Source organism: Bradyrhizobium huanghuaihaiense (assembly GCF_025200885.1).
Classification (GTDB): domain Bacteria; phylum Pseudomonadota; class Alphaproteobacteria; order Rhizobiales; family Xanthobacteraceae; genus Bradyrhizobium; species Bradyrhizobium huanghuaihaiense.
Genome location: NZ_CP104172.1, coordinates 1,468,386 through 1,524,886, shown reverse-complemented (window position 1 = coordinate 1,524,886; position 56,501 = coordinate 1,468,386). Strand labels below are relative to the sequence as shown.

Here is a 56,501-nt window from a genome sequence, read left to right as displayed (position 1 = left end):
TGATCGAGCCGATGAACATCAGGATCTGGGAAGCCGGACTTCACACCAGCTTTGCCGATCGGGCGAAGATGCAGGCCGCGTTCAACACGACATCGCGCGGCTTCGGCAGCTTCTTCGAGCAGTGGGACGTGATCTTGACGCCGATCACCGCGCTGCCGACGCCGAAGGTCGGCACAAGGGAATATCTCACCATCTCCGACAATCCTGACGTGCTCGACTGGTTCGGCAATCTCTGGCGCTTCTTCGCCTTCACGCCGCTCGCCAACCTCTGCGGCATGCCCGCAATCTCGATGCCGATGGCAGCGCAGGACCACGGCCTGCCGCTCGGCATCCAGGCCATCGCCAAGCAGGCCAATGACGGCCTGCTCTTGCAGCTCGCCGCCCAGATCGAGCGCGCGCTCGACGGCAAGTGGAACGGCGGCAAGAAGCCCAAGGTGCATGTCGGCTGAAGCGGGACTATTTGTTTCGTAGTCCCCACGCTTGCGGCCATCCTTCGAGACGCCCGCCGTTGGCGGGCCCTCAGGATGAGGTCTCGTTTCGTGGCGAGAATGTCAGACCCTCATGGTGAGGAGCGCCGCCTCGCGGCGCGTCTACGGACGACGCTTCGCGTCGCCGCGAGAACCATGCAGGCCCGCGCGACGGCCTTCAGTTCTTCACCGCCGGAATGTCCTCCGCGGGCTGCTGCTGGCCCTGCTTGTACATCGCGAGCGCCTTGTCGAGCGCTTCGCGTAGCGCGAGCGCTGCAGGGACACTGCAGCGCAGATGCGCGGTCTGGACCACGTCGACCCTGACGGCGGCGCCGACCGGCATCAACAGGTTCGCGGCGAGCTCGATCTGGATCGCACCATTGTGATGGCCGAAGCACGATGCACCGTCGAAATAGATGATCGGCGCCCGCTCCGAGCTCGAGGTCGAAATGGTGGCGAGCCCCTGGGTGGTGCCGGGTGTCTCGGGATCGGTCATGGGCGCTCCTTGCGGGCATTGGACGAACGAAGCGCCCACCATCGTTGCTTTGGCCTGCCCTGTCGAGGCCAAACCGCCCCCCGGGGCCGGCGTCCCGGGCGAGGCGTATCGGGTTTTGCGCGGCGGCGGGCACTGGTCTAGAACAGCGCCATGTCCACTGCACCTGCCACGCTCCCGTTCGAGGAACTCGCCGAGGCCATCAAGGGCCGCCGCTCCGACTACGGCCATATCAGCGGGCTCCAGCTCGACCGCTTCGCACCTGGCGAGGCCTGGTCCAGCCTGCCCTACCGTCCCGTCTTCGTCGGCGACGCCGAGACCGGCGTTCTGCATGGCGGCGTCGTCACCGCGATGCTGGACGAGAGCTGCGGCATGGCTGTGCAACTCTCGCTCGACGGCACGCGCGCCATCGCAACCCTCGACCTGCGGATCGACTACCAGAAGCCGGCGACGCCCGGCCTCGACATCAAGGCGCATTCGGTCTGCTACCGCACCACGCGCTCGATCGCCTTCGTGCGCTCCACCGCCTATCAGGAGTCCGAGGACGATCCGGTCGCGACCGCGACCGCCTGCTTCATGATCGGCGCCAACCGCACCAACATGCTCGCCGACCGCCGGATGGATGCGCGCAGCATTCCGACGCTCGAGGCGCCTGAGGATCCCGATGGTCCGTTCGCGCGCAGCCCGTTCGCGCGCGCTCTCGGCATCCGCATCAACGACGACGGCACGCTGACCATGCCGTTCTCACCAAAGATCATCGGCAATCCGATCCTGCCCGCGATCCATGGCGGCATGACCGGCGCCTTCCTCGAGACCACGGCCATCATCGGGGTCGCGCGCGAGCTCGGCGCCGCCGCGCCGCCCAAGCCGATCGGACTCACTGTCAACTATCTCCGTTCCGGCCGCGCGCTCGATACCTTTGCCAACGTCTCGATCGTGAAGCAGGGCCGTCGCATCGTCGCCTTCGAGGCGCGTGCCTGGCAGGACGATGCGGACAAGCCGATCGCCACCGCCTTCGGTCATTTCATGCTGCGGCCGACGCCCGGAAGTGACGAGGAATAGACGTATTTTCCCTTGACGGAGGGGAACCGGGCCACAACGATAGCGCAGTTCCTGCGAGAGGTATTGGGTTGCGGCATCCGATCGACATCATCGCCATGTTCGCTGCGATCTGGCTGCTCGCCTCGATGGTGCTCGACGCGCTGACTCCGAAGGAGCTGACGGCGATCATGATCGCCATCGCCATCGGGCCCGCCATCGTCATCACCGCCGTGTTTTACTATCTGCGCTGCCCGCGCACGGATTTCGCAGTGATCTTCGCGGCACTCTGGCTGATCTCGGATATCGCCATCGCCTTCATCTCGCAGAAGGAGCTGCCGCATTTCCTGATCGTGCTCGGCTTCGCCCCGGCCCTGCTGATCGGCATCGTGCTGCACTGGCAGCGCTTCCAGCGCCGCCACGAGCAACTGCCCGCGCCGTCGGTGAAGCGCAGTTAGCGCGGCAGCAGATTCGTCTTCGCGAGATCGAGCACCTCGTCGCCGCGGCCGTTCATCACGGCACGCAGCACCCAGAGGCTGAAGCCTTTGATCTGCTCGGGCGTGATGGTCGGGGGCATCGACAGCTCCTGCTTCGCGGTGACGACGTCGAGCAGTGCCGGTCCGTTGTGGGCCAGCATCTCCTTCATCGCGCCCGGAAGCTCGCCGGGATCCTCGACGCGCTTGGCAAAGATGCCCATCGCGCGGGCCATGGCGGCGAAGTCGGGGTTGTCCAGATCGACATTGGTGTCGACAAAGCCGGCCGCCTTCATCTCCAGCGCGACGAAGCCGAGCACGCCGTTGTTGAAGACGACCACCTTCACCGGCAGCTTCATCTGCGTCAGCGTGATGAGGTCGCCCATCAGCATGGTGAAGCCGCCGTCGCCCGAGAGCGAGATCACCTGACGGCCGAGCTGGGCGGCCTGCGCGCCGATCGCCTGCGGCATCGCATTGGCCATCGAGCCGTGCACGAAGGAGCCGATCAGCCGGCGCCGGCCGTTCATGTCGAGATAGCGCGCGGCCCACACCGTCGGCGTGCCGACATCGGCGGTGAACACGGCGTCGTCGGAGGCGTGGTCGCTGATGACCTTTGCGAGATATTGCGGATGGATCGGCTTGCTGCCCGGCGTGCCCTTGGCGAGCGAGTCCAGGCCTTCGCGCGCCTTCTTGTAGTGGGCGATGGCATCGTCGAGATGCCGGCGCTGAGTCTTGGTGTTGAGCAGCGGCAGCAGCGCCTCGATGGTCAGCTTGACGTCACCGACGAGGCCGAGATCGATCCTGCACCGCCGTCCTAGATTTTCCGGGCGGATGTCGATCTGCGCGACCTTCGCATCGGACGGAAAGAACTGCTTGTAGGGAAAATCGGTGCCGAGCATCACCAGCGCGTCGCAGGCATGCATCGCGGCGTAGCCCGAGGAGAATCCGATGAAGCCGGTCATGCCGACGTCGTACGGGTTGTCGTATTCGACATGCTCCTTACCGCCGAGCGCATGCACGATCGGGCTCTTCAGAGCTTCCGCAAGCTGCATCAGCGGCGCATGCGCGCCGGCGCAACCGCGGCCGCAGAACAGAGTGATGCGCTCGGCGCCGTTGAGGAGGTCCGCCAGCGCTTTCAGCTCATCCGTCTGCGGCACGACCTTCGGTGCCGCCAGCGAAAGCCCGCGCGCCGTCGACAGCGCGCGCTTGGGCGGCGCGCGGAACGCGATATCGCCGGGCATGGCGACGACGGCGACGCCGCGCAGGCCCACCGCCGCGCGGATGGCGTTTTCCAGCACGTAAGGCAGCTGGCTCGGGTCCGACACCAGCTCGCAATAATGGCTGCATTCGCGAAACAGATTCTGCGGGTGGGTCTCCTGGAAATAGCCGCCGCCGATCTCGGCGGTCGGAATTTGCGCCGCGATCGCCAGCACGGGGACGCGGCTGCGATGCGCATCGAACAGGCCGTTGATGAGATGCAGATTGCCCGGACCGCAGGAGCCGGCGCACACCGCAAGGCTTCCCGTCATCTCGGCTTCACCGGCGGCCGCGAAGGCTGCGACCTCCTCGTGGCGGACATGGATCCACTCGATTGTGCCGCGGCGGCGTAGCGCTTCAGTGAGAGCGTTCAGGCTATCGCCGACGATGCCGTAGATGCGCTTGACGCCGGCCTGCTCGAGCGTCGCCACGAACAGATCGGCCACATTGTTGATCGCCATGTCGGTCTCCTGCTGCGCCGGTCGCATGTCTACGATGCTCGAATCTCAGCATCGCGACACAATGCGGCACAATAAGCTACGAGAGGATCACGGCTAGTTTATTGCCGGTTCAGTCTTTCACAATCGCCCGATCATAGGCTGCGATCGTCGCCTTTGCGCGCGCTGCGACATCCGCGGCTGTCATGCCGGGCTTGTAGAGGCTGGAGCCGAGCCCGAACGCCGTCACACCACCCTTGATGTACTCGGCAAAGTTCTGGTCGGAGACGCCGCCGACGGCGGCGATCATCGCGCCTGCCGGCAGCACGGCGCGGATCGCGGCGATGCCGGATGCACCGAGCACACTCGCCGGAAAGAATTTCAGGCCCGATGCGCCGGAGCGCGCCGCGAGCAGCGCCTCGGTCGGCGAGAACACGCCCGGCAACGTCACCATGCCGTGCTGGTGCGCGCGCGCCAGCACCTCGGTGTCGACATTGGGCGAGACCATCAGCCTGCCGCCGACATCGTCGAGACGATCGACGTCTGCGGCGGTCAGCACCGTGCCGGCGCCGATCAGCACGCCGGCGGGCGCGAGCTTCACGGCAAGCCCGATCGAGCGGAACGGATCGGGCGAGTTCAGGGGAATCTCGATCGCGGTCATGCCGGCCTCGATCAGCACGCCAACGATGGACTCGGTCTCATCGGGCTTGACGCCACGGAGGATCGCGACCAACGGGCGCTGCATCGGCGGAAAGGGAACGCTCATCTCAAAAGTCCTTCTATTTCGTCCAGATCGCCGCTGCCGCCATCGACAGGCCACGGCGGACCGCTTCATCCGCATCGATCGGCTGCACGGTGACCGACAGGGCGTCGAAGGCGTGCCGGTACAGCGTTGCCAGGCGACCCGAGGCAACCAGCGTGATGCCGGCTTTCGGTACCGTGCCAGTAAGCCCTGCCGCCAGCTCGGCACCGATCAAGGTGCCCGACAGCGTTTCGCGCGCCGCAGCCGGCGTGCCGCCGAACAGCAGCTGCCGTGCGCGCGCGCCGAACAGCAGGTTCGCCGCAAAGGCCGGTGCTTCATACGCAGCTTTCACCGCCGTCTTGAAGCTCGCAACGTCCTCGGCATCATCGGCGCCGGCAACCGCGAGTGACAGGATGGTCTCGCGCGAGACCACGCTGAAGAGTTCTCCGGTCATGAAGGTGGAAAACCGCATGACCGTGCCATCAGTCACCCGCACCCATTTCGAATGCGTTCCGGGCATGCAGACCAGCGCCTCGCCGGCGGCCTGAAGACCGAGCGCGCCAAGCAACTGCGTCTCCTCGCCGCGCATCACGTCCGGCGCCTTGGCATCGCGCTGCGCGATGCCCGGCAGGATGCGGATGTCGCGGGCTTCGCCCGGCACGCGCGCGGCGTGCTTCAGGATGGCGGCGAGCGACGCCGGCGTGTCGACATAACCGGCCTCGACCCAGCCGGTCTTCGCGCCAGCCATGCCGCAGACGAGAACCGGCAGATGCGCGGGTGCCTCGACTGCAGCAAGATGCGATTGCAGCACACCGGCAAAGCCAGCCTTCGCCGCGGTCAGCATGCCCTCGCCGCTGCGGCGCTCGGCCAGCACCTGGCCGGCGCGATCGACCAGCCACAGGCGAAAACTGCTGGTGCCCCAATCCACAGCGACATAGGCGGGTTCGGTCATCCTATCCTCGTCTCACCGGCAAGACGCCGTCTCGCGACAATGAGACGGTCCCTTGGAAATCTGCCCCGGGATATCGGCTATTGCCCCGGCAAACCAGCCTTTTCTCGCAGGTCTGAGGCGCGAGGCGCGCTGGCACACCGCTTGCTCAAGCCTCTCCACTCACATCCGTGAACCGCGCAGCAAGACGCGTCAATTATGGAGAGGAAACCCATGGAGATCGGCTATTTCACGATGCCTTCGCATCCGCCGGAGTGCGGCCTGAAGGAAGGAAACGACTGGGACCTGCAGGTGATGCGCTGGCTCGACGAGCTCGGCTATCAGGAGGCCTGGGTCGGCGAGCACCACACTGCGCCCTGGGAACCCAATCCCACACCGGACCTGCTGATCGCGCAGGCCTTGATGCAGACCAAGAAGCTTCGCATCGGGCCGGGCGGCTTCCTGCTGCCCTATCACCACCCGGCCGAGCTCGCCAACCGCGTCGCGATGCTCGACCACATGTCCGAGGGCCGGCTCAATTTCGGCGTCGCGGCCTCGGGGCTGCCAAGCGACTGGGCGATGTTCAACGTCGACGGCATGAGCGGACAGAACCGCGACATGACCCGCGAGGCGCTGGAGATCATCCTGAAGCTGTGGTCCGATCCCGCGCCCTTCACCTACAAGGGCAAGTTCTGGACGGTGACCAAGCCGGACACGATGTTCGACTTCCTGAAACCCCACATCAAGCCGCTGCAGGCGCCGCATCCGCCGATCGGCGTCGCCGGTCTGTCGAAGAACTCGGACACGCTGAAGCTCGCGGGCGAGCGCGGCTTCATCCCGATGAGCCTCAACCTCAACCCGGCCTATGTCGGCAGCCACTGGGACTCCGTGGAAATCGGCGCGGCCAAGACGGGGCGCAAGCCGAACCGGCAGGACTGGCGGCTGGTGCGCGAGGTGTTCGTTGCCGATACCGATGAGGAGGCCTGGAAGCTCTCGACCGGCGACATGATGGGCCGGATGATGCACGAGTACTTCCTGCCATTGCTCGGCCATTTCGGCTTCAAGGATTATCTCAAGCACGCGCCTGATGTGCCCGACAGTGATGTGACGGTCGAATATTGCGCCAAGCGGAACTGGATCGTCGGCTCGCCCGCGACTGTCGCCGAGAAGATCGAGAAGATCTACGACGAGGTCGGCGGCTTCGGCGTGCTGCTGGTGTTCGGCTTCGACTACAAGCACAAGGCCGAAGCCTGGCACCACTCGCTCTCGCTGCTGAAGAACGAGGTGATGCCGCGCCTGGCGCATCTCGGCTCCGCGAAGAAGGCGGCTTGACCCGATACGGGTGCGGCGCGATCGTGCCGCACCCGCATTCATTTGGGAGATTTCCGCGTGTCGGTGGACGCCAAGGATTTCAAGCAGGCGATGCGCCAATGCGCCGGTGCCGTGGCGCTGGTCACGGTCGGCGCCGAGCATGGCAGGCGCACGGGACTGACGGTGACGTCGGCCTGCTCGTTGTCGGACTCGCCGCCCTCGCTGATCGTCTGCGTCAACCGCAATGCCAGTGCACACGCGCGCATCCGCGAGGAAGGCGCGTTTGCGATCAACTTTTTGCATGAGGATCACGCGATGCTGGCGCTGACCTTCAGCGGCCAGAAGGGCGTCAACGGCGACGACCGCTTTGCGTTCGGGCAGTGGACGCGCGGCGTGACCGGCGCGCCGCTGCTGACGGATGCGGCGGCGGCATTCGACTGCGTGCTGGCGCAGGAGTTCGAAACGAAGACGCATTCGATCTTTGTCGGCGAGGTCCGTGGCGTCTCGCATGCGGATACGGCCAAGCCCCTGGTCTACCTGCGCGGCCATTTTCACACGCCGCACGAGATGCGCGAGACGGTCGCACTCGGCGATCTCGATGCACGGCATCTGAGCTGGACGGATTTTTCGTGAGGCGCGGCGCAAGCTATCCACGACCACAGATATCGTAGGGTGGGCAAAGCGAAGCGTGCCCACCATTTGCGTGTGATTGGTGAGAATTCGTGGGCACGGCGCAAGTGCGCCTTTGCCCACCCTACGATTTCGGACTCGCGGATAGAGGAACGCTCGCGGCGCGCAATTAAACCCTACTGCGCCGTCTCGATCTTCATCGCTTTGATCTTGCGATACAGCGTCGCGCGACTGAGCTTCAGCGCCCGCGCTGCTTCCGTCACGCGGCCGCCATGCTTGCGCAAGGCCTCGACGATCGTCGCGCGCTCGGCCGCCGCGAGATCCGGCTCCGCCCTCCCGCCGAACGGCGGCAGATCAAGATCGGCATTCGTGATGACGCCGTTCTCCGCCGTGCAGCCGGCAAGCCGCAACACATGACGGAGCTGGCGCATGTTGCCGGGATAGGGATAGGCCGAAAGCAACGCCCAGGCTTCGTCCGAGAGCCGGCAATTCGGCGCCTCCTCGCGCGCGATCTGGCGGATGATGTCGTCGCGGTCGGTGCGCTCGCGCAACGCCGGGAGGCGCACCTCCATGCCGCGGAGGCGGAAATAGAGGTCGGCGCGGAAGGCGCCTTCCTCTGCCATGCGGCCGAGATCGCGGTGGGTGGCGCTGACCAGGCGGATGTCGACAGGTACGGGCTTGAGCGCGCCGAGGGGCCAGACCTCGCGGTTTTCCAGAACACGCAAGAGGCGCGTCTGCAGTGCGATCGGCATGTCGCCGATCTCGTCGAGGAACAGCGTGCCGCCATCGGCCTGCACGATCAGCCCCTTGGAGCCCTCGCGCCGCGCGCCGGTGAAGGCGCCGGCCTCGTAGCCGAACAGCTCGGCATCGATCAGGCTTTCCGGCATCGCCGCGCAGTTCAGCGCGACGTAGTTGTTGCGCGCGCGGTTGCTGGCCGCGTGGATGGCGCGCGCGAACACGTCCTTGCCGACACCGGTCTCGCCATGCAGCAGCACCGGCAGGTTGTGATCGCCGATGCTCATGAGCCGCTTCACGCTTCTGATCAGGCCGGGATCGCGTCCTGCAAGACGGTGCAGGGCCTCGGGGCGGCTGGCGGGCGCATCGCGGCGCGGCACATGCGATTTCGCACGCATCGGCGGCGCGACATGCCCCTGCCCCAGCGGAGTACCGTCGGCGCGGCGCAGCTCGACGATCTCGTCCGTGCCACGCGCGGCATGATGATCGAACCTGATGTAGCGCGACAGATCGATGCCGGAGGCAATGAGGCCATCGGTGAGGCCGAGCAGCGCGCGCGCAGAACGACAGGCGCCGACGATGCGGCGGTCGTCGTCATAGGCGATGAGCCCGCTGCCGCCGTCACCGGGCACGGTCGCAATCCAGGCGTTGCGGAAATGGCCGCGGAAGATCGCGCCCTCCATCCGCCGCGTCGCCTCCATCGTCACCGCCAGCGCAAGCTGATGCGCAGCGCGCTCGAGATCCTTGCGGCAGGAGGTGATGTTCACCGCACCGGCAAGACGCCCGGCCTGATCGAACAGCGGCGCCACCGCGCAGGAGAACATGTGCCATTGCGCGCGAAAATGCTCGTCGCGGTGCACCAGGATCGGCTTCTGCTCGGTGAGCGCGGTGCCGAGCCCATTGGTGCCCTCAAAGGTCTCGGCGAAGTTCGAGCCGGTGTAGATCTTCCAGTCCAGAAACATCTTTGCGTCGGCTTCGCCCGGCAGGCGGCTGAACAACATGGTCGCGTTCGCATCCGCGAGATTGACGCAATAGCCGGCGTCGCGCAGCACACGGGCGAGATCGTCGAGCTCGGGCGTGGCGAGCCTGATCGTCTCCTCCATGGGCTCGGCGACGTGGCGAATCTCGGCTTCCGTCAGCGTCTGCGGCGGGCCCTGGCGGGCGGGATCGAGCTTGTGGCTGATCAGGCAGCGCCGCCAGGAATTGGCAATCCGCGAAGAGGCATCGACGTCGGCCAAGCGGTCAGTAACCTGATTGGCGACGGACAAGACACGGGCGACATGGTTCGAGGCCGAAAGGCTGGCCATCGCGGACGTCTCCACCCTGTATTATTGTGCAAAGTCTGGCACTACGGATGGGGATGTCAATCGGGAAACGGGAACTGGGGCGCCGCGCGCTGTCTCTAGTTGTCATTCCGGGGCGATGCGCAGCATCGAACTATGGTGCGCAATCGCGCACCTGAGAATCTCGAGGTTCCGGGTTCGGCTCATCGAGCCGCCCCGGGAATGACGGCATCATCAAAATTGCTGCACCGCCCTCACCACGTGTCGATACACGGCCGCTTCTTCTCCGTCCTCGCCGGCGGCTTCGGCACTGACCGCAGACCCGCCATGATCCAGCGCCGCGTCTCGGCGGGGTCGATGACGTTGTCGATCTCGAACACCGAGGCGATCGAGACCGCCTTGCCGTTGGCATAGAGCTCGGCGACCTTGTTGCGGTAATAGGTCTCGCGCTCCTCGGGATCGGCGATCGCCTCCATCTCCTTGCGGAAGCCGAGGCGCACATAGCCTTCCAGGCCCATGCCGCCGAACTCGCCGGTCGGCCAGGCCGCGGTGAAGAACGAGGCGTGGAAGCCGCCGCCGATCATCGACTGTGCGCCAAGTCCATAGCCCTTGCGCAGCACGATGCCGAAGAGGGGCACGGTGAGGCTCGCACCCGTCACGAACATGCGCGAGACGTGGCGCACGATCGCGGTCTTCTCGGCCTCCGGGCCGACCATGAAGCCGGGCGTGTCGCACAGTGAGATGACGGGTAAGTCGAACGCATCGCAGAGCTGGAGGAAACGCGCCGCCTTGTCGCCGGCATCGGCATCGATCGCGCCGCCGAGATGGCGCGGATTGTTGGCGATCAGGCCGAACGGTTTTCCTTCGATGCGGATCAGCGCGGTGATCATGCCGACGCCGTAGTCGCGGCGGAGCTCCAGCACGGAATCCTTGTCGGCGACGAGGTCGATCACGCTGCGGATGTCGTAGACGCGCAACCGGTTCTCGGGGATGGCGCGGCGGAGCAGGCGCTGGTCGGCGGCTTCCCAATCCGTCACCGCGCCCTGGAAGTAGGAGAGGTATTTTTGCGCGACGCGCGTCGCTTCCTCCTCGTCCTCGACGAGGATGTCGATGACGCCGTTCGGGGACTGGAACGTAACAGGGCCGACCTCGGCCGGATGATAGACGCCAAGTCCGCCGCCCTCGATCATGGCCGGGCCGCCCATGCCGATCGAGGCATTCTTGGTCGCAATGATCACGTCGCAGCAGCCGAGCATCGCGGCATTGCCGGCAAAGCAATAGCCGGAGACGACGCCGACGACAGGCACGAGGCCCGAGAGCCTTGCGAACTGCACGAAGGACGGGCCGTCGAGGCCGGTCATGCCGAGCCGGTCGGTGTCGCCGGGCCGGCCGCCGCCGCCCTCGGCGTAAAACACCAGCGGCACGCGCCAGTCTTCCGCCAGCGTCAGCATGCGGTCGATCTTCTTGTGGTTCATGTGGCCCTGCGTGCCCGCAAGCACGGTGTAGTCGTAGGCCACGACGATGCAGCGCGCGCCTTCCGGCCCGAACTTCTCGCCATTCACCGTGGCGACGCCCATGACGAGGCCGTCGGCCGGCGTGTTCTTGATGAGATCGTCGAGCTTGCGGCGACGGCGCTGCGCCGCAATCGCGAGGCTCCCGTATTCCATGAACGAGCCGTCGTCGACGAGCTGCGCGACATTCTTGCGCGCGGTGCGCTGGTTGGTGTTGCGGCGGCGCTCGACCGAGGCCGGGCGGTTTTCATCGAGCGTATTGGCCTGTCGCTCAATCAGTTCGGCGAGGTCAGGGCGGATGTGGTCGAGATCGACATCGGCTTCCGCCGCCGTGCTGTCGGCCGCGACGTCGAGCGGCTCCAGATACATGATCGGCTCGCCATGCAGCAGCGTGACGCCGTCGCCGGCGACGAGTTTTGTCACCCGCCCGCCCTGCTCGGCCATCACGAGATGCTCCATCTTCATGGACTCGATCACGGCGAGTTGCTGGCCGGGGCGCACGATCTCGCCTTCCTTGACCCGGATGGTGACGATCGTCCCTTGCAGGGGCGCTGCGATCATGACCGCGCCTTCGGGCACGACTGGCGCGATATGCGCTTCCGCGCCGTGAGCGGCACGCTCCGCCGCCGCAAAGTAGAGCGGCTTGGCCGCTCCTTCCTCTGCCTCGACCAACTTTGCGATGTTGCGATCGATGAAATCGGTCGCGATGCGGTTCGTCCTGAAGTCGGGATGCGCCAGCACGGCCTGGAGGAAAGCGATGTTGGTGACGACGCCGTCGATCCGGAACTCGCGCAGAGCGCGCGACGCCTTGGCGACCACGTCATGCCAGGCCTCGCCCGGCGTATGCACGATGACTTTCGCCAGCAGCGAGTCGAAAGCGGCGCTGGTCTTGTAGCCGGCATAGCCAAAACTATCGACGCGGACGCCCGGCCCCGACGGCGGCTCGAACACCGCGAGTACGCCGCCGGTCGGATGGGTGGCGCCAGTCTCGTCCAGCGTTTCCATGTTGACGCGAAGCTGCATGGCATAGCCGCGCGGCTTCGGGATCGAGCCTTGCGCGAGGTCGAGGGACGCCAGCGAAGCTCCCGCGGCGACCGCGAGCTGGGCGCGGACGAGGTCGAGGCCGAGCACCTCTTCCGTGACGGTGTGCTCGACCTGGAGCCGCGGATTGGCTTCGATGAAGGCAAAGCTGTCCTCGGCGGTGCCGTCGACCAGGAATTCGAAGGTGCCGAGATTGTCGTAAGAGGCCGCCGTCGCCAGCTGCTTTGCAGCCTCGATGATGCGGCCGCGCAGGGCATCGCTCAGCGACGGGCTCGGCGCCACCTCAACCAGCTTCTGGTGCCGGCGCTGGATCGTGCATTCGCGTTCCCAGAGATGGGAGATCGCGCCATGGCGGTCGCCGATGATCTGGACCTCGATGTGGCGCGCCTGCCGGATCAGCCGCTCGGCATAGACGCCGTCGAAGCCGAACGCAGCCTTGGCCTCGGACTGGCAGCGTGCATAGGCCTCGGCCAAATCCGCAGCGTTCTCGACGACACGCATGCCGCGGCCGCCACCGCCGGCCATGGCCTTGATCACGATCGCCGCATTGCTGCCGAGCGAGGTGAAGAATGCCAAAATCTCCTCCAGCGACGAGGGGCCGCTGGTGCCGGCAATGATCGGCACGCCGCAGCGCTTGGCCAGTTGCCGCGCCGCAACCTTGTCGCCGAACAGTTCGAGCGCCGTCACCTTGGGCCCGACGAAAGTGATGCCTGCGTCCGCGCAGGCCTTTGCAAACGCCGCGTTCTCGCTGAGGAAGCCATAGCCGGGATGCACGGCATCGCAGCCGGCCGTCTTCGCCGCCTTCACCACGGCGTCGATGTCGAGATAGGCCCGCGCACCGCGGCCGGGGATGTCGACCGCCTCGTCGGCAACGCGCACATGCAGCGACAGCGCGTCGTCGGCGGGATGGATCGCGACCGTCGCGATTCCGGCGTCAGCCGCTGCGCGCGCGATGCGGATGGCGATCTCGCCGCGGTTGGCGATCAGGAGTTTTTTGAACGACATCGTCTCTCTCGCTCAGACAGCAGCAGGAAGATTTGGATTGAGGTCCTGCTTCTTCACCTTGCCCGTCGCCGTCAGCGGCAGGGCATCGATAATACGCACTTCCGGGACCTTGTAGACGGCCATGCGCTCGGCACACCAGGCGCGCAGGTCTTCCGCGGAGATGGTGCCGACAGCCTCCGGCTTGAGCTGGATATAGGCGACCGGCACCTGACCCTTGTCGGGATCGTCGCGCCCAACCACGCCCGAGCCCAGCACCTTCGGATGCTGGCCGAGCAGCGCCTCGATCTCCGGCGGGAATACGCTCATGCCCTTGACCTTGAGCATCTCCTTGCGGCGGCCGAGGAAGTGCAGAAAACCGTCCTTGTCGATGGTGCCGATGTCGCCGGTGCGCAGCCAGCCGTCGACGAGCGACTCCGCAGTCGCCTCCGGCTTGTTCCAGTAGCTCTTGAGCAGCGACGGCGTGCGCACGCGGATCTCGCCTTCGGCGCCGAGCGGCAGCAACGCGCCGGTCTCGAAATCGGTGATCTTGAACTCGGCGCCGGGGACCGGCAGGCCGACGAAGATCGGCTGGTTGTTGAGATCGAAATCGTTCTCCTGGAAGCCCGCCGTGAAAGTGTTGGAGGTGTGGGTCTCGGTCATGCCCCACGCCGCCTCCATCAGGATCGTGCCGGTGAGGTCCTTCCAGCGCTTGCGGTAGTCGGCGTTGAGCTTCTTGACGAAGGAGACGACGCGCACCTGCTCCAACGACGAGAGGTCGAACTCGCGCCAGCGCGGATGGTCCATCAGTTCGACCGCGCCGTCCACCGGCATTGCGGTGATGGTGACCTTGTATTTGTCGATCGCGGCCATCGCGCCGACGGCATCCCAGCGCGCGAGCAGGACCAAGGTCGCGCCGGAGAACAGCGGGAAGATCAGACCGAAGTTTTCACCTGCAATCCAGAATTCCGGAAAGAACGACAGGAACACGCTACTCTCGTCCGACAACACCGAGATGCCGTAATTGGCGGCCGCCGTGTAGACCATGTCGCGATGAGTATGGACGCATCCCTTGGGCATGCCGGTGGTGCCGCCGGTGTAGTTCAGCGCGGCGACATCATCGAGGCCGGGCGGCGGCAGCGGCGTGGGCGCCGGCATCGCGGCCAGTGCCGGCAGCAGATCGGTCGCGCTTGCGACCGCGACGCGCGGCGAGCGGATCGAATCCGGCGCAGGAAATGCTGGCGCAGCCGGCACGACATCGGCAAAGCTCGTGACGATGATCTCGCGGAGCCGCACCTCGCCCCTCACCTGCTCGACGACGGGGATGAGCTGGTCCAGCGCCACGATCACTTCGGCCTGGGTGTCGTTGAGCTCGTAGGACAATTCGAAGGCGCGCGACAGCGGGCTGACGGGGACGTGGACCGCGCCGAGCTTCAAGATGCCGAAGAAGACGATGTGGAATTGCGGGCAGTTCGGCAGGAAGACGGCGACGCGGTCGCCCTTGCGCACGCCCTTCGACTGCAACAGCGCCGCAAAGCGATCGCTCTGCCGATCGAGATCGGCATAGGTGGTGACATGCCCGTAGAAGATCACGGCGGGGCGCTCCGGGCTCCGCTTCGCCCAGGCGCGCAGATATTCCGTCAGGGGAACTTCGCCGTGCAGATAGTTCGGCGAGCGCGGCATGCCCTTCGGCCAGGCCTTGTCCCACAGGCCGCGCAATGTGGCGAGATAGTCCTTCTCGTTGAGGCCTGCGCTCATGGCGTCTTTTCCCGTTCTGCTTTTCTTATCGCGAGGGACGCAATCTGCCGTCACTCGACCTCGTTACACGTCGAGCACGGCAGAGTTCATGTCAAGGAAAACAGTTTTCCGTGGCACGGCCGATGCCGCGGTGCGGAAAAACCAGACGTTACGCGGTGACGAGACGAATGATCCGCCGCACGGCAGACGGGATCGGCGCGATGACCGGAACGGTGAACATCGGCTGAAGCTCGCGCGCCGCTTCGCCCAGCGGCCCGCCGCCGATGATCACAGCTTCCGCTGCGTCCTGCGCAATGCAGGCCTCGACCGCGCCGGCGAGCGCTGCCCGAAGCCGCGCCGGATCGCTCATCAGCACCTCGGGATCGCCGTCGGCAAAGCGCGTGCCGGTGTAGAGCGATTGCAGCCCCAGCGTATCAGGCAATGCATCGATCTTCGCTTTCAGCAATGGCGTCGTGGTCGCCACGCCGAACCGGCGACCGCTCTCAGCGGCTTCCAGCATCGCGGATTCGCCGATGCCCACGGCAGGCAGCTTCATCGCCGCCTTGATCCCGGCGAGGCCGGGATCGCCGAATGCCGACACGATGATGCCATCGCACTCGCCGCCACGGACACGCGCAATCTCCTCGACCTCTGAAGCAGCCGCCGAGAGCGCATCCGCCGAGACGATCATCGCGGGCGCACGCGTTGCCGTGGCGCCGGCAATGTCGAAGCCATCGGCGGTTGCGGACCTGGCGATCGCCACCATCATCGCGGTGGTCGCCTCATAGCTGTTCGGATTGATCAGGAGGATGCGGCGGCGCCGATCGGAGTTTTGGCCCATCCCCCCGCTATACTAGGCCGCGCGCACGCCCGCAACGAAGGTGCTGACCTCGTCCTGGAGCGATTGCAGCTTCTGCGACAGCCGGCCGCTCGATTGCAGCACGAGGCCGGCGGCTTGGCCGGTCTCGGCGGTCGCGTCGGTGACGCCGGAGATGTTTTGGGAGACCTGGTCGGTGCCGGAGGCCGCCTCCTGCACGCTGTGCGCGATCGCCTGCGTCGCAGCGCCCTGCTCCTCGACCGCGGCCGCGATCGACGAGGAGATCTCGTTGACCTCCATGATGGTCTTGCGGATGCTCTCGATGTTGCCGACGACCTGGTTGGTCTCGGCCTGGATCGCCGTGATCTGCGCGCCGATCTCGTCGGTCGCCTTCGCGGTCTGGCTCGCCAGCGACTTCACCTCGCTCGCGACCACCGCAAAGCCCTTGCCGGCCTCGCCCGCACGCGCCGCCTCGATGGTGGCGTTGAGCGCGAGCAAATTGGTCTGCGAGGCGATCTGGTTGATGAGGTCGATGACCTCGCCGATCTTGTGCGCGGCGGCGGCGAGCCCCTGCACGGTGTCGTTGGTACGCTGGCCGTCGGCGGCGGCCTTGTCGGCCACCGATGCGGCCTGCGCGACACGCTGGCTGATCTCGGTGATCGAGGACGACAGCTGGCCCGCGGCGGACGCTACCGTCTGCACGTTGGCCGAGGCCTGCTGGCAGGCGGTCGCGACGAAGCTCGCGCGGTCGGTCGCCTTGTTCGCCGTCTCCGACATGCCTTGCGCGGCCTGCTGCATCTCGCGCGCTTCGTTGAAGACGTCGCGGACGACGGCCTGGACGCTCGCCTCGAACTTGCCGGCGAGATCGGCCATCGCCCTGCGCTTCTCGCCATCCGCCTTGCGCTTCAGCTCGTCCTGCTCGGCATGCATTTGCTGCACCGCCGACGCATTGTTCTTGAACACCGCGAGCGCCTTGGCGAGCCCGCCGACCTCGTCGCGACGATCCGTATAGGGCACCTCGAACGCGCTGTCGCCGGCGGCGAGGCGCTCGGTCAGCGCGGTGATCTTCGCGAGCGGTTTCGTGACACTGCGGCCGATCACGAACGAGGCGCCGAGGACCACGACCAGCACCGCCAGACAGATGTAGGCGAACGTCATTGCGTTCTGACGGAACACGGCGTCGACGTCGTCGAGATAGATGCCGGTACCGATGATCCAGCCCCAGGGCGTAAAGCCCTTCACATAGGAGATCTTTCCGACCGGCTGGTCGAAGCCGGGCTTCGGCCAGAGATAGCTATAGAAGCCCGCGCCCTGCTTGTTGACGACGTCAACGAAGCCCACGAACAGCGCATTGCCGGACGGATCCTTCATTCCGGAGAGATCCTTGCCGTCGAGCTCGGGCTTGATCGGGTGCATGACCATTTTGGGGGTCATGTCGTTGATCCAGAAATACTCGACCTTGTCGTAGCGCAGGCTCTTGATCTCCGCCATCGCGGCGGCCTGCGCCTGCTCGCGCGGCAGTTTGCCTTCGCTCTCGAGCTTCTGGAAATGGGCCAGGATGCCGTAGCCGACATCGACCATGTGCTGCGTCTTGGCCTGACGATCGGCGATCATCTGCGCGCGCAAGGTCGAAAGCGCGATCGGCGCCAGCACGATCATGCCGAGCAGGCTGATGCCGACAATGAGGACCAGCTTGAAACTGATGCGGGAGAAAATCATCGGGGCTCGCAAGAATTGGAAGGCTGATATGCCAATTTATCCCGCGCCCCTTAGCAAAGCTTTAAGCATTCGGGTTCCCGAAGGCCCGCTGAAACACGGCTTCGCCGGCCGGCCCAAAGCCCGGCTCTTTAGATCTAGAAGACCTCGATATCGGCCCTCGAAGCGTTGACTTGGCGGACCCTCTGGCCGAACGATCGGTGCAGATCATCGGCCCAGCCGAAGTGCTGCGCGCCGCCAAAGGCCAGAGGCTCAATGTATCAATCGACATACGCCAAGCCCCTCGAGCTGCCCGCACTGACCGCAGCGGAGCGGCTCTTCGTCTGGGGATTTCGTGCGAAGGCGCGAAGCGGCGGCGCCGTTCCGACGGCGGCAGACATCCAGCAGGTGTACGACCATTTTCGCGTCGGCGACGCCGTGCCGTCGCTGGAATCCATCATCGAGATCTTCGCCTGCACCGCGCACACGGCGATCGAGGTGCACTGTCCCACCTGTCCGCGCATGTCGGAGAGCGAATGCGGAATCTTGCGGGCAATCGCCGCAGCGCAGAAGGAGCGCGACGATGTCGCGCGCGAGCAGTTCGAGTGCTGGCTGCCGCCGGTGGGCGCGGATTGGGCGCTGGCGCCGGTGCGGGGCCTCGCGACGATCTTCCGCATGGCCGGCCTCATCCTGCCTGACCGGCACGTCTCCTCACGCGGCCATGACCGGACGATGGCAATGAAGAGCTGGTTCGTGGGCAGCCCCACATTGCACTGACGAGATCGTTCATGATGCAGGCCATTTGTGATTCTGCGCTGAATCCGGAAGCCGGTCCGTCGCGGCTCTGTCCGCTGCAGGCCGCGCTTTCGACCCCTCGAAGCGTCGAAGGCTATGATGATTTCTGCCGCGTCGCGCTGTCGCTGCTCCGCTTCATTGGAGCTGCCTATGCGACCGGCGCGTCGGATTGCTGGGAGGCGGCCTATCGCTTTGCCGACGAAGCGCCCGGCATTGCCGACAGCCCGCTGCTGGTCGCGCGCGCGGCCGCGCTGGTCAGGATCCTGCGCAGCGGCCGGCCGTGCGAGCTGTGCTTCATGCCGCCGTCCTGCAAGCGGCTGTCGAAGGACGAGGCGGAGTTGATGCGTTTGCTGACGATCGCACGTCGCAAGCAGCCTGGCGAACTCGAATCGGTCGTCAGCCAGTTCGTCGGCAACGAGAGCGAGCTTGCGACAACCCGGGCAGTCAACGCGCTCGCGGTCTGCTGAGACCTAACCTCCTTTCTTGTCGAGCACGAGATCGATCGTGTGGCTTGCGATCTTGCGCAGCTGGGCTTCGTCGCCATAGGCGCGTTCGAGCACGGCGAGGCCGCGCGTCACCGTGACGATGTGCAGCGCTGCTACTGCGGGATTGCCGTTGAACTCGCCGCGCCTGGCACCCGCCGACAAGGTGTCCTGGACGAGCGTGGTGATGCGGGAGACGAGGCTCGCGAAGGCCTGGCGCGCCTCTTCATCCAGTCCTTCGCCCTCCGCCGCGCCGAGCTCCATCAGGCCGCGCGTGGTCGGACATCCCCGCGGCGGCGCGCCGGAGCGGAAATTGCTGATGGTGAGGTCGAAGAACGCGGTGAGACGTTTGCGCAAGGACCCCATCCCGAGCGCCTTTTGCAGGGCGAGCAGATAGTCGCCCGCGTAGCGTTCGTAGGCCTGCAGGAACAGCGCTTCCTTGCTGCCGAAGGCATTGTAGAGGCTGCCGCGCTGGACACCGGCGTCGCGCGCGATGTCCGACAGCGAGGTGCCGCGAACGCCCTTGCGCCAGAACTGGTCGAACGCGATGCGCAGGACGTCGTCGTGATCGAATTCGCGCGGCCTCAAGCTCTGCTCCTCAAAGTATTTGACACAGCGTCAAGAACATGCTTTCTCGACATCGTGTCAAAAATAAAACGGGATTATCCCGTTTCGTCAATAAGCCGACGGCCGGCGCGGATGATGCGCCTGGCCGATCGGGTCCGCATGCAGAGGGACGTACGATGCCTCTCCTCCACATCTCGATGCGCGCCGGAAAGCCGGAAGCCTACCGCCAGGCCATCCTCGACAGTCTCTACTGCGCCATGCGCGAGGCGCTGAACGTCCCTGATGGCGACGAGTTCATGAGCATCAGCGAGCTTTCGCCCGCAAACTTCCGCTGCGGCAATGCCTACGGCGTCAGCCGCAGCGAGGACGCCGCGCTGATCCAGATCACGGTGTTCGCCTCGCGCACCCCCGAGCAGAAGAAGGCGCTGTACCGGCGGATCGCCGAGCTGCTCGGCGAGAGCCCGGGCATCCGGCCCGAGGACGTGTTCGTGAACGTGCTCGACTCCCCGGCGGAGAACTGGTCGGTGGGGCACGGCATCGCGCAATTCGCGTGAACTTGCCGGGCGCCGCGGAAGCTGCCTGTGCGGCGCCGTGGTCTTCGAGGTCGAAGGTCCGTTCGACCGGTTCCTGAACTGCCACTGCTCGCGCTGCCGCAAGGCGACCGGGACCGCGCATGCCTGCGAGGTGATCGTGAAGGCAGAGGCTGAACTGCAGATGGAGGACTGAGCTTCAGCTTCCCGCATGCGCCCCGTGGTGACGGTGATAAGCACTCGGCGAGGGCCAGGTCCAACCCTTCAATGCCGTTCGATCCGGCTCGAAGATTTCGATCTTGAGCGGATGGCACGCCGCGGCATCGCTGGAATGAGTTGCGCTGCAGTCTCCACCGGGACAGGCCGACAACGCTCCGAGCAGGTCGATCTCCGCGAAAAACTCGATGAAGTCGCCGGGGCGGACCGGACTTGCCTTCATGAAATACTGGTGTGTGTCCTTGGTGAAGCCGGTGCACATGAAGACGTTGAGCACGTCGTGGACATGATGCTCCACCGCGTGCGGCTCCATCTGCAGTTCGGTCGCCAGCGCACGCGACAGGTTGGAGTGACAGCAAAAATCGTAAGCCGTGCCGTTCAACAGGAGGTTGGTATAAGGGTCGCAGCGCGTGCCGATCACATCGTGAATGCCGGCGCCGTCCGCGTCGAAGCCGTACCAGCCGAGCGTATCGTGACTGATGGTCGCCATCGGCCGAAGATAGGGCATATTGCTCCAGAGCCGGTCACCGGTGCCGACATGCGTGCCATGGAGCGCCCGGGTCTTGCCGCTGAAGAAGCGCTCGGCGAGATCGTCCGCGTTCCAGAGATTGAGGTCGCCGACCTGAGGGCCTTCGATGCTGACGATGCGGAAGAACTGGCCGCGCGCCACGCGAAAGGCACGGGCATCGCGTGGCGGCACGATGAGCTCGTGCGTCTTGACCGCCGCACGGCGGGCTGCTTCGAGCGCGGCCATATCCGGCCCGGGCATCGTCCCGGCCGGATAGACGATAGCCGGCTTGGCAGCGCGGCGCGAGGCGGCATCAGCGGGAGCTGGTGGGATATTTGGAGGCATTGTTCGGTCTCGGATCGACTCGGCAAGAGGAGAGGCGCTGGCTGACGGCGGAAGCGGTTGACCCTACCGCCTCACCTCAACCGCCGGCAACGCACGCTTCCATGATCCCGTCGAGCTCGGCCTGCGAGAGCACCCCGAGCTCGGCGATGAAGACGATCCGCGTTCGCGGCACACCTGTCGGCGGTGCCTCGCCTGGCGCGAGTGTGGCGCGGCCGCCGGCGAACTGGAACACCATCTGGCGTCCCGGTTGCTCGACGGTCTCGAACAAGCCCTTGGCACGCGCGAGCTTTGGTGCAAGCCGGCCGATGGCCTGCTGCAGGCGCGGCAGCGAGATCGGGTAATCGGAGGTCCAGCTCAGCGTCTCGAAACGTTCCTCGGCCGGCCGTTTCGGTCCCGGCTCGCGCCGGGTTGGCGCGCGATCGACGGCTGCGGGAAACAATAGCGCAGACGGAATCTCGCCGTGGTTCGCATCGACCACTACGGCGGGGACTCGCTGGGCGCGGATGGCTTCGCGCATCCGCGCAGCTGCGCCCTCGTCCGCCAGATCGAGCTTGCTGAGCGCCACGATATCGGCGACGCGCAACTGCGACCGCACAAGCGCGTCATTCAGAGCTGACGGCGGCGTCCCCGCATCGATCACGCAGAGCACGGTCTCCAGCGGCGCCTCGCGCAGGATCACCGGGTCCATCAGGTTGCGCACGATGTCGGCGGGATCGGCGATGCCGCTGGTCTCGATGACGATGTACTCAGGCCTGGGATCGCGCCGCAGCAGCGTCGAGAGCGTGCGGAGCAGATCGCCTTCGAGCGAGCAGCAGATGCAGCCATTGGCAAGGCTGACCACGCCGTCGCTCGCGCCCGCGATCAGCTCCGCATCGATGTTGATGGCGCCGAAATCGTTGACGACGGCAGCGATCCGTCGCCCATCCGCATGCGCGAGCAGATGGTTCACGACCGTGGTCTTGCCGGCCCCGAGAAAACCCGTCACCAGGAGAACGGGGACCGGCATGGGTCAGCCCTCGACAACGGGGCGGCGCACGGGTTTTCCCGGCCGCGCGTTCACGTCCAGAATGCCGTCGCTGATCAGCGGCTGACCGCTGACGATGAGATGGCGCACGCCTTCCGACGGGCGGTTCATCGCCGTGAAGGTCGCGCGGTCCGAGAGTTTTTCGTAATCGAACACGACGATGTCGGCATCCGCGTCCTTGGTGAGCCGGCCCTTGGCGCGCATCGCAGGCGTGCTCTGCGACAGGATCTCCGCCGGGATCAGCGCGCATTTGCGTACGCCTTCCAGCAGCGACACCGCTTTGCGCTCGCGCACCCATTCGCGAATGAATTTGGTGAAGCAGCCGGCCGAGCGCGGATGCGAGGTGGCGTCGTCGGGCAGCGGCCAGGCATCGCCGGTGTAGGTCTTGCCGTCCGACGTCGTCCACGGCATCGCGTCGGAGGCGATGGCGCCGCCGGGATAGAGCACCGACATGTCGAGCAGGTCGCGGTGATGCGCATTGTGCTCGGTGTCGAGGATGTGCCAGAGCACCAGCGAGGACGGCTCCTCGGCCTGTGCCTTGAGCAGCTCCTCGCGGTCGTGGAAGCGGTAGCCGTCGGTCACGCGCTGCACGGAATCGTAGCCGGTGCCGTTGCGCTCGACGAATTGGGGATCGCTGAAGAAGGCGGCGGCGAGCACGGTCGAGCCGGTGCCGTAAGGATAGGCCTCGACCGTAATGGGGAGGCCCTGCGCCTGCGCCTTCTCGACCAGCACGCGGCAGCGCTCGATGTCGGTCTTGCTCGACGAGTTGAAATGGCAGATGTGCATGTGCGCGCCGGTGGCGCCGGCATAGCCGATCAGGCGGATATAGGCTTCCACCGCGCTCTCGGGGTCGATGCGCGACATGAAGGCGACGTGGGTAAAGGTCAGTACGTCCTGCTTCGCGGCGAGCTGGCACACCGCGGTCAGCTCCTGCACGCCCGCGCCCGGGGCATAAGCGTTCAAGATGCCGATGCCGATGCCGCCTTCGTTGAGGCCGCGCGCGAGGCGCTCGAGGATGCCGGCGACTTCCGCATCGGTTGCGACATTGTCCATCCAGCGGCGATCGCGCATGGCATTGCCGAACGCCTCCAGCGAACTCTCGGCATTGGAGCCCGTCATCGCGCCGATACGGGCGAAGGCCCAGTTGGTGGCGGCGCCATAGTTCAGCACGCGCCCCTTCCGCGCCTGGCGCTCATACCAGGACCCGACCGGCAGCACGCCGGCTTCGAGATCAAGCGTCGTCGTGACGCCGTCAAAAGCCTGCATGCGGTCGGCCGGGATCGACTGGCCATGGGCATGGAGATCGATGAAGCCGGGCGCGACCACGAGGCCGGTGGCGTCGACCACCCGCTCGGCGCCGCCGAGACCCGTGCCGACAGCCGCGATCTTGCCGTCCGCCACCGCCACATCGCCGATGGCATCCATCCCGCTCGCGGGATCCACCACCCGGCCGCCGCTGATCACCAAACCGCTCATCTCGTCACTCCGAAAAGCCATTGCAAAAACCTCCAAAGGCCCGGCAGCAGCTCCGGAGGCACGTCGGCGCGCATAGTGCAGATTCTGGGGAGAACGACCACCACCACTGATGCCGATGCTGCATGCTTGCAAGTGAGGCCCATGAACGCAGGGCGTGTATCGGGACCGGAGCGCAACAACGCCGCTGCGTCAATTCGCCAATCCGCATACGCCCGCATCCTCGCGGCTTATTTGGCCCGAGCTGTGCTTCGCTTCACACCCTCTCTTGAGAAAGGGCGCAGGGAAGACCGGGCGCCAGCTGGCACCCATAAGACCCCTGCGCTGAACGAATGCACGCGCAATGCACAGGGGAGACACAGGGCAGCCGAAACCAGGCCTTCCCTGCGCGATGGTCTGACGGCCTATGCCGCGCTCTCCCGGGAGCCGAGTTCCTTCTGGCCTCCCTCGCCTCCGCGAAAGTCGCGGCACCGCGCCGGTTGACGCGATGACGCCTTCGCCAGGGCTTGACCGTAGCTACGACGACCAGGACCACACGGTTTCGCCGTACGCGGACACTCCCGCTTCGCCAGAGGCGTCACGGGACTTGAGCGCCGTCCGTCTTTGCGGCCCGCACCATGCTCACGAGGTTCATCTCGCCCTGCACGCGCAAGGTCCGCCTTTAACGCCGCCCGCGTCCACCGCAATCCCAGCCCGCGCTCGAAACGACGTACGACCGCCCCTTTGGTGGGCTGGGATGCGCGACACATACGACAAATCCGAATTTCGGTAAAGTGGAATATTTTTGTGAAGAGGGGTTGATGCCAATTGGAGCTGTTTTGCCCGACGCCCGGTGGGCGATCCGCACGTCGGCCGGTAACGGTGCGACATGCTGATCCGCCTCGGGACAGCTAGTTGACAGCTCTTCGCAAAAAAAACTAGGGTGGCCGCGACGGTTCTCCTTCGGGAGATCAATAGGGAATACGGTGCGGGGATTCCCCCAACTCCGTGGCTGCCCCCGCAACTGTAAGCGGTGAGCCTTCGCCAAACGCCACTGGGCCTGCGGGCCTGGGAAGGCGGCGACAGGCAACGACCCGCGAGCCAGGAGACCTGCCGTCAGTCGTGGTCACACGCGAGCACATTGGGCGGGGTGTCCTGGTGGGTGTTGGACTGCCGTCTTCTTGAGACAGCGGCCAAACTGCGTTCGCGGTGACGTGCCACGTTACCGCGAGTCTATTGATGACCTCCCGTACGATCTTCGCGCCGCGGCTCCGCCGCGCATTTCTAACTTCAGCTGCATTCTCCTGCCTGGTTTTGTCGACCGATGGCTGGGCACAAGCCGAAAGACCAACCGAGACGCTCGACCCCGTGGTCGTGCAACAGTCGGCAAGGCCGAGCTCCCGCAGCCCCCGACGCAGCGCAGCCACGCGCTCCGCGCGTTCGCTCCAGCAACGCAACGTGGCTGCCAACACCGGCGCACCGCCTACCGCCTCGACAGGCCCTGCCTTCGCCGCACCGACGCTCAATCTCACCGGCACCAGCACGGCCGGCAGCCGCCTCGGACTGACGCGGCTGCAGACGCCGGCCAGCGTGGAGGTGATCTCCGCTGAAACCATCTCCGAACGCGGCCAGCAGAACATCCTCGACGCTGTGACGCAAAACGCCACGGGCTTCACGGCAAGCCCGGCACCGGGCAATGGCGGCGTCTCGTTCAATACCCGCGGCTTCACGGGCCTCGGGTCCGTCATGACGCTGTACGACGGCACCCAACTCTATATCGGTGCCGGGACGGTGACGTTTCCGTACGACACCTGGTCAACGGAGCGCATCGAGGTGCTGCGCGGCCCTGCGTCGGTGTTGTACGGCGCGGGCGCGGTCGGCGGCGCCATCAACGTGGTTTCGAAACTACCATTGTGGGTCCCCCGCAATCAGGCCGAGGTGTCGCTGGACAGCAACATGACGCGGCGAATTGCGGTGGACAGCGGCGGTCCGATCAACAAGGACGTCGCCTACCGGATCACCGCAACAGGCAATATGTCCGACGGCTGGGTCGATCGCGACAACACCTCGAACGTCGCGCTTCATGCCGTAGTCCAGATCAAGCAGAACGAAGACGTCACCTGGACGCTGTCGACGGACTACGGTGACCGCAACCCGTCGCGCTATTTCGGCACGCCGCTGATCAACGGCAGGCTCGATGAATCGCTACGCTTCAAAAATTACAACGTCAGCGACAGCCACATCCGCTACCAGGATAGCTGGAACCAGGTGAGGACCGAATGGCAGATCGCCGATGGAATCTCGGTTCAAAACACGCTTTACTATTTGAACTCCCAGCGACACTGGAAGGACGTGGAAAGCTACGCCTATAACCTCGCCACCGGCCTGATCAACCGAAGCAGCTATATCGAGATTTTTCACGATCAGCAGCAGGTCGGCAATCGCATGGATGCGAAATTCCGCGGGCATGTCTTCGGCATGGCCAATGAGTTCGTCGCAGGCTTCGACGTCAACAGCATCAATTTTACCCACACCAACAATTCCCCCTACGGCGGCTCGTCGTCCGTCAATCCGGTCAACTTCGTTCCAGGCATATTCAGCAGTCCGAACCCCACGGTTCCCGGCTTTGGCAGCGTAACCAATCAATACGCGCTATTCGCCGAGAACAGGTTGTCGGTCACCGAGCAACTATCCCTGATCGCCGGCATCCGTCAGGATGAGCCCACAGTCACGCGCACCGACTATGTCACACCTGCCAACAGCTTCGAAAAGTCGTTCTCCTCGACGACCTGGCGCGCGGGTGCGGTCTATACGCCCGTCAAGGATCTCGCTTTCTATGGCCAATATTCCACCGCGGTCGATCCGGTCGGAGGGATTATCTCGCTGTCGTCCGCAAACAAGAATTTCGATCTCGCCACCGGCAAGCAGATCGAGGTCGGCGTCAAGCAATCGTTCTGGAACGGCCGCGGAGAATGGACTCTGGCCGGCTACGAGATCGTGAAGAACAACCTGCTCGCACGCGATCCCAACATTCCCTCGCTGACCGTCCAGGTCGGCCAGCAATCATCGCGCGGTGTCGAAGCATCGGTCGGCTTCCTGCTCGACTACGGTTGGCGAATCGATGCCAATACTGCCTTCCTGCGCGCAAAGTATGATGACTTCGTGCAGGCAGTCGGCGGCGGAAGCGTGAACTATGCCGGCAATGTCCCCGTCAATGTACCGCAGCACGTCTCCAATATCTGGGCAACCTGGGCCTTTGCACCGAACTGGTCGGCCAATGCGGGCGTGCAGATCGTCGGCAAAACCTATGCAGACAATGCCAACACGGTGACACGCCCGGCCTACAACATTGTCAATACCAGCGTGCTGTGGAAGCCCGATCTCAACACCACCGTGTCGTTCCGGATCTACAATCTTTTCGATGAGGTCTACACGACGTCGGGCGGCACCACGCAGTGGCTGCTCGGCATGCCACGCACGGCGCAGCTCGCCGTCAACGTGAAGTTCTGAGCGTGGCACGCACGCTGAAACGCGCGCTCCGGCGGTGGCTGTACATCGGCCACCGCTGGGTCGGCATCGTCATCTGCCTGTTCTTCGCCATGTGGTTCATTTCCGGCGTGGTGATGATGTATGTCGCTTTTCCCGGCCTTTCCGACAAGGAAAGGCTGGCAGCGCTTCCCGACATTCGATGGGACAAGGTGGCGTTTTCGCCGGACGATGCGATGAGGGCCGCAGGCGCCACGCGCTATCCGCGCGATCTACGGCTTTCCATGCTGGCCGACGAGCCGGTGTATCGGATAACCGGCTGGGACGGCGGACGGCTGGCGATCTCGGCAGCCGATGGCCGCATCATCACCGGCGTTTCCGAACGGCAGGCGCTCGCGGTCGCGCAACATCATCCCGCGAGCAGATCTCCGCAGCTCGAAGAAATCATCGATCGCGACCAATGGAGCGTCACTGCCCGCTACGATCCGCTGCGACCGCTTTACCTCATTCGGCTCGGCGACGATGCCGGCACCAAGCTCTATGTCTCCTCGCGCTCCGGCGAAATCGCGCTCGACACCAACCACACCGAACGCGTCTGGAACTGGCTCGGCTCGATCCCGCACTGGATCTATCCGACCGTGCTGCGCAAAGACGGGCCGTTGTGGCGGCTGGTGGTGCTCTGGATCTCCGGCATCTGCCTGATCATCGGCGTTACCGGCATCTGGATCGGCATCCTTCGCGTCCGGCTGAAGCGGCGCTATGCGAGCGGCAGGATCACGCCATATCGTGGCTGGATGGCGTGGCACCACGTCACTGGCCTGCTCGCGGGCATCTTCGTGCTGACCTGGACCTTCTCAGGTTGGCTTTCGCTCAATCCCGGCGAATATTTCGCAAGCCGCAACACGACGCGCGAGGTGCTGCAGCGCTATGCCGGCCACGATGCGCCGACCATCGCTGCGAAGCTGCCAACGCCGCAATCCGCCGCGGTCGAAGCGCGCTTTGTCTGGCTCGATGGCAGTCCGATGATGATCGCCGCATCGCGTGATGGCACGCAGCGGCCGCTGGATGTGACGTCCGGCCAATTGGCAACGCTTCCGCAGGATCGCCTCTGGATTGCCGCAACAAAGCTGCTGCCGCAAGCCCGCGTCGCGGAGCGACAGGTCCTCGGAGAATATGACGCTTATTGGTATGCGCACCATCACGACCGCGAATTGCCGGTGTTGCGTGCGGTGTTTGATGATGACGCGAAAACATGGTTTCACATCAGCCCTGTCACGGGCGACATCCTTGGCCGCGTGGACAGCAGTCGTCGCACATATCGCTGGCTGTTCAACGCGCTGCACAGTTTCGATTTCCGGTTGCTGCTGATGTATCGCCCGGCCTGGGACATTGTGGTGTGGCTGCTGTCGATCCTTGGGACCATCGTCTCGGTGAGCGGTGTCGTCGTCGGCTGGCGCTATCTGCGCCGTTAGAGCAAACCCGCTTCGGCTAAATATGAGAGCGATGCAGATCAGTTCCTCGCGGCGCCTCAGGTTCCGGTAACGAACGCGGACGCCATGTCCACGCAACCGCGACACTGCTCCGCCGTCTTCTCGCCCCCATTGTCATTCAGGGAGAAAGGCGGGGCGGCTTACGGTGGGCATAGTTCCCTGGGGTTCCGTGTGATCGTCCGACGTCTTCTGCAACCCGACTCCCGTCATTCTGTTTCGCGCCGCGCGCTCCTCGGCGGCTTTGTGTCGGCAGGAAGTGCCCTCGCGCTCGGCGGATGCGCCGGCCTCGGTGCGACCGGCGCGCGCTTCGACGCGTCGTCCCTCTCCGTTGACCCCACGGTGCTCGTCACCACCACGCGCAAGCCCGTGGGCGGCGGCCGCACCAAACCCTGGTTCGGGCCGGAGCGCGCGACGAGCATGACGGTCGCGCGGGCCAGGCTGGTGGCCCCGGACGAGAGCCGTCTTTCTCTCGCCTCGGTTGGACTCGGCGATTGGCGTCTTGATCGGATCGAACCGGTGTCGGCCGACGCCGGCGACCTCGCTGCGCAGGCCGGCGGAGGGGACGTGCTGATCTACGTGCACGGCTTCAAGCAGACATTCGAGACGGCGGTGCTGGATGCCGCCCATCTCTCCGATGGGATCAAGTTCCGCGGCCGGACCATGGCATTCTCCTGGCCCTCCAAGGCAGGACTGTTCGACTATGCCTATGACCGCGACAGCGCGATGTGGTCTCGCGACGATTTCGAGCGCGTGCTCTCTGCGCTCGTGTCGGCGCCGAGCGGCGGCCGCGTGCACATCGTTGCGCACAGCATGGGAACCATGCTGACTCTCGAAAGCCTGCGTCAGCTCTATGCGCGATACGGCGACACGGTGACGAGCAAGATCGGCGCGGTCGTGTTTGCCGCGCCCGACATCGACATGGACGTGTTCTCGTCGGCCATCCAGCGCATCGGCCCGCTCGCCGGCAAGATCACCGTGATCGCCGCGACGAACGATCGCGCACTCGCGCTGTCGGGCCAGATCGCAGGTGGAATGACCCGGGTCGGCGCCGCAGAGAAGGCCGCCATCGCGCGCCTCGGTGTGCGTGTGGTCGATGCCTCGCAGGAAGGCTGGGGCATCATCAACCACGATCTGTTTCTGTCGAATGCGGACGTGCAGCGGGTGATCCGCCGCTCGATTGACGGCACGACGGCGTAAGAGGGCACCCGCGCCGAGCCATGCGAAAGCCTGCTCCTGCGCACGCTCGCTGCGGCTCCGAGGGGAAATGAATTGCAGCTTGCGGATGGAAGACCTATGTTGGGTCTCTAGTCAGGCAGCCGCCCATCGTATGGCGAGAGTCTGCAGGGTCGACCTCACGGTGGATGGTTTCCATTCAGCATCGGAGGTGATGCCATGGCCATTGCTCCCACGCTCCAGAAATACCTCGCCGCTGAGAACATCCAGTACGAGGTGATCCCGCACGAACTCAGCATGACGTCCGCTCGAACGGCCGAGGCATGCCATATCTCGGGCGACCGCCTCGCCAAGGGCATCGTGTTGCGGCGCGACGGCGGATACATGCTGGCAGTCCTGCCCGCATCGCACCACCTCCGCCTGTCGGACCTGAGGACAAGCCTCGGCGACAATGTCCACATGGCCGATGAAACCGAGATCAATCGGCTGTTCAGCGACTGCGCACACGGTGCAGTTCCTGCCGTCGGCAAATGCTACGGATTGGATATCATCGTCGACGACAGCATCGAGGCACAGCCGGACATCTATATGGAAGCCGGCGATCATGAGACGCTGCTTCATATGGGTCACACCCAGTTTGCGCGCCTGACGGCCAACGCACCGCACGGGCGCTTCAGCGCGCATGACTGAGGATTATGTACACCGCCCATTGCCCTTGCGATCCTGGGCGGGAACTCTGGCCGCGAAGCGCCGTCATACTGTTGAGCAGGTGGCGGCGAGAATGTCTTCGCTTGTCTGGTCGGAGTTCGGAAGATGGGGGGGCCGCTGCATTGCATCAACGCACTTGAAACCCACGAACGGAGGCTCGCCATGAAAGTCAAAGACGTGATGCACAAGGGTGTCGACTGGGTCAGCCCCGACACCCCAATCACCGAGCTTGCCAAACTGATGCGGGCGCATGACATCGGCTGCATTCCGATTGGCGAGGATGACAAGCTGGTCGGAATGGTGACCGACCGCGACATCGTCTGCAAAGGACTCGCGAGCCACAGCTTCGATGCCGGCCGCGCGAAGGCCCGCGACGTGATGACCGAGGGCATCCATTGCTGCCGCGAGGACGATGACCTCGCCAAGGCGATGCATCATATGGAGAAGCTGCAGGTCCGCAGGCTGCCGGTGATCAACAAGAGCAAGCGGATGGTCGGCATCATCAGCCTGGGTGACGTCAGCCATTCCACGTCGGGTGATATGCTGACCGAGACCGTCAGGAGCGTTTCGGCGCATCACTGAACTTGCGGCCAGGACATAGGGCCAGGATCTACGGCCAAGGCTCCTCTCGCGACCGCCGCTCGAACAGGCGTTGAGGGGAGCCCGCCCCATGCGCTCATACGGCGTGAGAGAGCGCCCGCGCGGCCGGCCTACGCGATCAAACGCTGCACCAATTCCGACTCACTCGAGTACGTCAGGAGCGCCTCGTGAGTCGCTCGAGTAATCCCAACATAGGTCAGCCGGACACACTCCTCGACGGTCTCGCCGTGGCGACCGAGCAAGCCCAAGCCGGCAATGGCGACGCAGGGAAACTCCAGCCCCTTCGCGGTGTGCATGCTCAAGAACCGCACGGCCACCCGCTTGACCGAAACTCTGTTGCGATTGTCCTTGGCCATATCGATCGGCACATCATGCCTGGCGAGTATCTGCTCGACCCGCCCGCCGATCCAGTGCTCGGGGTAGAGACACGCCATCTGCGACCACTCGTACCCGGCCTTTTTCCTATCGAGAAACCACTCGGCGACGCAGTGAGCCTCTGCGTCGATGCTCACGCACCGCCGTACGGCCGGCTCCACTCCCTTCCGGCCCGCATCTTCGGGCAACAGGATGGCGTGCTCATCGTCGGCCGTGATGCCCGGGGCGCCAATGACGTCTGCAGCGAAGCGTTTCGCGAAGGCAACGATTTGCGCGGTGTTGCGGTAGTTGACTTTCAATACGCTCGTTCTGCCCTTGGCCTCAATTCCGAGTTGGCTCCATACCGGGCGTTCGCGCCCTTTGTAGATGGCCTGGATGTCGTCGTAGACGACCATCAGCGCCTTCGTGCGCGGGTTCACCATCCTGGCCGCGAGCGCGAGCCATTGCGGCTCGAAGTCGTGTGCCTCGTCGATCAGGACAGCGTCGTACTGCTCCGTTGGGATATGGCCTTGATCTACCGCCTTCATGACCTCTGAAACGCTCGCAGCCAGCCGCTTGGCGTAGTCCGGATAATCTCGCTCGGATGGGGCTGGAACCCCGTAGGTCCGCAGCATCCGGTAACACCAGGAATGAAAGGTGCGGACCTGAACACGGTTCTCCACGCCTCTGCTCTGCATGGCATCCTCAAGTCGCCCGGCGATGCCATTGGCGTAACACAGGATGAGCACCGGCTTTGCCGCCGCACGTGCCAGATACTCGGCTCGAAAGGCAAGGATCAGGGTCTTGCCCGATCCGGCGACGCCTCGAATAATTCGATGCCCCTCTCCCAGACTGCGCGCGAACTGCTCCTGATGCAGGTCCATGACTGCAAGCGTCCGGTCCGAAGGATCGGCCCGAGGCGCGTCGTCCAGAGGCAGGGCAATCTGCCGTATGCGGATTTCCGGAAATAGCAGCGCCCGCAGGCGGTCGAACTGCGGCATGGACAGCGGCTGTTCGGGACGCGGATGAACCATGCGCCACAATCTGGTCCGGAATTCTTCGGGATCCACGGTCTCCGTCATTTCATCCTTGAAAAGACACAGATGCTCGGCCAGCACCTCCTTGAGATTAGTCTGATCGAACTGCTTGCGCGTGATATTCGTGAATACGGCCCCGAAGCCGAACGGAACAATGGACCGGCCCACGAAGCGATGGCCGGGCGGAAACAACAATTGCCCGTCGCGCTCCAGCGTGCGCACGACCTCGAACGTGTACCTGCGAGCCTGCTCGAGGGGATTGCTCTCCCGTACAACACCACGACTGGTCAGCAACTCGACCTTGGTCTTGTCCGCCGAAACAATCGTCTCCAGGCGCCAGTCTTTCACCTCGAGCACGAGCAGGCCGTTCGCGGGGTGAACAATGATAAAATCCGGATGCCGGTTGAGAGGGCCGACAGGGAGATTGTGCCAAACGACAGCGTTCTCTTCGAGGAAGTCCTTGAGTCGTTCCGCCAGTCGTAGCTCCCCACGACTGTCGAAGCGTGCGAAGCCGAGACTGGGGATCAGGATGGCCATGTTACGACCGCGAGCGCCATTGCGGACCACCTTGTGAGGCTACTTGCGTAGCATGGCGGTCTCTCCAGGCTCACATGGTTGCCTAGAGTGTGCAGGTTTTCAATGGCTTAGGATTTGTCTGGCGCTCCCTAGGGGAATCGAACCCCTGTTTCAGCCTTGAGAGGGCCGCGTCCTAACCGCTAGACGAAGGGAGCGTGAGGGACAGGACATAGCCGCGAATTTTGCCGGCGGCAAGCCTCGATCGGGGGTTTTCAAACCTCCCCCGCAGCGTCGTCCTGGCGAAAGCCAGGACCCATTACCCGAATGTTCGTGGTTAAGGCACATCGGAGTGCCGATCTCGTCCGCGCAACCGGACTCGGTGGTTATGGGTCCTGGCTTTCGCCAGGACGACGATGGAGGGGTCCGGGCCCCCTAAGGCTCATTGGCAAATTTGAGCTTTCCGGCCGGCCTCAAGGTGTGCGCATCAAAAGTGCGGATCTCGGTGACCCCGCCGATATCGAGCGTGATCACCAGGCGGTCGCCGGCGACCCCGGTCGCGACGATCCTGGCGCCCTTGGGCAGGGTGGCGGTGACGTCGCCGGCGGCTTCGACCGCCCTTCCCTCCGACTTGAAAAGGCGGTAGCCCACCGCGATCAGCACGGCGCAGATCGCCAGCGCCGTGGTCAACCCCGCGATCAGCATCATCCGCCGCACCCGCGCGAACAGCGCGGCCTGCTCGGGGGTCGGTTCGGGAATAGCGGTTTCGGTCGTCATGGAAAGTCTTGGCCCTAAAAGTCTTGGCTCTGCGCAGAGGTTGGAGGTTGTCGTCGCCGGCGACGAGGGGTCGCCCCGGCTCGACCGCGTGCTGGCGGCGCACCTCACCGACCTGTCGCGATCGCGGCTGAAAGCCCTGATCCTGGCGGGCGCGGTGAGCCTGAAGGCTTCCGCCATCCGCGACCCCGCTTATCACGTCGCATCCGGCGATACGATCATAATCGACGTGCCGGAGGCGGCGCCCGCCGAGCCGAAAGGCGAGGATATCGCCCTCGATATCGTATTCGAGGACGACGACATCATCGTCATCAACAAGCCCAAGGGCCTGGTCGTCCACCCCGCGGCCGGCCACGAGACCGGCACGCTGGTCAACGCGCTCATCGCCCATTGCGGCGCCTCACTGTCGGGCATCGGCGGGGTGCGCCGGCCCGGCATCGTGCACCGGCTGGACAAGGACACCACAGGGCTGATGGTGGTCGCCAAGAACGACCTCGCCCATGCCTCGCTGTCGGCGCAGTTCGCCGACCACGGCCGCACCGGCGAGATGCGGCGCGGCTACATGGCCTTTGCCTGGGGCGTGCCGAACCGGCATCGCGGCACAGTTGATGCGCCGATCGACCGCCACCCGCACGCCCGCGAGAAGATGGCGGTGCGCCAGGGCGGCCGCGAGGCGGTCACCCATTGGGAAATCCTGGAGAGTTTTGCCGGGCGCGACGGCAAGCCGATCGCCGCCCTGCTGTCCTGCGAGCTCGAGACCGGGCGCACCCACCAGATCCGCGTCCACCTCGCCCATATCGGCCACCCCCTGATGGGGGACGCCGTCTATGGCCCGCATTTCAAGACCAAGGCGAACCACCTCGGGCCGGAATCGCAGGGCGCCTTGACCGCGCTCGGGCGGCAGGCCTTGCATGCTTATCTGCTGGTATTGGAGCACCCGAGGACGGGAGAATTACTCCACTGGGAGGCGCCTCTGCCGGAGGATTTGCTTCTCCTGGAGAGCACTCTCAAAGCGGCGCTATGACGCAGGCCGTTTAAGAAAGGCGTTACATTACAAAAAGTTATAGCTGCCACACGGGGACGTGACGTCAGCAATCCTTCCCTTTTCGACCCCCCTTGGGGTATATTGCGCCTGCGTTGGAAATGACCAGCGCGGAACATCGCAGCCCGGCCGGCTTTGACACAGCGGTCGTCTGCCTGGCCCGCCGCTATCGGGGGCCTGAACCTTTGGAGGGCGCACTATGGCCCGTACCGCTGCTTTGCCGGTCCTCAATGGAGAATCCGGCCTTTCTCGCTACCTCGCCGAGATCCGCAAGTTCCCGATGCTGGAGCCCCAGCAGGAATACATGCTCGCCAAGCGTTGGCGCGAGCATGACGATCGCGACGCGGCGCACCAACTCGTCACCAGCCATCTCCGCCTCGTGGCCAAGATCGCCATGGGCTATCGCGGCTACGGCCTGCCGATCTCCGAGGTCGTCTCGGAAGGCAATGTCGGCCTCATGCAGGCGGTGAAGCGTTTCGAACCCGAGAAGGGGTTCCGTCTCGCCACCTACGCCATGTGGTGGATCAAGGCGTCGATTCAAGAGTACATCCTGCGTTCCTGGTCGCTCGTGAAGATGGGCACCACCGCGAACCAGAAGAAGCTGTTCTTCAACCTGCGCAAGGCGAAGAGCAAGATCAACGCGCTGGACGAGGGCGATCTCCGCCCCGACCAGGTCGCGACCATTGCCAAGCGCCTCGGCGTGACGGACCAGGACGTGATCGACATGAACCGCCGCCTCGGTGGCGACGCGTCGCTCAACGCCCCGATCCGTGACGACGGCGAAGCCGGCGAATGGCAGGACTGGCTGGTCGACAACACGCCCAACCAGGAAGCCCTGATGGCGGAGCACGAGGAGTACGATCACCGCCGTGACGCGCTGAACGGCGCCATGGGCGTGCTCAACCCGCGCGAACGCCGCATCTTCGAGGCCCGTCGCCTCGCCGATGAGCCGATGACGCTGGAAGACCTTGCCGCCGAGTTCGGCGTCTCGCGCGAGCGCGTCCGCCAGATCGAGGTCCGCGCCTTCGAGAAGGTGCAGTCTGCGGTCAAGGGCACGATCGCAAGGCAGGAACAGGCCGCGCTGGAAGCCGCGCACTAAGCGGGGCTTGCGCGACAAGAGATTGGCGGATCGAAAGAGACGAAAAGCCGGCGGCAACGCCGGCTTTTTTGTTTGGGTGTGAGCTGCGGCATGTTTCGCGGCGATGCCCGCGGGGCACCTTGAACGCCTGTGACGGGTCGCCCGACAAACTCTTGTCGGGCCACATCCAGAGAACGGACACGCACCGTGTCGATCATCCTGCAATCCACCGTCGGCGGCTTCGAAGCCCAGTTCATGCGCAAGCTGCCGCTGGTCGAGCAGGCGATGCGCGAGCACGGGCTGGAGCCGTCCGAGTTCGTGATATCGAAGGATTATGCGGGCACAGCGACCATCCCGCTCATGGGTCCGTTCTTCTTCAGTTACAGCGTGTTCTTCGGCGACGAGACGTTCACCGTCACCGAGCCGAACGACATGGTGTTCCTGGACTACTTCTTCAAACGCGTGCTCGCCGCCGACGGGCCGCCCGAATTGCCGCAGCGGCCGGGCTTGATCCGGCGACTGTTCGGCTGGATGGCGCAACCGGTGTAGTCATTCCGGGGCGCGCGTAGCGCGAGCCCGGAATCCATCGGGTCGCAGAGTTGGTGGACGAATGGATTCCGGGTTCGCGCCAAGAGGCGCGCCCCGGAATGACGGGGGCCTACTCCCCCCAAATCCTCGCCAGCGTCGCGAGCCAGCAGCCTTCGCAATAGCGCGCGTCCTTGTAGTCGATCCAGTTGTGCGCATAGACGTGGTCGAGCGGGATGTCGTAGCGCGCGCGCAGCACCTTCACGAGGATCTTCCATGCCGCGACCTGCGCCTCGGTCGGTCCCGTCGTGACATCCGGATAGTTGCCGGCGAACTCGACGCCGATCGAATTGTCGCGCACGACCTGGCGATAGGTCGGCCTGTTATCGATATACTTGTTGTCGTTGCGGTTGGCGCCGTCGCCATGGGTCGGCACCAGGGTCTCGGCGACCGCCCAATAGACCGTGCCGTCGGTCTCGACCCACACCGTGACGCCGCGGCGCGTCGGATTCCTCGATTGCTCCGCGGCGCCGCCGCGGGCCGAGCCCGCCGGCCCCTCGGTCTGGTGCACGATGATGTTGCGCCACGAATGGGCGCTGCGGACATCGCCCCAGGGCGCGAGCCAGACCATCTTCAGGCCGGGAATGTCGGGCGTGCCGGCGGCGCGCGCGATCTTCGCGAGCTCGGCGTCGGTTGCGGCGGCAGGTGCGGTCAGGAAGAGTGCGGCGAGAATGGCCGCGAGCAGGCGAGACATCATCATGCGGGTCCAATGACGGACCAGATCGTAGCAGGCTTTACGCGAATGTGCGCTTGCCCTCGGCCGGGCTGATCGGCTCCGGCGCGAGCGGCGGGGCCGGATCGTAGACCGCAAAATCGTTCTTGCCGTTCTTCTTGGCGGCATAGAGGGCGTGGTCGGCATGCGCGATGAGGCGATCCGGGAATTGGCCGATGCCGCGGTCCCACTCGGCGACGCCGATCGAGATCGCGATCGGGATCTCCTTGGCCGTGCATGCGGCGGCATCCTGACGGCAGACCTCGAGCACGCGGCGGGCGATCGCGGCCGCCTCGCGCAGGGACGACGATGGCAGCACGATGCAAAACTCGTCGCCGCCGGTGCGGGCGAGCATGTCGCCGGGCCGCAACCGCGTCTGCGCCATCAGGGTGAAGTGCCGCAGGCATTCGTCGCCCGCGGCATGGCCGTGGGTGTCGTTGATGGTCTTGAAGCCGTCGAGGTCGATCACCAGCAGCGAGAACGGCTCGCCGCTGCGCTCCGAACGGGCGCATTCCTCGGACAGGCGCTGCAGCAGATGGCGCCGGTTGGCGACGCCGGTGAGATCGTCGAGCAGCGCGAGGTCGGCGACCTCGCCCCGCAGCCGGTCCATCGCCATCAGCAGGAAGCCGAAGTTGAGCGTCATCGACAGGAACAGCAGCCCCAGCACCATGACGGCATGGTTCTGACCGGCCGCGACGGCCGAGAAATCATAGCCGAGCAGATTGCCCACCGTACGCACCAGCAATAGCCCGATGATGCTGAGAATGACGATGCCGGACAGCCGCGCGCCCGGGCTGACGCGGCCCTCCGGCGGCAGCAGCAGCAGATGCAGCGCCAGCACCAGCGGCAATCCCTGCCCCATCGTGTAGCTGAGCATGCGCAGTTGCATGTGCTCGAAGCCGATCATGAAGAACACGACGCCGGCAAGGCTCAGGCATTGCGCTGCGATCATGATGCGCCAGGAGACCGGCCGGTCATAGAAGCGCTGAATGCCCATGGCCGCGAAGCAGCTCGCCGCCATGACGCCGGCAGCGCCAAGCAGGAGCGGCACAGGGGATGTGACGAACAGACGGATCAGGGCCGTCATCGCCCCGGCCGCGCCGACGAAGGACGATGCCATCCAGAACCGCGCGGCGGCGAATTTCGGATAGGAGCGCGTCACGTAGGCCCAGATCAGGCCGAGCGCGAGGAAGTTGACGACGAAGACCGTCCAGAGTGTCGGTACGTTCAGCATGGCGAGCGCAGCGCGCACAGCGTCGCGTCCCCCATTCCTGGCAGCCGTCCGTCCATGACCCATCCCCGTCTTCTTGCGGGGAACAATGCGCGGGTTGCACTTAACGGAGTCTCACTGCGATCCTTCAAAGCGCGCCTTTGGTTTTGGATTCATGAACGGCGCGGCCGCGTTGTCGGATCGTTAGGCATGTCGCCGCCGTCCCGCGCGACGCGTTCGATGCGGATTCGCGGGCAAAAATCACCCGAAAATGCATCTGAGCTGTGGATAACGCGATGACACGGATGTGACAGCACAGGGCAGAGCCCTGCGAATCTGCTGAGTTTATGGTCGAGGATATTGCGAGGCTGGCCCTCCGCCGAGCATCCCTCGTGTCGCGTTCCACCATTAAACCCTAAGAGGATACTATGGCTAAGAAAGCGAAGAAGGCGGCGAAGAAGAAGGCGAAAAAGGCCAAGAAGGCGAAGAAGAAGTAACGAGGCTTCTTTTTCTTTGCCCGGGTGGAGCTCGCTCCGCCCGGGCGTCGGGACAGATTGGTTCGAAGGTGGCGGGCGCAAGGCCCGCTTTTTTATGGGTTACTTTGCGACGAGCTCCGCTCTCTCACTCCCTCTCCCCGCCCTTCGCGGGGAGAGGGTGGGCTGAGGGGTTTCTCTCCACGCGCGCGATTGTCGATGGACCTGTACCCCCTCCCCGCATCCCATCTGCGATGGGATGCGACCTCTCCCCGCAAGCGGGGAGAGGTGAAGAAGGCAGACGGGCAGAAGCAAGTTACCGCTCCGCAAACGCCAGCTTGGCGCCGAGTGCGGCAAAGCCCGCCGCAAAGCTGCGGCGCAGCCAGGCCATCACGGCGGGGCGGGAGATGACGCGCTCGCGCACCGAGGCCGCGCACAGGCCATAAATGGCAAACACCACAAAGGTCATCGCCATGAAGGCACCGCTCAACTCGAGCATCCGCGCCAGCACATGGGCCTCGTCCGCCGCGACGAACTGCGGCAGGAAGGCGAGGAAGAAGATCGACAGTTTTGGATTGAGAATGTTGATCAGAAAGCCGGTGACGACGACCCGGCCGCTCGACCTCTCCTTGATCTCGCTCTCCACCGCCAGCGTCCCGGTTTCGCGCAGCGCCTGCCAGGACATGTAGAGAAGATAGAGCACGCCACCCCATTTCAGCGCGGCGAAGGCGAGCGCGCTGGTATGGAGCACGGCGGCAAGCCCGAGCATGGCAGCACACATGTGCGGCACGATCCCGAGCGTGCAGCCGAAGGCGGCAGCGAGGCTGGCGCGCGAGCCGCGCGTCAGTGCCGCCGCCAGCGTGTAGAGCACGCCGGTGCCGGGCGAGGCGACGACGATGAGCGAGGTGAGCAGGAAGGACCAGGACATGGGCCAAGGCTATCACCCCGCCTCGCGGCAGGAAAGTCGGCCCATGCGATCGGCCGTCAGGACAGTTGCGCGATCTCGGCCTCGCGCAGCACGTCGAGCGGCGCCCAGGGCTTGGCCCAGAATTTCGCGCCATCGGGCAAGGGCTGCCTCAAGGGACGGCCAGAGGTGACGACGACGTCGAGCCGGGGATTGCGGTCCTTGGCGACATGCGCAAGCTCGACCCCGTTCATGCGCCCCGCAAGCTGCACGTCCGTCATCATCAGGCAGAGCGCGCCGGCGTTCTTCTCCAGCACGCGCTCGGCCGCCTCGGCGCTCTCGCACTGGATGACGTCGTAGCCGCTCTCTTCCAGCAGGAGGCACAACATTTCCCGCTGCATGATGTCGTCTTCAACGATGAGCGCTGTCGCGCGAAATGGCTTTGCTTGTCCCATCGACGGCTCCAATGCTTGCGTCGGTAACGTATGTTAAAAGCCCGGAGCGGCTACGGTTCGGTTTCATTTCAAAAAAATGTAAATCGTGGTTCCATCATCGGGGACTTGACGGGGGAGATCATGACTGCGATTCGCGGCGCCGCCGCCATTACGGGAGCCGCGAGCGGCATCGGCCGCGCGCTGGCCATCGAGTTCGCCCAGCGCGGCTGCGACCTCGCACTTGCCGACCGCGACGAGGCCGGGCTGAGATCGCTCGCCGCCGAGCTCGGCACGAGCCGCAAGGTCAGCGTGCATCGCGTCGATGTCGGCGAGGCGAGCGACATCGCGCGCTTCGCCAGCGAGGCGACGGCAGCGCATCCATCGCTCGGCATCGTCGTCAACAATGCCGGCGTCGCGCTGCTGGGGACGTTCGAGGAGATCGACCAGGTGCAGATGGCGTGGCTGTTCGACATCAATTTCTGGGGCGTGGTGCACGGCACGCGCGCCTTCCTGCCGCATCTGAAGACGCTGCCCGAGGCGCATGTCGTCAACATCTCCTCGATCTTCGGCATCATCGCGCCGCCGGGACAATCGGCCTATGCCGCGGCGAAGTTCGCGGTGCGCGGCTTCTCCGAGAGCGTGCGCCACGAGCTTGCGGTGGCGGGCAGCCCGGTGAAGGTCTCGGTGGTGCATCCCGGCGGCATCGCCACCGCGATCGCGCGCAATTCCCGTACCGGGGTCGGCGTCACCGACAATGCGCGCCGCTCGCAGATGATCGAGCGGTTCGAGACCGCGGCGAAGACCACGCCGAAGGACGCTGCGCTGCGCATCATCAAGGGCATCGAGCGGAACGAGCCCCGCATCCTGATCGGCAACGACGCAAGGTTCATGGACCTGCTGCAGCGCTTACGCCCGGGAACGTACTGGGCGCCGCTGCAGCGCAGACTGGAGAAGATGGCGAAGGGGGCGAAGTGAGTGTGATGGTGTTATGGGTGAGGGAGTGAAGCGACAGCGCCGCTATAATCTCCGCCGTCGTCCCGGCGAAGGCCGGGACCCATAACCACCGAATTCAGTTTGGCGATGACTGGTCATTCGGTACTGCTGACGTCCACAATCGATAGATTCCGCGGTATGGGTCCCGGCCTTCGCCGGGACGACGCTGAGGGGATATCGCGCCCCCTTCACTGCCCCGCCAGCCGGTCCGCGAAATACCCGATCGTCTTGCGGTAGACCACTGCCCTGTTCCACTCGCGCATCGCCTCGAAATTCGCGGTGCCTTCGCCGTAGGGCTGGCCCATCTTGAAGCCGCTCGTGTGCAAGAGGTTCGCGGTCGAGGCGAGCACATCGGGGACGCTGTGGCGGAGATCGACATGGCCGTCGCCGTCGAAATCGACGCCGTACTTGATGTAGGACGACGGCAGGAACTGGGTCTGGCCGATCTCGCCGGCACAGGCGCCGATGAGGTCGCGCAGCGGCAGGTCGCCGCGCTGCACGATCTTGAGCGCGGCAAGCAGCTCGCCCTGGAACAGGTCGGTGCGGCGGCAGTCATGCGCGAGGGTTGCCAGCGTGCGGATCACCGGCAGCTTGCCGATGTCGCCCTTGCCGAAATCGCTCTCCAGTCCCCAGATCGCGACCAGGATGTAGCGGGGCACGCCGAACTGCTGCTCGATGCGCGAGAGCAGCGCGGCGTGACGCTGCAGCAGCGCCCTGCCGCCATTGATGCGCCCCGGACCGACGCGGGTCGACACATACTGCTCAAAGCTCTTGTTGAAGGTGTAGCGCTGGCGCCGGTCGAAGGCGAGCACGGCGCCGTCCTGGGTGATGCCGCTGAACGCCGCGCTGGTCACGTTTCCCGAGACGCCGGCGCCTTGCGCTTCCGAGGCCATGGTGGCGATGAAGCTGTTGAAGTCGCCACCGCAGCGCGCGGCCTGCGCCGAGCCGCCGGCCAGCGAAAGGACGACGGCGGTGGCGAGAAGCGATCTCAACATGCGGGGAAATCCTCTGAAAATAGGCGTAGGGAACGCGGATCATGCCCGGGAACAGGATTCGCGTCAAAGCGGCAAAACCTCGCCAGAACCAACCATGCGCCGGGTGCGACTAAAGGGAGCGCTCACCCCGTCCCCAACGAATCGAGATGACCATGCCCATTCCGTACCGGATGCTCGCTGTCCTCGCCTTGGTCTCGTTCCACGCCGTCACCACCGCCGCCGCGCAAACCCGCGATGTGGCGGGCGGGCGCGACTATCCCGGCATCGGCCGGTTCATCGGCAGTGTCATCACCGGCTATGTGGTGAAGGATTTTGACGCGGCGCGGATGCAGGCGGCTCCCTTCAAGGACGGCCAGCCCACCGATGCCCGCCGGCTCGAAGGCCGCATCGTCCGCATCGCCTATCGCACCAATCCCGGCCCCTCGATCCTGGAAGTGTCACGCAATTTCGAGACGCAGCTCGCAAAGGCCGGGTTCGAGACTCTGCTCGCGTGCGACACCGAAGCCTGCGGCGCCATTCCCTTTACCGAGAGCGTCGACACGCTGCCGATCCCGCAGATGTGGATCGACGGCTTCAACTACCGCTATTTTGCCGGCCGCAAGAACGAGGGCGGGCGCGAGACCTATGCCAGCGTCCTCGTCAGCCAGAACAACCAGGAGATCTACGCGCAGGTCACCGTCGCCGAGTTGGGCGCGATCGCGAACAAGATGGTCGATGCCGCCGCGATGGCGAAGGGTCTTGGTGAGACCGGCCACATCGCGCTCTACGGCATCTATTTCGACACCGACAAGGCGGTGCTGAAACCGGAAAGCCGCCCGACGCTGGAGCAGATCGCAAAGCTCTTGACCAGCCAGCCGCAGCTCAGCGTCTTCATCGTCGGCCACACCGACAGCCAGGGCGCCTATGAATACAATCTCGACCTCTCCAAGCGCCGCGCCGAGGCGGTTGCCGCCGAGCTGGTGAAGAGCTTTCGCATCGCGCAAGGACGGCTGCGCACCGCCGGCGTCGGATTGCTGGCACCGGTCGGCTCGAATGCAACGGATGCCGGCCGCGCGCTGAACCGGCGGGTGGAGCTGGTGGCGCCGTGATGGGGATGCACTCGCGAATTTGATGCGCATCAACATCGCTAGGCGGGCAACATGCGAGGGGGAGCCTACGCCCTCTCCTCTCGTCATTCCGGGGCGCGCGTAGCGCGAACCCGGAATCCATTGAGCAGCAGAGCTGGTGGATGAATGGATTCCGGGTTCGCGACTTCGTCGCGCCCCGGAATGACGGATGAGAGGATGACCTCTATAATGTGGATGCTTGCGCTGCGCCGTCGGTTGACGCAGCCAAGGCGAGCGCGAAGCCACCAACCATGCCCAGCGACAGCCCTCCGTCACCCCGCCCCCGCCTCCTCCGCATCCCGCTGTTCCGCCTGCTCGCCATCAACCTCGCGATCGGTGCCTGCGCAGCAGTGCTGCTCGTCGGCGGGCTGCTCTGGCTCAACCCCGGGCATCTGCGCGAGCTGATCTTCGCCGACCGCATGCCCGGCATCGCGCTTGTTCTGCTGCTCGCCTCCTTCCTCATCACCTTCGGTTCCGCCGCAATGGGCAGCGCGATCATGGCGCAGGGACGCAAAGAGGATGATGATGGGCACAGCGGCGGGGACAGATCGCGGCTCGCCGTTCAGGAAGTGGCGCAGCGCCCGCGCACACCTTGAAAATACCCGCACCGCGATGGAACTCGGCTGCGCCCAAGGGAACCCCATGTCTGCAGCAGACGGGAAGACGTGCAGCGGGGCGCAATTCTCTACAAGGCGTGCAACGCCCGCTGCATTGCGAGAACGGTCAATATGAACAAAGCGCTTTGATGATCCAAACAATTGCTTCGACGTGCATCGGAACTTAACTTTACGATCACCGCATATCTGCTGCGCTCGCTGCGACACCAACGCTCCGACGATTTGGCTTGCCACGGCATGACGCAATCTATAATCTTCTATTTTAGGTTGTTGCCCTGCCAGCCCCGGGCGACGCTGAAGACCAAAAATAGACGGCGGGCTTTGCGGCCCGCCGTTTATTGAGGGTTCGCACCGGACCTTCGAAAAGCGCATGGCGCTTCCCTCCTGCAAGCAGATGTCGCCGATCGACGGCGCGGAGCCCTCCGCAAGACCACGGCTGCATGCTGACAATCGCGAAAGCCATTTGACTGCGGCGTCCTGATCGACGACAAGCCGCCATGGCCAAGAAACCCGGAACCAACCCCAAAGGCGAATTCGCCTTCTTCAACGTCGTCTATGAAGACGGCTCCCAGCGATCCAACCGCCGCGTGCCCGCCGAGCTGCTCGGCGGCCTCGACGGCGACGAACCCGCCCGCAGCTTCATCATGGAGCAGGACCGCGAGATCGCGGAGAAGTCGGGACGGCCGGCGCTGGAGATCAAGAGTCTCGATCGTGTCGGCGCGAAGAAGAAATAGGATTTCCAGCGCGACACGCGGAGCGTCAGCACAAACAAAAACGGCGGGCCTTGGCCCGCCGTTTTCGTCTGGATGGATGCCCGCGTCGAGCCCGGGCACGACGATCCGAATTAGTTGTCGAGGAACGACCGCAGCTTCCGGCTCCGCGACGGATGCTTCAGCTTACGCAGCGCCTTGGCTTCGATCTGGCGGATGCGCTCGCGCGTCACCGAGAACTGCTGGCCGACTTCTTCCAGCGTGTGGTCGGTGTTCATGCCGATGCCGAAGCGCATGCGCAGGACGCGTTCTTCGCGCGGGGTGAGCGAGGCTAGCACGCGCGTGGTGGTCTCGCGCAGGTTCGACTGGATCGCGGCGTCGATCGGCAGGATCGCGTTCTTGTCCTCGATGAAATCGCCGAGATGTGAATCCTCTTCGTCACCGACCGGCGTCTCCAGCGACAACGGCTCCTTGGCGATCTTGAGAACCTTGCGGACCTTCTCCAGCGGCATGCCGAGCTTTTCGGCCAACTCCTCGGGAGTGGGCTCGCGGCCGATCTCGTTGAGCATCTGGCGGCTCGTGCGCACGATCTTGTTGATCGTCTCGATCATGTGCACGGGGATGCGGATGGTGCGCGCCTGGTCGGCGATCGAGCGGGTGATCGCCTGCCGGATCCACCACGTGGCGTAGGTCGAGAACTTGTAGCCGCGGCGGTATTCGAACTTATCAACGGCCTTCATCAGGCCGATGTTGCCTTCCTGGATCAGGTCGAGGAACTGCAGGCCGCGGTTGGTGTACTTCTTGGCGATCGAGATCACGAGACGGAGGTTGGCTTCCACCATCTCCTTCTTGGCCTGACGGGCCTCGCGCTCGCCCTTCTGCACGGAGTGCACGATCTTGCGGAACTCGACGATCTCGAGGCCGGTCAGGGCCGCGAGCTGATGCACCTCATGGCGAAGGTCCTTGATGCGGTCCTTCTCGTGATGGACGAAGTTCTTCCAGCCTTTTGCAGAGAGCTTCGAGACGCGGTTGAGCCAGCGCGGATCGAGCTCCGAGCCGGTGTAGTTGCGCAAGAAGTCTTCGCGCGCGACGCCGTGGCTGTCGGCAAGGCGCATCAGGCGGCCCTCGTGCGAGACGAGGCGCTTGTTGATGTCGTAGAGCTGCTCGACGAGCGAGTCGATACGCGCCTGGTTGAGGCGCAGCGACTTCACCTCGACGATGATCTCGTCCTTGAGCTTGCGGTACTTGCGCTCCTGGTGCGGCGACAGCGAGGGCCCGTGCGAGGTGCTCTCGAGCTGGTTCTGGATGTCCTGCTCCTGGAGCTTGCGCAGCTTCTTGTAGCTCTCGGCGATCTTGTCGAAGATCTCGACGACCTTGGGCTTGAGCTCGGCCTCGATCGCCGCGAGCGACATCTGGTTCTCGAACTCGTCGTCCTCGTCCATGTCGGCTTCGGCGGCGGCCTCGCCCGGATCCTTCTCGGCTTCGCCGTTACCGGCGGGGGGCGCGGCGCGGAACGGGGTCGGCGACGGCGGAGCTGCGGGCGGGGCGACATGCGCGGGCGCAGCACCGGTCGCGGCTGCGGCCTCGCCGCCCTCGGCCGAGGCTTCGCCGCCCTCGCCGGCGGGGCCGCCGATCATCGCGGTGTTCATGCCGCCCTTCGCGTCCGGACCGGCATAGGTCGCTTCGAGATCGATGATGTCGCGAAGGAAGATTTTTCCTTCGTTGAGCTCGTCGCGCCAGATGATGATGGCCTGGAAGGTCAGCGGGCTTTCGCACAGCCCTGCGATCATCGCCTCGCGGCCGGCCTCGATGCGCTTGGCGATCGCGATTTCGCCTTCGCGGGAGAGCAGCTCGACCGTGCCCATCTCGCGCAGATACATGCGCACGGGATCGTCGGTGCGCTCGCCCGGCTCGCTCTTCTTGACCTCGGTGACGGCCTTCTGGGTGACCTCGACGAGCTCGTTGTCGGTCTCGTCCTCGCCGCCCTCGTCCTTGTCCTCCTCGCCTTCGCTGTCGTCGGCTTCGGTGACGTTGATGCCCATGTCCGAGAGCATCGACATGATGTCCTCGATCTGTTCGGGCGAGGTCTGGTCGGACGGCAAGACTTCATTGAGCTGATCGAAGGTCACGAAGCCGCGCTTCTTGGCCTGCTTGATCATCTTCTTCACTGCCGCATCGGACAGATCGAGCAAGGGAGACGGCGCGTCCTGGGAATCCTTCTCGGGAGCATCCGCTGCCTTGTCGTCTTTTTCCTTGTCCTTCGCCTGCAGCGTCTTTGCCTTGGTGGCCATCCATTGCTCCTAAACGCGCTTCATGCGAGACGTTCGCCGCGCCCGCGTGAATTCACTTGAACCTGTTGCTCGACGCTCTCGCTTCGGCAGCTCTCGACACGGAAAGGGCGGCGCACATGTCTCTCGCCACCCCCAACTCTCTCTCGCCGGAATTGCCTAACGCTTCGTGAGCCTCTTTGTCGCAGCGGATGCAGGTGTAGTGCCAACAGCTATTGCGCGGATTCATTCCTGACGCGTCTGTTCTGCCTGCGGCCGCCTCTGGGCCAAAGTGCTACAAGACCGTTAAGCCTCGATTAACCCTGTTTTTGCCGCCAAACCTTGGATTTGGCGAGTCTTTTAGCGGTTCCGGCCCCGGCCGTCCGCATGATTCTTTCATCACACGCTCTTCTGGAACCGACCCGACAGTTCGCCAAAACCCTCGATCAGGGCCTCGGTACCGTCGACTTCGGCCATCCGGGCCTTGACGTCACGCAGCCATGCCAAATTGGCCTCGCTGGGGTCCTCCCCCAAGGCCAGCTCGGCGTCCTTCAGCTCTCTAAGTAGTGAATGCCATTGCCGATGCAAGGCAACCAGCTGATGCCAGGTCGCAAGAACGTCATCCCGAGCCGCCCCCTCGCGGGCACCCCACACCGCCGCGGTGGTGATGGCACCCTCAACCCTTTGAAGAACTTGAGAAAACCCACCCTTCGCGAGGTCGCCGCGCATCTTCTCGGCCTGCTCCTCCGGGTCCGGCGAGTGGTAATGGTCGTTGACGAAGGCGCTGATAATGGCGGCCCGGAGCTTGTGGGCCTCGGGATGGGCGATCTCCAGGGCGGCCACCTCCTCGAGATGGTCGTGCAGCAGCCAGGGGTGATTGATCAGGCATTGCAGGATCAGGGCCTCTCGGCGGGAGATGGCGCTCCGCTGTCCACGCATGATCGGGCTGGCCGCGAGCTGGGGGCTCGCCGCCTGGTAGGGGCCGGAGGGCAGCAGGGTCGGCCCCGGCGGGCCGCGGCGGCCGCCGCCAAATCCTCCGCCAAATCCCTGGCCTCCGAATCGATTCGCACCGCCCCCGCCTCGCGGCTGGAATGACCGGCCGCCCTGACCAGGGCGGAAATTGCCGCGGCCGCCAAAGCCGCCGCGCCCGCCGTCGGGCGCAAACGTGCGCTGCAGCCGCTCGACGAAGTCATCGCGATAATAGCGCCGCACCACCTCGTCGCGGATACCGTTCGTGAGCTCCTTGATGCGCGCCTCCAGCGCAGCGCGGCGCTCGGGCGTGGCAAAGTTGCCGCCTTCGAGCTCGCGCGACCAGATCATGTCGGCGAGCGGACGCGCCGCCGCGATCACCTCCTCGATCGCGCCGCGGCCACCGGAGCGCACGAGATCGTCGGGGTCCTGCCCTTCCGGCAGCAGCGCAAAACGAAGACTCTTGCCGGGAGCAAGGAAAGGCAGCGCGAGATCGGCGGCACGATACGCCGCCTTCTGCCCGGCGCGGTCGCCGTCGAAGCAGAGGATCGGCTCGTCCGCCATCTTCCAGAGCAGCGCGAGCTGGCTTTCGGTCAGCGCAGTGCCGAGCGGGGCAACGCTGCCTGCAAAGCCCGCGGTGACCATGGCGATGACGTCGACATAGCCTTCGACCACGATCAGCGATGCGCCGTCATGGGTCGCTTTGCGCGCGGTCTGGTGGTTGTAGAGATTGTCGCCCTTGTGGAAGAGCGGCGTCTCCGGCGAATTCAGGTATTTTGCCGGAACGTCCTTCTCCAGCGCGCGCCCGCCGAAGGCGATGACGCGGCCGCGCAAATCCGTGATCGGAAACATCACGCGATCGCGGAAGCGGTCGTAAGGAACGGGAATGTCGTTGCCGGCCACGAGCAGCCCGGTCTCGACCATGTCGTCGACGGAGATTCCGAGCTTGCCGAGATGCTCCTTCAGCGCGAAGCGATCGGGCGAGGCGTAGCCGAGGCGGAACTGCAATTGCGTCGCCGGCGAGATGGCGCGGTCGGCGAGATAGCCCCGCGCTTTCGCCCCGACGCGCGAGGCCAGCGTTTCCGCAAAATATTTTGCAGCGAGATCCATGACGTCATGCAGCGAGCGCCGCCGCTGCTCCTCGCGCGCCGCGTTGGGCGTCACCGCCGGCAGCGGCAGGCCCGCCATGTTCGCGAGCCGCTCCACGGCCTCGGCGAACGGCAGGCCGTCGGTCTCCATCACGAAATTGATGATGTCGCCGTGCTTGCCGGAGGAGAAGTCGTGGTAAAAACCCTTCTGGTCGTTGACGTAGAAGGACGGCGTCTTCTCCTGCTGGAACGGCGACAGCCCCTTCCACTCCCTTCCTGCCTTCTTCAGCTTGACGCGCTTGCCCACGACTTCGGAGACCGAAAGCCGGGCACGAAGCTCGTCGAGGAACTGGGGCGTGAAGCGCATGGGGTGAGTTTAGCGGACCGTTTGAGTCGGGCGAAGGATCAGGGATATAGGCGTGGCTTGCCTAAAAGTCAGCTTTAGGCGGGTTATCCGGGTTATTCGACCTATTCACAGGCCCTCTCACCGTCACCCTGAGGTGGCCGCTTCTTCAGCGGCCCTCGAAGGGCGACGGCCCGGCTGCATCCGGGCCGATTCATCCTTCGAGGCTCCCATGCGGCGCGGCGCGCCGCATGGGAGCGCCTCAGGATCACGGGACGAGTGACGGCAACGACGGAAACGCTTGAACCCCGCCCGGTTCCACGCTTCCATATCCCCATGTTCAGGACCTTTCGAGGCGGCCACAGCGGGGGCTGGCGCGTCACCTCGATTTCATCGGTGACGGGCGAGCCCCTGCCCTTCATGCCGGCGCTGTCGGTGACCGACAGCGACGCGGTGTCGTTGCCGCTGGTGCCCTCGCGCAATGCCTGGCGGCTGGTCGGCGTCGCAAGCACTTTGCGCTACACTGAGCGGCCCGAGAAGGAGCAGCTCGTGGCCGTGCAGGCCGCGCTTGGCCGCCCTGAGGCCACCAGCGCGGCGCTGATCCCGATCCGCAAGTCGCAGGCCTGGTGGGATCTGACGCAGGAGGAGCGTCGCAAGATCTTCGAGGACAAGTCGCACCATATCGCCAGCAGTCTTCGTTTCCTGCCCGCCATCGCGCGCCAGCTCTATCACTGCCGCGACCTCGGCGAGCCCTTCGATTTCCTGACCTGGTTCGAATTCGCCCCCGCGGATGCCTCGTTGTTCGAGGAGTTGGTGGCGATGCTGAGGCAGACCGAGGAATGGAGCTATGTCGAGCGCGAGGTCGACGTGCGCGTGGTGAAGGAAGTGCTGTCGGCGTAGAGCGTGATCCGGAAAAGTGCGCAGCGGTTTTCCGACAAGATCACGCTCAGAAAGCAAACTAGTGGTCGAGAAAACGGCCCGACGCGATGCGGGGCAGATCAGCGACGGGCCAGTTGTAGATGTAGGTCCAGGCCTTCTCAGATGTGCCGTCCGGCAGCGTCACGTCGATCAGCTCGCGCAGATATTCGGTCGGCTCCGGAAAACCTTCGCCGCAGGCTTCATACATATCGAGCTCACCCAGCAGCTCGTTGGGCACGCGCAGCTGGAAGAGCTCGCCGTGCACGAGGTCGGATGCGGCGTCCGATAGCAGCAATCCCGGATAGTGCTTGATGAGGAACAGCCGGCCGCGGCAGGTTGCTTCGCCGACAAAATCCGCGTGCTGCGCAAGCAGCCGCGCCATCGGATGGTCGAAGCCGCGCATCAGGGTGCCGTAGACGAAGAGACGGTTGGAGGTCATGGGGGGTCTATAGCTGCGATTGATGCGGAACGACAGCGCCGCGTCCTCGGTGTCGTCCCGGCGAAGGCCGGGACCCATAGCCACAGGGAGCAGTTTGACGAGGACTGGGAGTGAAGATGTCTTCCTGGGGTACTGACACCACATGTCACCGAAAGATCACGCGGTATGGGTCCCGGCCTTCGCCGGGACGACGTAAGGGAGCAACGTGCCCAATCCCCTCACCCCGCCTTCACCACGTCGGCGCCGCCCACCTCCTCGCTCACCACCACGAATTTCTTCAATTCCATCCGGCCAAAGCTAGTTGAGAGCGCGACGTCGGCGGCGTCGCGGCCCGTCGCCATCAGGATGCGGCCGATGCGGGGGGTGTTGTGGCGGGCGTCGAAGGTGAACCATTGGCCTGAGAGCCAGGCCTGAAACCAGCCGGAAAAATCCATCGGGAACGGTTCGGCCGGGATGCCGATGTCGCCCATGTAGCCGGTGCAGTAGCGCGCGGGGATGCCCATGCAGCGGCAGAGCGCGACGGCAAGATGGGCGAAGTCGCGGCAGACGCCGGTCTTCTGCTCGTAGACGTCGTGCGCCGACTTCATGTGATGGGCGTGCTCATAGCCGAAGATGACATGCTGATGCACGAATGCGGTGATCGCCGCGACTCGATTCCAACCGGGCTCCGTCTTAGCGAACAGCGACCAGGCGATGTCCGTGAGCTTGTCGGTCTCGCAATAGCGGCTCGGCATCAGATAGAGCAGCACTTCGTTCGGCAATTGCTCGATCGGGATCTGCCGCGCATCCGGCATCACCTCGTCGGGCAGGCCGCTGTCGCGCACCAGCGCGCTGCCCTTCAGCGTCACGCCGCCGGCCGGCGCCATGAGGCGGCCGCACACATTGCCGAAACCATCGTGATAGAAGCGGATCGGAACGTCGGGCTCGGCAACCACCGTCTCCCGGCCGATGATGTCGGCCTGCCGCGAGGGGTGGATGTTCAGCATGATCACCATCGGCGTCGGCTGCACCGCCGCGTAGGTGATCTCGAAGCCGACCCTGATCTCCATCTACGAAACCTCTGTCTCCATCTCTGCGTCGCTGTCCTGGTCGTCCGAGACCACCTTGATGTTCACTTCCATCTCGTCGAAGGCGTCCTCGGAGCCGATATAGACGCCGTGCAGCGGGATCGCCTGACGCGGATCGCGGGCGACCGCGACGCGGATGAGGTCGCGGGTCCCGACGATGCCGTTGGTCGGATCGAACTCGATCCAGCCCGCGCTCGGCAAATAGGCCTGCACCCAGGCATGGGTCGAGCCACCGCCGACATGGCGCTGCGCGATGTCCTCGGGCACGAAGATGTAGCCCGAGACGAAACGCGCGGCGATGCCGAGCTGGCGAAGCGCCTCGATCATGAACAGCGCATAGTCCCGGCAGGTTCCAGTGCCCGACTGCAAGGTATGAAGCGGATGCTGCGTGCCGGGCTCGTGACGCTTGCGGTATTTGAACCGCTTGCGGATGGCGTGCGTCATGCCGCTCAGGATCTTGAAGGTCGGCGTCGGCGCCTCCTCGTCGAGGAAGCCGCGCGCCCATTCTCCGATCTCGCCGTCGGGATCGGCATATTGCGGCGTGATGTACTGGACGAGATCGGCAAACTCCTCGTCGTCATAGACGAACGGATAGAAATAGGCGGCATCGTCCGCGGTCAGCGCGAACTCGTCGACCGGATTGTGCTCGACCGTGACGTGCCAGTCGAAGGTCAGATGATCCGCGCGCTCGTCGAAACTGGCGATCGCGACCGAGTTGCCGAACACGTCGTGGATCCAGCGCAGCGACATCGGCTCGGGCGAGATCTCGAGCCTGGAGTCGAGCACGCGCAGATCATGCCCGTCGCGCGGACGCAGCATGATGCGGTGTTCGCCGAACGCCACGGGGCGGTTGTAGCGATATTCGGTCTTGTGATGAATCGTCAGCAGCGGCATCGTCCGGCAATCATGGTGATTTTGGGCGGGCCAATCTATACCGATTCCTGCCCAATTTTCGGGGTGACTGCATTTTCCATAGGCAATCAGGATGGCTTTAGACACAGCCGGCGCGGCCGATCAACTGCTCGGCGAGGGTGACATTCCGCCAGTGCATGAGGTGAATGCGGAAGGCACATCGCCCTTCCTGCTCACCTCGGATCACTACGGACGGGCGCTGCCGCGCGCGCTCGGCGATCTCGGCATTCCCGAGAGCGAGCTCGTCAGGCATATCGGCTGGGACATCGGCATCGCCGGCGTCGCCGAGCGCCTCGCCCGCATGCTCGATTCGCATCTGATCGCGCAGCGCTATTCGCGGCTGGTGATCGACTGCAACCGTCCTCCCGGCGCGGCCAGCTCGATCCCCGTGATATCAGAGGCAACCACGATCCCCCGCAACGAGGCGATCTCCGACGCCGAGCGCGCCGCGCGGCGGCGCGAGATCTTCGAGCCCTATCATCATCGTATCGACACGACGATCGGCCGGCGCCTGCACGACAGGCGGCCGACCGTGCTGGTGTCGCTGCACAGCTTCACGCCGGTTTATGCCGGCGTCGCGCGGCCCTGGCACATCGGCGCGCTGTACAATCGCGACCCCGTGCTGCCGCGGCTATTGCTGAAACATCTGCGCAGCGAGAGCGATCTCGTCGTCGGCGACAACGAGCCCTATGCGGTGAGCGACCTCACCGACTACACCATCCCCGTGCACGGCGAAGCCCGCGGCCTCGTCAACACCGGCATCGAGATCCGCCAGGACCTGATCGCGGACCAGTCCGGCCAGCAGCAATGGGCGGAGCGGCTGGCAAGGGTCTTTGCGGAGATCGAGGTGGAGCTGCGGGCGGAAAGGTTGATCGACTAGCCACCCCGCGTTGCCACGAACAGCGCCAGCGCGGCGAAGATCGCGGCGATGCCCCACAGCACATAGGCCATGCGGCCGTCGCCGCGGGCATCTAACGTGGCTTCGGCGGGATTGTCGGGATTGACGCGGACCTCGACGGTCGCGCCGTCCTGGTAGCGCGACATCAGCTTCTTCAGCATCTCCTCCGAGGCCGATGGCGATTGCGCCGCGACGCGCGCGCATTCATTGGTGTAGGCGACGTTCTGATAGCGATAGGTGTAGGTCACGCGCTTGCCGAACATCTCGATGCCGCGCGCCGCGCCGGGCTCGCTGGCCTCGTGATACTCCTCGATGCCCGACAGCTTGATCGTGCCCGGCACGACCGGCCAGCGCGTCGCCATCGACGCCTGCCGCTGTACGGCCCACGCCATCAGCGCGATGACGAGGCCGAACGCACCGAAGGCGACGACGAGGCCCGCAAGATCGGGCCGGCCGATGTGATGGGCGAGATATTGGTAGCTCTGGTTGAGGCCGAAGACCGAGCCGAAGATGATGGCGAGCACGATCGCCGAGCCGATGCCGAGGCAGCCCCACAGCCCCTTGGGCAGGTCCCGCTCCAGCACCGCCTGATCCGGATGCCGCGGATTGTAGTAGACGGTGACGATGCTGCCGGCCGGGTATTTCGCCAGCTTCTCGGCCACCTGGAAGTTGCCGAGGTCCTCGCCGATCGAGATGCGATTGCAGCGCAGCTTGCGGCCGCCAACCGAATATTCGTACGTGACGTTGGCGAAGTTGCGGCTCTCGGTGCGATAGCCGTCCTCGCGCTCGTCATCGGACACCTTGACCTCGCGCACCTCGGCGACCGAGGTAATGACCTTGCCCGCGACCTGCGGCCAGCTTCGCGCCTCGCGCGCCTGCCAGGTCTTGACGATGGCGGCAATCAGGATGAGCGCGAGCGGCGCAAGCAGCATCGCGTAAACGAGCGGCGGCAAATTCGGCACGGTCAAAATCCCAGGTCAGCGGCAATGCTTCCTTGGACGCACCGCCACTGCCAGAGGTTCAACCGATGTCAGCTCATTTGGCCCGGGTCAGCGCCAGCCAGATACCGCCGCCGATCATGAAGCCGCCGGAGATGCGCGACATCATCCGGGTACGGCGGGCCGAGAAGAATTTCCGCGCGCGCCCGGCTGCGATGGCATATAGCGCGTCCGTCATCACGGCCGTGACCATGAAGGTGGCGCCCAGCAGCGCGACTTGCGGAAAGTGCGGCTGGCCCATGTCCATGAACTGCGGGATGAAGGCGCCGAAGAACACCAGCACTTTCGGGTTCGACAGCAGCACCAGGAAGCCTTGCAGGAAGAACCCGCCGCGCGGCGGCGGAGGCGGCGCGTCGACATCGACGCCCTCGACCGGCGCCCAGATCAGCCTGATGCCGAGCCAGACCAGATAGGCCGCGCCGGCAAAGCGCACCCAGTCGAACCAGTAGCCCATCGTCGCCATCAGCGAGGTCAGGCCGATCGCGACGATGCCGATGACGATGGCAAGACCCGCTTGCGCGCCGGCAACGTTGGTCAGCGCCGCACGCGTGCCATGGCGCAGGCCATTGGCGATGACCAGGGTGACGATCGGACCCGGCAGCAGCGCCAGCGCAATGCAGGCGGCGACGAAGGCGAGATAGGCTTGCATGGACATCATGGGGAGGACTCGGCTGAGGGCGGATTGGGGGTATTAATGCATGACGGAGGCGGGAACGGAAGCGAGATAAGGGTCCAAGCCGCGGTGTCATACCCCGCGAAAGCGGGGTATCCAGTACGCCGCAGCTTCTCCGTATCCCACCGGCGTCTCTGGAATACTGGATCCCCCGCCTTCGCGAGGGATGGCAGCGGAGAATGTGGAATCGGGCGTGCCTCCATCACCTGCCATCGAGCGTGGCAGCCATCCATTGCTTCATCTCCTCCGTTTCCAGGAACACCAGCGCTGCACGCTGCACGGCATTCGCCTCGCCCGCGCCTTGCGCCACCGCAACCAGCAGATCGCAGCGGCGCGACAGCGCGAGGCCGGCGGCGGCGTGGCGGGTGCCGTCGGGCATGTCGAGGTCGTAGTGCCTGATGCGGCCCTGCATGGCGGCGAAGCCCACGGCGTGACCCGGTGCGACGGGGGCAAAGCGCGGACTGATCAGGTCGATGTCGGTGACGCGGTCGACCTCGTCGTCATCGGCGACGCCGGTGTCGCAATTACAGAAGCCGCGCTTGGCGCGGATGTAGAGCTCGGCACCATCGCAGCCGCCTGCGACACAGCGGAACGCGCGGCCCGCGGGCCAGCCATCGCGGGGAAACGGCCACGCCATCTCCCTCCATCGCCCGCCGCGCTCCGTCCCACCGGCATGCATGCCCGCAACCGCGCCGAGCGCGATCACCGCGGCCGCGATGATCATCGCGCGCCGCATCGTCAGTTCTTCGGCAGGCCGGCCGCGGCGCGCGCTGGTCCGGTCAACTCGAGGATATGCAGGCCGGTATTGGCGCGGTCGACGATGTAAATGTAGCCGCGATCATCGGTCTCGACGTTGTTGGTCTGGATCGCGACCTTGCAGCGCTCGCCGCCCTCGACGGGAATGCAGCGCTTGTCGGTCGCCGCCGTGATTGCCGGGATGAAATAGCCGACTTCCTTCGGGTGATAGGGATCGCGGATATCGAGCGCCCGCACGCCGGCATTGAAGAAGGCGATGAAGGCCATCTTCTTGTAATAGACCGGCGCCATGCTCTCGTTCGACGAATGCGAGCCGAACCGGCCGCCGCGCTGGCAAAACTGCCCGCTCCCCTCCGGCACGGTATAGCTCGAGATCATCATCGGCCGCGTCTCGGTGGTGACATCGGCGAACCACACCATCTGCCGCGCCTCGCCGCACTCGTTGAGGATCGCCTCGTCCACGATCATGACGATGTCGCGCGTCTTGCCGTCCTTGTCCTCGGCAAACTCCGCGACCGGCATGTCGAGCATCGGGAACGTGGTGTGGGCGCCGTTGAAGGCGGACATCGGCATTCGTGCTATCTCGGGAAAGCGCAGATTGTCCGGTGTCGGCTCCTTCGGCCCGCTCAACAGCTTCTCGCGATCGACGATCTGCAATATGCCGCCCTTGTTGGTGCCGTAGCC

51 protein-coding genes, 1 tRNA gene, 1 pseudogene and 1 riboswitch (2 of these 54 cut by a window edge) are annotated in these 56,501 nt (G+C 64.9%); of the genes and pseudogenes, 23 read left to right on the top strand and 30 right to left on the bottom strand.

Annotation, left to right across the window (positions count from 1 at the left end; translation table 11 throughout):
• On the top strand, positions 1-449 hold the 3' portion of the coding sequence (locus tag N2603_RS07235) for an amidase (protein WP_260388212.1). It extends 1,021 nt beyond the left edge of the window; 449 of the gene's 1,470 nt are visible here — the last part of the coding sequence; its start codon lies beyond the left edge, outside the window; its stop codon occupies positions 447-449.
• 196 nt (positions 450-645) lie between these two features.
• On the opposite strand, the gene N2603_RS07230 is transcribed toward N2603_RS07235, so the two are convergent.
• Positions 646-963, bottom strand: a complete 318-nt coding sequence (locus N2603_RS07230) for a hypothetical protein (protein ID WP_018643740.1) — start codon at positions 961-963, stop codon at positions 646-648.
• A 150-nt stretch (positions 964-1,113) separates the two neighbouring features.
• On the opposite strand from N2603_RS07230, the gene N2603_RS07225 reads away from it, so the two are divergent.
• Together N2603_RS07225 and N2603_RS07220 are read left to right on the top strand one after the other, a co-directional pair.
• Positions 1,114-2,022 carry a PaaI family thioesterase gene (locus N2603_RS07225; protein ID WP_260388211.1) on the top strand — a complete coding sequence of 303 codons (909 nt, stop codon included), beginning with the start codon at positions 1,114-1,116 and terminating at the stop codon, positions 2,020-2,022.
• Positions 2,023-2,090: 68 nt separating this feature from the next.
• The gene (locus tag N2603_RS07220; RefSeq protein WP_018643742.1) at positions 2,091-2,456 is read left to right on the top strand and encodes a hypothetical protein; all 366 of its coding nucleotides are present in this window, start codon (positions 2,091-2,093) and stop codon (positions 2,454-2,456) included.
• On the opposite strand, the gene poxB is transcribed toward N2603_RS07220, so the two are convergent.
• The 3 genes from poxB to N2603_RS07205 all read right to left on the bottom strand — a co-directional run bounded on the left by poxB (position 2,453) and on the right by N2603_RS07205 (position 5,859).
• Positions 2,453-4,189 carry a ubiquinone-dependent pyruvate dehydrogenase gene (gene poxB / locus N2603_RS07215; protein ID WP_260388210.1) on the bottom strand — a complete coding sequence of 579 codons (1,737 nt, stop codon included), beginning with the start codon at positions 4,187-4,189 and terminating at the stop codon, positions 2,453-2,455. The two genes, N2603_RS07220 and poxB, sit on opposite strands and share 4 nt — an antisense overlap.
• Before the next feature lie 109 nt (positions 4,190-4,298).
• Positions 4,299-4,931, bottom strand: coding sequence for a 2-dehydro-3-deoxy-6-phosphogalactonate aldolase (locus N2603_RS07210; RefSeq protein ID WP_260388209.1), 633 nt, complete (start codon positions 4,929-4,931; stop codon positions 4,299-4,301).
• Positions 4,932-4,944: 13 nt separating this feature from the next.
• Positions 4,945-5,859 (bottom strand): 2-dehydro-3-deoxygalactonokinase, encoded by a 915-nt coding sequence (locus N2603_RS07205; protein ID WP_260388208.1) that lies wholly within the window; start codon positions 5,857-5,859, stop codon positions 4,945-4,947.
• Positions 5,860-6,069: 210 nt separating this feature from the next.
• Between N2603_RS07205 and N2603_RS07200 the strand changes: the two genes are divergently transcribed.
• Both N2603_RS07200 and N2603_RS07195 read left to right on the top strand, forming a co-directional pair.
• The gene (locus N2603_RS07200) at positions 6,070-7,167 is read left to right on the top strand and encodes an LLM class flavin-dependent oxidoreductase (RefSeq protein WP_260388207.1); all 1,098 of its coding nucleotides are present in this window, start codon (positions 6,070-6,072) and stop codon (positions 7,165-7,167) included.
• A gap of 57 nt (positions 7,168-7,224) precedes the next feature.
• On the top strand, positions 7,225-7,779 hold the full coding sequence (locus N2603_RS07195) for a flavin reductase family protein (RefSeq protein WP_260388206.1): 555 nt from the start codon (positions 7,225-7,227) through the stop codon (positions 7,777-7,779).
• 173 nt (positions 7,780-7,952) lie between these two features.
• On the opposite strand, the gene N2603_RS07190 is transcribed toward N2603_RS07195, so the two are convergent.
• From N2603_RS07190 to N2603_RS07170, 5 genes are all read right to left on the bottom strand, one after another.
• The gene (locus N2603_RS07190; protein ID WP_260388205.1) at positions 7,953-9,818 is read right to left on the bottom strand and encodes a sigma-54-dependent Fis family transcriptional regulator; all 1,866 of its coding nucleotides are present in this window, start codon (positions 9,816-9,818) and stop codon (positions 7,953-7,955) included.
• Between the two features lie 230 nt (positions 9,819-10,048).
• On the bottom strand, positions 10,049-13,351 hold the full coding sequence (locus N2603_RS07185; RefSeq protein ID WP_260388204.1) for an acetyl-CoA carboxylase family protein: 3,303 nt from the start codon (positions 13,349-13,351) through the stop codon (positions 10,049-10,051).
• 12 nt (positions 13,352-13,363) lie between these two features.
• Complete coding sequence (locus N2603_RS07180; protein WP_260388203.1) at positions 13,364-15,085, bottom strand: AMP-binding protein; 1,722 nt, start codon at positions 15,083-15,085, stop codon at positions 13,364-13,366.
• 148 nt (positions 15,086-15,233) lie between these two features.
• On the bottom strand, positions 15,234-15,905 hold the full coding sequence (locus N2603_RS07175) for an aspartate/glutamate racemase family protein (protein WP_260388202.1): 672 nt from the start codon (positions 15,903-15,905) through the stop codon (positions 15,234-15,236).
• Between the two features lie 12 nt (positions 15,906-15,917).
• Positions 15,918-17,600, bottom strand: a complete 1,683-nt coding sequence (locus tag N2603_RS07170; protein ID WP_260388201.1) for a methyl-accepting chemotaxis protein — start codon at positions 17,598-17,600, stop codon at positions 15,918-15,920.
• Between the two features lie 252 nt (positions 17,601-17,852).
• Here N2603_RS07170 and N2603_RS07165 point away from each other — a divergent pair, with 252 nt between their 5' ends.
• Positions 17,853-18,353, top strand: a complete 501-nt coding sequence (locus tag N2603_RS07165; protein WP_260388200.1) for a hypothetical protein — start codon at positions 17,853-17,855, stop codon at positions 18,351-18,353.
• An 11-nt stretch (positions 18,354-18,364) separates the two neighbouring features.
• Positions 18,365-18,838 (top strand): hypothetical protein, encoded by a 474-nt coding sequence (locus N2603_RS07160; protein WP_260388199.1) that lies wholly within the window; start codon positions 18,365-18,367, stop codon positions 18,836-18,838.
• A gap of 3 nt (positions 18,839-18,841) precedes the next feature.
• Here N2603_RS07160 and N2603_RS07155 read toward each other — a convergent pair whose 3' ends face one another.
• Entirely contained in the window at positions 18,842-19,441 is a 600-nt protein-coding gene (locus tag N2603_RS07155; protein ID WP_260388198.1) for a TetR/AcrR family transcriptional regulator, read from the bottom strand.
• A 155-nt stretch (positions 19,442-19,596) separates the two neighbouring features.
• On the opposite strand from N2603_RS07155, the gene N2603_RS07150 reads away from it, so the two are divergent.
• Both N2603_RS07150 and N2603_RS07145 read left to right on the top strand, forming a co-directional pair.
• The gene (locus tag N2603_RS07150) at positions 19,597-19,974 is read left to right on the top strand and encodes a tautomerase family protein (protein WP_260388197.1); all 378 of its coding nucleotides are present in this window, start codon (positions 19,597-19,599) and stop codon (positions 19,972-19,974) included.
• 25 nt (positions 19,975-19,999) lie between these two features.
• A pseudogene (locus N2603_RS07145) lies at positions 20,000-20,125 on the top strand (GFA family protein); the annotation flags it as partial.
• Between the two features lie 24 nt (positions 20,126-20,149).
• Here the strand turns inward: N2603_RS07145 and N2603_RS07140 are convergent.
• From N2603_RS07140 to N2603_RS07130, 3 genes are all read right to left on the bottom strand, one after another.
• Complete coding sequence (locus tag N2603_RS07140) at positions 20,150-21,019, bottom strand: urea carboxylase-associated family protein (RefSeq protein WP_260388195.1); 870 nt, start codon at positions 21,017-21,019, stop codon at positions 20,150-20,152.
• 76 nt (positions 21,020-21,095) lie between these two features.
• Positions 21,096-22,025 (bottom strand): CobW family GTP-binding protein, encoded by a 930-nt coding sequence (locus tag N2603_RS07135; protein ID WP_260388194.1) that lies wholly within the window; start codon positions 22,023-22,025, stop codon positions 21,096-21,098.
• Between the two features lie 3 nt (positions 22,026-22,028).
• Positions 22,029-23,519: an amidohydrolase family protein gene (locus N2603_RS07130; protein ID WP_260388193.1), complete on the bottom strand. Its 1,491-nt coding sequence runs from the start codon at positions 23,517-23,519 to the stop codon at positions 22,029-22,031.
• A gap of 912 nt (positions 23,520-24,431) precedes the next feature.
• Positions 24,432-24,627, top strand: a riboswitch (cobalamin riboswitch).
• A 107-nt stretch (positions 24,628-24,734) separates the two neighbouring features.
• Here N2603_RS07130 and N2603_RS07125 point away from each other — a divergent pair.
• From N2603_RS07125 to N2603_RS07105, 5 genes are all read left to right on the top strand, one after another.
• Positions 24,735-27,005 carry a TonB-dependent receptor gene (locus tag N2603_RS07125; RefSeq protein ID WP_260388192.1) on the top strand — a complete coding sequence of 757 codons (2,271 nt, stop codon included), beginning with the start codon at positions 24,735-24,737 and terminating at the stop codon, positions 27,003-27,005.
• Positions 27,006-27,007: 2 nt separating this feature from the next.
• Positions 27,008-28,453 (top strand): PepSY domain-containing protein, encoded by a 1,446-nt coding sequence (locus N2603_RS07120; protein ID WP_260388191.1) that lies wholly within the window; start codon positions 27,008-27,010, stop codon positions 28,451-28,453.
• A 189-nt stretch (positions 28,454-28,642) separates the two neighbouring features.
• Positions 28,643-29,668: an alpha/beta hydrolase gene (locus N2603_RS07115; protein WP_260424160.1), complete on the top strand. Its 1,026-nt coding sequence runs from the start codon at positions 28,643-28,645 to the stop codon at positions 29,666-29,668.
• 195 nt (positions 29,669-29,863) lie between these two features.
• Complete coding sequence (locus N2603_RS07110) at positions 29,864-30,334, top strand: aminoacyl-tRNA deacylase (RefSeq protein ID WP_145831458.1); 471 nt, start codon at positions 29,864-29,866, stop codon at positions 30,332-30,334.
• A 180-nt stretch (positions 30,335-30,514) separates the two neighbouring features.
• The gene (locus tag N2603_RS07105; RefSeq protein WP_211413190.1) at positions 30,515-30,934 is read left to right on the top strand and encodes a CBS domain-containing protein; all 420 of its coding nucleotides are present in this window, start codon (positions 30,515-30,517) and stop codon (positions 30,932-30,934) included.
• 128 nt (positions 30,935-31,062) lie between these two features.
• Here N2603_RS07105 and N2603_RS07100 read toward each other — a convergent pair whose 3' ends face one another.
• The 3 genes from N2603_RS07100 to N2603_RS07090 form a co-directional block, all read right to left on the bottom strand.
• Entirely contained in the window at positions 31,063-32,880 is a 1,818-nt protein-coding gene (locus tag N2603_RS07100; protein WP_260388190.1) for a DEAD/DEAH box helicase, read from the bottom strand.
• A gap of 119 nt (positions 32,881-32,999) precedes the next feature.
• Positions 33,000-33,074 (bottom strand) — tRNA-Glu (locus N2603_RS07095).
• A gap of 217 nt (positions 33,075-33,291) precedes the next feature.
• Entirely contained in the window at positions 33,292-33,633 is a 342-nt protein-coding gene (locus tag N2603_RS07090; RefSeq protein WP_260388189.1) for a hypothetical protein, read from the bottom strand.
• Here N2603_RS07090 and N2603_RS07085 point away from each other — a divergent pair.
• From N2603_RS07085 to N2603_RS07075, 3 genes are all read left to right on the top strand, one after another.
• Positions 33,632-34,654 (top strand): RluA family pseudouridine synthase, encoded by a 1,023-nt coding sequence (locus tag N2603_RS07085; protein WP_260388188.1) that lies wholly within the window; start codon positions 33,632-33,634, stop codon positions 34,652-34,654. The two genes, N2603_RS07090 and N2603_RS07085, sit on opposite strands and share 2 nt — an antisense overlap.
• 217 nt (positions 34,655-34,871) lie before the next feature.
• Complete coding sequence (rpoH, locus tag N2603_RS07080; RefSeq protein WP_018643767.1) at positions 34,872-35,771, top strand: RNA polymerase sigma factor RpoH; 900 nt, start codon at positions 34,872-34,874, stop codon at positions 35,769-35,771.
• A gap of 186 nt (positions 35,772-35,957) precedes the next feature.
• Positions 35,958-36,299 carry a hypothetical protein gene (locus tag N2603_RS07075; protein ID WP_018643769.1) on the top strand — a complete coding sequence of 114 codons (342 nt, stop codon included), beginning with the start codon at positions 35,958-35,960 and terminating at the stop codon, positions 36,297-36,299.
• A 109-nt stretch (positions 36,300-36,408) separates the two neighbouring features.
• Here N2603_RS07075 and N2603_RS07070 read toward each other — a convergent pair whose 3' ends face one another.
• The 4 genes from N2603_RS07070 to N2603_RS07055 form a co-directional block, all read right to left on the bottom strand.
• On the bottom strand, positions 36,409-37,035 hold the full coding sequence (locus N2603_RS07070; RefSeq protein WP_260388187.1) for a peptidoglycan recognition protein family protein: 627 nt from the start codon (positions 37,033-37,035) through the stop codon (positions 36,409-36,411).
• 34 nt (positions 37,036-37,069) lie between these two features.
• On the bottom strand, positions 37,070-38,281 hold the full coding sequence (locus tag N2603_RS07065; protein ID WP_260424159.1) for a GGDEF domain-containing protein: 1,212 nt from the start codon (positions 38,279-38,281) through the stop codon (positions 37,070-37,072).
• Between the two features lie 765 nt (positions 38,282-39,046).
• A complete protein-coding gene (locus N2603_RS07060) occupies positions 39,047-39,658 on the bottom strand; it encodes a LysE family translocator (protein WP_260388186.1) in 612 nt (203 codons plus the stop codon).
• A gap of 56 nt (positions 39,659-39,714) precedes the next feature.
• Positions 39,715-40,089 (bottom strand): response regulator, encoded by a 375-nt coding sequence (locus N2603_RS07055; protein ID WP_018643773.1) that lies wholly within the window; start codon positions 40,087-40,089, stop codon positions 39,715-39,717.
• A gap of 120 nt (positions 40,090-40,209) precedes the next feature.
• On the opposite strand from N2603_RS07055, the gene N2603_RS07050 reads away from it, so the two are divergent.
• Positions 40,210-41,043, top strand: a complete 834-nt coding sequence (locus tag N2603_RS07050; protein ID WP_260388185.1) for an SDR family NAD(P)-dependent oxidoreductase — start codon at positions 40,210-40,212, stop codon at positions 41,041-41,043.
• A 206-nt stretch (positions 41,044-41,249) separates the two neighbouring features.
• On the opposite strand, the gene N2603_RS07045 is transcribed toward N2603_RS07050, so the two are convergent.
• The gene (locus N2603_RS07045; RefSeq protein WP_260388184.1) at positions 41,250-42,056 is read right to left on the bottom strand and encodes a lytic murein transglycosylase; all 807 of its coding nucleotides are present in this window, start codon (positions 42,054-42,056) and stop codon (positions 41,250-41,252) included.
• A 152-nt stretch (positions 42,057-42,208) separates the two neighbouring features.
• On the opposite strand from N2603_RS07045, the gene N2603_RS07040 reads away from it, so the two are divergent.
• From N2603_RS07040 to N2603_RS07030, 3 genes are all read left to right on the top strand, one after another.
• On the top strand, positions 42,209-43,144 hold the full coding sequence (locus tag N2603_RS07040) for an OmpA family protein (RefSeq protein ID WP_425249000.1): 936 nt from the start codon (positions 42,209-42,211) through the stop codon (positions 43,142-43,144).
• A 269-nt stretch (positions 43,145-43,413) separates the two neighbouring features.
• Positions 43,414-43,758 carry a hypothetical protein gene (locus N2603_RS07035; protein WP_260388182.1) on the top strand — a complete coding sequence of 115 codons (345 nt, stop codon included), beginning with the start codon at positions 43,414-43,416 and terminating at the stop codon, positions 43,756-43,758.
• A gap of 518 nt (positions 43,759-44,276) precedes the next feature.
• Positions 44,277-44,513: a hypothetical protein gene (locus tag N2603_RS07030; RefSeq protein WP_018643778.1), complete on the top strand. Its 237-nt coding sequence runs from the start codon at positions 44,277-44,279 to the stop codon at positions 44,511-44,513.
• 110 nt (positions 44,514-44,623) lie between these two features.
• Here N2603_RS07030 and rpoD read toward each other — a convergent pair whose 3' ends face one another.
• Positions 44,624-46,780, bottom strand: coding sequence for an RNA polymerase sigma factor RpoD (gene rpoD / locus N2603_RS07025; protein WP_260388181.1), 2,157 nt, complete (start codon positions 46,778-46,780; stop codon positions 44,624-44,626).
• 375 nt (positions 46,781-47,155) lie between these two features.
• A complete protein-coding gene (gene dnaG / locus N2603_RS07020) occupies positions 47,156-49,180 on the bottom strand; it encodes a DNA primase (RefSeq protein WP_260388180.1) in 2,025 nt (674 codons plus the stop codon).
• A gap of 312 nt (positions 49,181-49,492) precedes the next feature.
• Between dnaG and N2603_RS07015 the strand changes: the two genes are divergently transcribed.
• The gene (locus N2603_RS07015; protein WP_260388179.1) at positions 49,493-50,056 is read left to right on the top strand and encodes a chlorite dismutase family protein; all 564 of its coding nucleotides are present in this window, start codon (positions 49,493-49,495) and stop codon (positions 50,054-50,056) included.
• Between the two features lie 58 nt (positions 50,057-50,114).
• Here the strand turns inward: N2603_RS07015 and N2603_RS07010 are convergent, their stop codons facing one another.
• From N2603_RS07010 to N2603_RS07000, 3 genes are all read right to left on the bottom strand, one after another.
• Complete coding sequence (locus N2603_RS07010; protein WP_260388178.1) at positions 50,115-50,513, bottom strand: gamma-glutamylcyclotransferase family protein; 399 nt, start codon at positions 50,511-50,513, stop codon at positions 50,115-50,117.
• A gap of 218 nt (positions 50,514-50,731) precedes the next feature.
• Positions 50,732-51,562 (bottom strand): transglutaminase-like domain-containing protein, encoded by an 831-nt coding sequence (locus N2603_RS07005; RefSeq protein ID WP_018643783.1) that lies wholly within the window; start codon positions 51,560-51,562, stop codon positions 50,732-50,734.
• Positions 51,563-52,474, bottom strand: a complete 912-nt coding sequence (locus N2603_RS07000) for a transglutaminase family protein (RefSeq protein WP_260388177.1) — start codon at positions 52,472-52,474, stop codon at positions 51,563-51,565.
• A gap of 91 nt (positions 52,475-52,565) precedes the next feature.
• On the opposite strand from N2603_RS07000, the gene N2603_RS06995 reads away from it, so the two are divergent.
• A complete protein-coding gene (locus N2603_RS06995; protein WP_260388176.1) occupies positions 52,566-53,372 on the top strand; it encodes an N-formylglutamate amidohydrolase in 807 nt (268 codons plus the stop codon).
• Here the strand turns inward: N2603_RS06995 and N2603_RS06990 are convergent.
• The 4 genes from N2603_RS06990 to N2603_RS06975 all read right to left on the bottom strand — a co-directional run.
• Positions 53,369-54,352, bottom strand: coding sequence for a DUF3592 domain-containing protein (locus N2603_RS06990; RefSeq protein WP_260388175.1), 984 nt, complete (start codon positions 54,350-54,352; stop codon positions 53,369-53,371). The genes N2603_RS06995 and N2603_RS06990 overlap by 4 nt on opposite strands.
• A gap of 73 nt (positions 54,353-54,425) precedes the next feature.
• Entirely contained in the window at positions 54,426-55,046 is a 621-nt protein-coding gene (locus tag N2603_RS06985) for a LysE family translocator (RefSeq protein WP_018643787.1), read from the bottom strand.
• A gap of 217 nt (positions 55,047-55,263) precedes the next feature.
• Complete coding sequence (locus N2603_RS06980) at positions 55,264-55,797, bottom strand: hypothetical protein (protein ID WP_260388174.1); 534 nt, start codon at positions 55,795-55,797, stop codon at positions 55,264-55,266.
• A 2-nt stretch (positions 55,798-55,799) separates the two neighbouring features.
• Positions 55,800-56,501: the end of an LVIVD repeat-containing protein gene (locus tag N2603_RS06975; protein ID WP_260388173.1), read on the bottom strand. 744 nt of this gene lie beyond the right edge of the window; 702 of the gene's 1,446 nt are visible here — the last part of the coding sequence; its start codon lies beyond the right edge, outside the window; its stop codon occupies positions 55,800-55,802.

Excerpts from the sequence above, each read along its gene's own strand:
- N2603_RS07200 (WP_260388207.1), top strand. The coding sequence starts at position 6,070 with ATGGAGATCGGCTATTTCACGATGCCTTCGCATCCGCCGGAGTGCGGC.
- N2603_RS07180 (WP_260388203.1), bottom strand. The coding sequence starts at position 15,085 with ATGAGCGCAGGCCTCAACGAGAAGGACTATCTCGCCACATTGCGCGGC.
- N2603_RS07055 (WP_018643773.1), bottom strand. The coding sequence starts at position 40,089 with ATGGGACAAGCAAAGCCATTTCGCGCGACAGCGCTCATCGTTGAAGAC.
- N2603_RS07105 (WP_211413190.1), top strand. The coding sequence starts at position 30,515 with ATGAAAGTCAAAGACGTGATGCACAAGGGTGTCGACTGGGTCAGCCCC.
- N2603_RS06995 (WP_260388176.1), top strand. The coding sequence starts at position 52,566 with ATGGCTTTAGACACAGCCGGCGCGGCCGATCAACTGCTCGGCGAGGGT.
- N2603_RS07100 (WP_260388190.1), bottom strand. The coding sequence starts at position 32,880 with ATGGCCATCCTGATCCCCAGTCTCGGCTTCGCACGCTTCGACAGTCGT.
- N2603_RS07000 (WP_260388177.1), bottom strand. The coding sequence starts at position 52,474 with ATGCCGCTGCTGACGATTCATCACAAGACCGAATATCGCTACAACCGC.
- N2603_RS07015 (WP_260388179.1), top strand. The coding sequence starts at position 49,493 with ATGTTCAGGACCTTTCGAGGCGGCCACAGCGGGGGCTGGCGCGTCACC.
- N2603_RS07190 (WP_260388205.1), bottom strand. The coding sequence starts at position 9,818 with ATGGCCAGCCTTTCGGCCTCGAACCATGTCGCCCGTGTCTTGTCCGTC.
- N2603_RS07005 (WP_018643783.1), bottom strand. The coding sequence starts at position 51,562 with ATGGAGATCAGGGTCGGCTTCGAGATCACCTACGCGGCGGTGCAGCCG.
- N2603_RS07130 (WP_260388193.1), bottom strand. The coding sequence starts at position 23,519 with ATGAGCGGTTTGGTGATCAGCGGCGGCCGGGTGGTGGATCCCGCGAGC.
- N2603_RS07070 (WP_260388187.1), bottom strand. The coding sequence starts at position 37,035 with ATGATGATGTCTCGCCTGCTCGCGGCCATTCTCGCCGCACTCTTCCTG.
- N2603_RS07225 (WP_260388211.1), top strand. The coding sequence starts at position 1,114 with ATGTCCACTGCACCTGCCACGCTCCCGTTCGAGGAACTCGCCGAGGCC.
- N2603_RS07165 (WP_260388200.1), top strand. The coding sequence starts at position 17,853 with ATGTATCAATCGACATACGCCAAGCCCCTCGAGCTGCCCGCACTGACC.
- N2603_RS07060 (WP_260388186.1), bottom strand. The coding sequence starts at position 39,658 with ATGTCCTGGTCCTTCCTGCTCACCTCGCTCATCGTCGTCGCCTCGCCC.
- rpoH (WP_018643767.1), top strand. The coding sequence starts at position 34,872 with ATGGCCCGTACCGCTGCTTTGCCGGTCCTCAATGGAGAATCCGGCCTT.
- N2603_RS07170 (WP_260388201.1), bottom strand. The coding sequence starts at position 17,600 with ATGATTTTCTCCCGCATCAGTTTCAAGCTGGTCCTCATTGTCGGCATC.
- N2603_RS07065 (WP_260424159.1), bottom strand. The coding sequence starts at position 38,281 with ATGCTGAACGTACCGACACTCTGGACGGTCTTCGTCGTCAACTTCCTC.
- N2603_RS07205 (WP_260388208.1), bottom strand. The coding sequence starts at position 5,859 with ATGACCGAACCCGCCTATGTCGCTGTGGATTGGGGCACCAGCAGTTTT.
- N2603_RS07160 (WP_260388199.1), top strand. The coding sequence starts at position 18,365 with ATGATGCAGGCCATTTGTGATTCTGCGCTGAATCCGGAAGCCGGTCCG.
- dnaG (WP_260388180.1), bottom strand. The coding sequence starts at position 49,180 with ATGCGCTTCACGCCCCAGTTCCTCGACGAGCTTCGTGCCCGGCTTTCG.
- rpoD (WP_260388181.1), bottom strand. The coding sequence starts at position 46,780 with ATGGCCACCAAGGCAAAGACGCTGCAGGCGAAGGACAAGGAAAAAGAC.
- N2603_RS07085 (WP_260388188.1), top strand. The coding sequence starts at position 33,632 with ATGGAAAGTCTTGGCCCTAAAAGTCTTGGCTCTGCGCAGAGGTTGGAG.
- N2603_RS07150 (WP_260388197.1), top strand. The coding sequence starts at position 19,597 with ATGCCTCTCCTCCACATCTCGATGCGCGCCGGAAAGCCGGAAGCCTAC.
- N2603_RS07140 (WP_260388195.1), bottom strand. The coding sequence starts at position 21,019 with ATGCCTCCAAATATCCCACCAGCTCCCGCTGATGCCGCCTCGCGCCGC.
- N2603_RS07230 (WP_018643740.1), bottom strand. The coding sequence starts at position 963 with ATGACCGATCCCGAGACACCCGGCACCACCCAGGGGCTCGCCACCATT.
- N2603_RS07185 (WP_260388204.1), bottom strand. The coding sequence starts at position 13,351 with ATGTCGTTCAAAAAACTCCTGATCGCCAACCGCGGCGAGATCGCCATC.
- N2603_RS07135 (WP_260388194.1), bottom strand. The coding sequence starts at position 22,025 with ATGCCGGTCCCCGTTCTCCTGGTGACGGGTTTTCTCGGGGCCGGCAAG.
- N2603_RS07110 (WP_145831458.1), top strand. The coding sequence starts at position 29,864 with ATGGCCATTGCTCCCACGCTCCAGAAATACCTCGCCGCTGAGAACATC.
- N2603_RS07045 (WP_260388184.1), bottom strand. The coding sequence starts at position 42,056 with ATGTTGAGATCGCTTCTCGCCACCGCCGTCGTCCTTTCGCTGGCCGGC.
- poxB (WP_260388210.1), bottom strand. The coding sequence starts at position 4,189 with ATGGCGATCAACAATGTGGCCGATCTGTTCGTGGCGACGCTCGAGCAG.
- N2603_RS07040 (WP_425249000.1), top strand. The coding sequence starts at position 42,209 with ATGCCCATTCCGTACCGGATGCTCGCTGTCCTCGCCTTGGTCTCGTTC.
- N2603_RS07210 (WP_260388209.1), bottom strand. The coding sequence starts at position 4,931 with ATGAGCGTTCCCTTTCCGCCGATGCAGCGCCCGTTGGTCGCGATCCTC.
- N2603_RS07125 (WP_260388192.1), top strand. The coding sequence starts at position 24,735 with ATGACCTCCCGTACGATCTTCGCGCCGCGGCTCCGCCGCGCATTTCTA.
- N2603_RS07010 (WP_260388178.1), bottom strand. The coding sequence starts at position 50,513 with ATGACCTCCAACCGTCTCTTCGTCTACGGCACCCTGATGCGCGGCTTC.
- N2603_RS06985 (WP_018643787.1), bottom strand. The coding sequence starts at position 55,046 with ATGATGTCCATGCAAGCCTATCTCGCCTTCGTCGCCGCCTGCATTGCG.
- N2603_RS07050 (WP_260388185.1), top strand. The coding sequence starts at position 40,210 with ATGACTGCGATTCGCGGCGCCGCCGCCATTACGGGAGCCGCGAGCGGC.
- N2603_RS06980 (WP_260388174.1), bottom strand. The coding sequence starts at position 55,797 with ATGCGGCGCGCGATGATCATCGCGGCCGCGGTGATCGCGCTCGGCGCG.
- N2603_RS07175 (WP_260388202.1), bottom strand. The coding sequence starts at position 15,905 with ATGGGCCAAAACTCCGATCGGCGCCGCCGCATCCTCCTGATCAATCCG.
- N2603_RS07035 (WP_260388182.1), top strand. The coding sequence starts at position 43,414 with ATGCCCAGCGACAGCCCTCCGTCACCCCGCCCCCGCCTCCTCCGCATC.
- N2603_RS07030 (WP_018643778.1), top strand. The coding sequence starts at position 44,277 with ATGGCCAAGAAACCCGGAACCAACCCCAAAGGCGAATTCGCCTTCTTC.
- N2603_RS07090 (WP_260388189.1), bottom strand. The coding sequence starts at position 33,633 with ATGACGACCGAAACCGCTATTCCCGAACCGACCCCCGAGCAGGCCGCG.